This is a genomic window from Vibrio sp. 2134-1, assembly GCF_033339495.1.
Window position 1 is genome coordinate 57,672 of record NZ_JAWOUS010000013.1, and the last position, 57,671, is coordinate 115,342.

Genomic DNA, 57,671 nt, shown 5'->3' on the forward strand with positions numbered 1-57,671 from the left:
AAGAGCGTGTTGCTGAAGCATTCAAGATCATCCTATCTGATGACAATGTGAAAGCGGTACTTGTTAACATCTTCGGTGGTATTGTACGTTGTGACATGATCGCAGAAGGTATTATCGGTGCGGTTAAAGAGGTAGGCGTAAGCGTACCTGTTGTTGTTCGTCTTGAAGGTACTAACGCTGACCTAGGTCGCGAAGTTCTTGCTAATTCTGATGTTGATATCATTGCTGCTGAGTCGCTAACTGATGCTGCTCAGAAAGTTGTTGTTGCTGCGGAGGCTAAATAATGTCTGTATTAATTAACAAAGACACTAAAGTAATCTGTCAGGGGTTCACTGGTGGTCAAGGTACTTTCCACTCAGAGCAAGCTATCGCATACGGTACGCAAATGGTTGGTGGTGTGTCTCCAGGTAAAGGCGGCCAAACTCACCTAGGTCTTCCTGTATTCAACACAGTTCGTGAAGCAGTAGAAGCGACTGGTGCAACAGCGACAGTCATCTACGTACCAGCACCTTTCTGTAAAGATGCAATCCTAGAAGCGATTGACGCGGGTATCGAGCTAATCGTAACGATTACTGAAGGTATCCCTACTACAGATATGATCGACGTAAAAGTGAAGCTAGAAGAAACTGGCGTTCGCATGATTGGTCCTAACTGTCCGGGCGTTATCACTCCTGATGAGTGTAAGATCGGTATCATGCCTGGTCACATTCACAAGAAAGGCAAAGTAGGTATCGTATCTCGTAGCGGTACTCTAACTTACGAAGCAGTTAAACAAACCACTGACGAAGGTTTCGGCCAGTCTACTTGTGTTGGTATCGGTGGTGACCCAATCCCGGGTTCAAACTTCATTGATATCCTAAAACTGTTCCAAGAAGACCCTGAGACAGAAGCGATCGTTATGATCGGTGAGATCGGTGGTACTGCAGAAGAAGAAGCAGCAGCATACATTAAAGAAAATGTAACGAAGCCAGTGGTTTCTTACATTGCTGGTGTAACTGCACCTCCTGGTAAGCGTATGGGCCATGCTGGTGCGATTATCTCTGGTGGTAAAGGTACTGCTGAAGACAAATTTGCTGCACTAGAAGCGGCTGGCGTTAAAACTGTGAAATCTCTAGCAGAGATCGGCCAAGGTCTACGTGAAGTGACGGGTTGGTAATCGACCACACTACTTAATAAGTATTAAAAAGCCTGCGACTTCGCAGGCTTTTCTTTTTCCGTTCCCGTGGGTTTATGTTTGTTGTTAGCAAGGTCTTTCGCGTTTAATACTCAATGCGATTATGCTTTGCTTTTAATCAGCTGGCTCAGCATAAATAAGGATGTTGCGCTGATCACTACGGAAGGGCCGGCCGGTGTATCGAAGTGCCATGATAGGCTAAGCCCCATCAGTACTGCCACAGAGCCAATAATGGATGCGAACAATGCCATTTGCTCTGGTGATGAAGAGACTTTACGTGCTGTTGCGGCTGGGATAATTAGGAGCGAAGTCATGATCAACGCGCCAACGAACTTCATACCTACTGCGATTACTACACCCACCATTAGCATTAACACCAATCGAACTAAGTCTGTATTCACGCCCTCAACAGCGGCAAGTTCTTCACTAACAGTGCTAGAAAGCAGTGGGCGCCAGAAGACGTACAAACACGCACTCACCGCAACAACACCTGCGTAAATAAACATCAGATCTTGTGGAGAGACGGCAAGTAAGTCCCCAAATAGGTAGCTCATTAAATCGACGCGCACGTTTTCCAAAAAGCTAACCGATACTAAACCGATAGAGAGTGCACTGTGTGCCAAGATACCTAACAACGTGTCTGTAGCCACAAGTTGTTGCTTTTGCAGAGTGACAAGCAAAACGGCCAGAGCTAAACAGCAGACGAGTAGCGCAAGGTAGAGATTTACGTTGAGCAAGAAGCCCAGCGCTAGGCCCATTAACGATGCATGAGCTAGGGTATCTCCGAAGTAAGCCATTTTACGCCAAACGACAAATGACCCAAGTGGACCGGCAATGATCGCAATACCAATACCAGCAAGAATAGAAGGTAGGAGAAACTCAATCATGATGGTGATGTCCGTGTTTATGGTGGGAGCATGATGTCGCATCACCGCTTACTGGCGTTCCGGATAAATCGTGATGATGGTGCTCATGGTCGTGATGATAAAACGCGAGAGACTCTCTCGCAGCATTGCCAAATAGTGCGATGTAAGAAGGGTGCTGAGTAATAGTGGCAGGTGAACCTGAGCAGCAAACATGGTGATGCAGACAAATAACATCGTCCGTTTTCGCCATCACTAAATGTAAGTCATGCGACACCATAAATACGCCACAATCAAAGCGGTGACGAATGCTCTCAATTAAGTCATAGAGATCGATTTGACCTTGGATATCCACACCCTGAGCTGGTTCGTCTAATACCAACAGCTGAGGACGCTGAAGCAGAGCGCGCGCCAGTAACACTCGTTGGTTTTCACCACCGGATAAGCGATGCATATTACTATTAAGTAAATGTTCAGCGCCAACAAGCCTTAATGCATCAATGCACTCCTGCTTACTGTATTTTCCTGCTAAATTTAGGAAGCGGTTTACATTCAATGGAAGGGAGTCATTGAGCTTCAACTTTTGAGGAACGTAACCAATTTTCAGTTTTCTTTGTCGGTTCAACTTGCCGCTAGTCGGCTTTTGAAGACCTAAGATAACTTTGACTAACGTTGATTTTCCCGCTCCATTGGGACCAATTAGGGTAGTTATTTTGCCCTTTTCTAATTCCATACTAATGTTATCGAGAACTCTGCGGCCATCGAACTCGACGCATAACTGCTCAAGATGGACTAAGGAAGACATGAATGAAACTCATTTGCAAATCAATAATGTTATAATGTAACATTATCTCACTTTCCACGCCATATCCCAAGTAAAACTATGAAAAGAGCATTAATTCTTGCTGCCTCAGCAATGTTAACACTGCCAGCACAGGCGGTAACGGTACTGACGAGTATCAAACCTATTCAGTTGTTAGTAACAGAGCTTACTCAAGGAGTAACTTCACCAGACGTGCTATTGCAGTCTAACACATCACCCCATGACTATGCTTTGCGTCCATCGGATGTTAAAAAGGTCGCTTCGGCTGATTTGGTTATCTGGTACGGACATGATCTTGAACCGTTTCTAGAGAAAGTTGTTTCGGATAGATCGAATACTTTGACTATTAGTCAAATTCCAAATCTAGAATTGCGTGAATTTGATAGTGAGCACAACCATGACCATGATGGGCACGATCATGGCTCACATGATCCGCACTTTTGGCTAGGTGTAAGCCAAGCACAACAAGTGGCCAAGGCTGTTGTGAATCAACTTGTATCACTTGATCCGGAAAATGCAGCTCAATATCAAGCGAACCTCAAAAAGTTTGAACTCGAGCTAAAAGACACTGACCAACAGATAAAGCAGAAGCTGGCACCAGTAAAAAACAAAGGTTACTTTGTATTCCATGATGCTTACGGTTATTTCGAAGATCGTTATGAACTAAATCAAATGGGGCATTTTACTGTGAGCCCAGAACGCAAGCCAGGAGCGAAGACCTTAATTCAAATTCGTCAAAAGCTAAGTGGTGGAGATGTGGCTTGTGTATTTTCTGAACCTCAGTTTACCCCGGCTGTCGTTCAGAGCGTAATGAGAGGCAGTGATGTCGCTAAAGGCGAGCTTGACCCGTTAGGGAGTACAATTGAAGCAAAACCTGGCAGTTACTTTACTTTTCTCAACAATATGGCGAATAGTTTTGAGCAATGCTTGAACAAAAAGTCAGATTAAGTGCTGTCGTAATGTAGGAGTAGTCTTTTTAACGTGATCCAGTAGTAAGAATTACAACCTTTGGTAAGTCGAGCCTTTTCTCAGAAAGTAATTGAGATATCATTACCAATAATTATCAGCTCAAAATAACCGTATCAATCCATGTTTTACAAACGATGAACGGTCACTTTCAGAGCACAAATTGATACAAAAGGTTTTCGTCTTGCTACGCCAATTAGCCCTTGCTCTGTTGGGCTTCGTCTTATCCTACCAAGCATTTGCGCTTCATAATGCAAATGCAATCTTTTACCCTTTGCCAACTCAGGCAAAGGGTACTTTTATCGCGGCTAAAAAGTTGTTCTTGGGTGAAAAGGGCGGTTTGTGGATTCATGACGTACACGGGAGAGTCCTGTTTTACGATGGTCAAACTATATTGCCTAAATCAGGTAGCTTCCTACAAACGTCGGCCAAGCAGTTGGCCTATCATAAAGGTGCTTTTTGGACCTTTATTGAAAATGAGGTCTATCGAACTTATCCAAATCAGGAGCGACGTTTAGTCTTTAGTTTAAATCCAGGCTCACAAATAAGAAAAATAGGGTCTTCAAAGAACTATATTTGGGTGAGTGATGGCGCGCATTTCTATACCTACAATATCGACACTAGCGAGTTAAACTCTTTCTCTCTATTGCAGCTCTATCAACATAGTAATAATAGCTACGTTTACATTAATGATGCGGTGCTAGTTGAAACGAAGTGGGCACTAGCAACGACTTCCGGCTTCTATCTTTCTGAAGGTGATAAGTTTGACCATGTCGCTGCCTCAGGTCAAAACTACATTGAGAAAGTCTATTATTCACACACGCGAAGAGAAATTTTGATAGGTACATTGCGTGGCGCTTTAATTTTCAACATTTACCAGCCTGATAAAGAAGTGATTAGAATTGGCGGCTCACATGTTTTGACATTCGCAGAGACAAATCAAGAGTATTGGGTGGGGACAGAGCATGGCCTTTATTTGTACTCATTTTTTTCAGGTGAGGTCACCGAAGTCGCGCCTGCAAGTTTTCTTGAGTTAGAGTTAGATAACACGAAGATTTATTCGTTGTTGAGTGACAATATGGGAGGGATGTGGATTGCGACTAACCAAGGTATTCGTTATTACTCGCTATTTAGTAAAAAATTTGAACGAGTGACCTTTAGTAGTTATGACTCACACACCCTATCAGGACGAATTCGGCAAACTATTGAAGGTCCTGATGGTGCGCTTTGGTTTGCTGATGACCGAAAGATTTATCGTTCAGGAAAGAGTGGGATTAACCAAGTCTTAGAGTTGGAGTCGCAGATCAATGAATTTGCGTTTCAAAACGGCATGCTTTGGCTTGCAACCTTAAAAGGGCTGGAAATATTTGAGCTAAATGGTCTCAACAAGATTACATTTCCTTATTTACAGGTTATGGCCGGACATGCCGTAGAGCATGTGACCGTTGATGGTGATGACCGTCTTTGGGTATCAAGCGGATACCATCTTTACAATGTTGATACTGCTGCACAAAGCGTACGAAACTTTGGAAGTGAGTGGCTGGTAAGTCAGTATTTGCCTGCTAAGGTTACGCGCCTATATGATACTGAAGACGCCCTATTAATAGGCACCGATCATGGCGTATACCAATACAGTAATGACAACATCCAGTTTATCCGTTTTTCAGAAAAGTTTGGTGAATCATTAGACATGACCACGGCGGTTGATGGCAGCCAGTGGTTTGCTTCATCTTATGGTGTGTTTAAAACTGATACACGAAGCGATGAAAAACGTGTTGTTGAAATGAGTGAGCCCAACGCCAGACCTGCTTGCTTGATCAGAGACAGGCAAGGTGTATGGTTAGCTTCCTCTGTCGGTTTAGGCTATTACCACCTTTCGGGTGAGTTAGTGAAACATTACTCATCGTCATCAGGCTTAATGAACAATGAGTTCCTCCCTGGTATTTGTAGCGTTATACAGCAGACAGAAATTGGTGAGCGAGAGCTTGTTCTGGGGTCGAAGTACGGACTCGTAAAAGCAGAAGCATCCAAGCTGCTTGTATCTAATCCCCCAGAGTCTAAGTTTATTGTTAGCCAAGTTGTGCTTGAAAATGAAGTTCTGCAAGTTGGTAGTGCCGATCTGAATGGGCTCACACTGCCATATGGATCTTCGCTGAGTTTTTTATTCGGTGTGATGCCAAAACCAGACAGTCAAAACTTGTACTATCGATTGAACAACGATGACCCATGGCAAACGTTAGAGGGGGGCCAACTGACACTCGAGCACCTTAGTTCCGGTGAATATCACTTGCAGGTCAGTAATGAGTCTCAAGTTGCCGCTGGAGTCGTTGGTTTAGAATCTCACTTTATCGTCCTTCATCCTTGGTATCTATCGCGATTTGCTATTTTAGGCTTTGTCGTAGCTAGTATTGCGGTCGTTGCAGTACTCGTATTCTGGCGCTCGCGCTACGTTGTACAGGCTAACCGTGATCTAGCAGCTCAAGTGACCCTCAAAACGAATCAGTTAAGACATCAAAGTAGAGTGTTGCTTACGAGCAACCAGCAATTACGTAAACAGATTCAAGTTAGAAACCTACTCGTAGACCATGTAGCTCTATCCATAAAATCAAGCGTCGACTTTATTGTGGCGAAACTACCTATGCCTCTGGATACTGCGACAGAGGATCATTTGGCTAAAACGAATTGGCAGTTAAATGAACTCAAAAGTGTTCCAAGTGATGTAAGTGGTGGGAGCCAGAACTACAACTTGAGTCAGATAACTCAGTCAGTGGTTGATGTATGGCAAGATGACTTTGCAAAAGCGGGTATTTTGGTAGAGCTAGAAGATGAGAGCAAGCAGAGCCGGGTTGCTCTGGAAAGTTTTAATCTTGATGTTATTTTCAATAGCATTTTTGCCAATATCATCAAGCGCTCTTTCCGGGGTCAAACGGTTAGAATTATGCTAGAAAAGGGGCATGATATTGTGTCATTGAGCTTTCTTGATTACGGGACGCAATTACCTAATAAAGTCGCGACTGGGCTTCCATCTAACTTAAATCACTCTGAGTTGAGTATTGACCACCTTGCCCAACTAGTGACAACGAGTGGTGGTTATTTGGCTGTCTTCTCTTCTGATGCTCAGAACAAAGTCGAGATCACATGGCCATCTGCGAAGGAAAGGAGTTATTTGGATGAACCGCAGCAAGAATTCAATCCTGTAACTATTGCAGAAGATCAAGTCACACCAGAGAAAGAGTGGTTGCAAAAAGTCTATCAATTAGTGGCAGAGCATTACCATGATCCTGAATTTGGCACTGCGTCAGCCGCTAAAATGCTGTATATGTCTGAACGTTCTTTGCAGAGACGTTTTAAATCTGCCTCGTCAAGAACGTTAAAAGACTATGTCACAGAGGTGCGTTTGGAAACGGCGTGTGAACAGTTATTAGCGGGTGAGAAAATCAGTGAAGTCGCCTTTAACTGTGGCTTTAATGATCCATCTTACTTTAGCCAAAAGTTTAAGCTACATTTTGGTTTGCCCCCGTCCAAGTTTGCTTTGACTCAAGAAAGCCAAGAAATTAACTAGAAAACCTTCATTATACGCTCCCTAGTTAATAGTTAAGATGCTGGGGAGCTGCATGCAGTGCTCTATTATTGCTGCAGTTGCTAACGCAGTGAGTTTCATTGTTTCTTCATCACATCTAGCCTACAAATCCATTCTCAACACGTAAGCACGATCACGTTCTATCTGTTAGTCGCGATGTTCATAGCAATAAGCATAAATGGCTTCAAGAGAATGATTTATTGATAGTTGCAACAAATAAATGACAGTTGTATTGCTGTATCAAAAGAGCGTTGTTCATTTGGGTGAATGATGGTGTGCGACATTCGTGAAAACGAAAACTGTGTTGAAAAGATGAATAAGGTAAAGAAGTTTTGAAAGAGGTGAAAAAAAATATCGTGGTATAGCCGGGGGGACTATACCACGGGTGTCAAGGACACCTTCGCTTGCTGCCGGAGTGACATGTTGCCATGCCACCTCTGGAATTTATTAGAGAGGTTGCCCTCTCGGTGGAGTAACTATACGAGAGGTTACTTATTTTTCTTATAAAAATAACGCCATGTTTATATGAGAAAAGCGACAACGTTTGGTTTTTTACTTAACCAATTGTTTTAATTTGCATTTTTTGTTTTCTATCTTGGTTTGTGACATTTTTGTTTCGTTAGGTGTCATTTTTAAATGTTAATTTTGACGTAAATAACGAGAGGAAATTTACGAAGTTAACGTTTGAAAGCGTGAAAACATTTACGGAATCTTTGATTTCACACAAGGATTGAAGGGGTATAGGGGAGTAATATTGGCAACCTAAACTTATTAAATAATAATATTTCTCATTAGCAATACTCTTAAGGGCCACTATGAAGTTATCAGAGATTAATCCTGGCGATACGGTGACGATTCGGTTGTTAGATGGTCTTTCATCAGATATCAGAAAGAAACTCATGGTAATGGGGCTGCTTCCCAATACAGAAGTCAAAGTGATTCGACGTGCGCCAATGGGCGATCCTTTACAAGTCGAAGTCCGTGGTGTGTCTGTCGCATTGCGAGAAACAATTGCTCAGAAAATTGAAGTGGAGCGAGTGTAATGCAATATCAAGTGCTAACTGTAGGTAACCCTAATAGTGGTAAAACGACGCTATTTAATGGTTTAACTGGCGCAAAACAGCAAGTTGGTAACTGGGCAGGCGTCACGGTTGAAAAGAAAACGGGACAATTCAAGCATGCTGGGGATGAGTTTTTGCTCACTGACCTTCCGGGTATTTACTCATTAGACAGTGGTAATGATAGTAATAGTATTGATGAATCCATCGCATCGCGTGCGGTTCTAACTCATCCTGCTGATCTCATTATTAACGTGGTGGATGCTACAAGTTTAGAGCGCAGCTTATATATGACGCTGCAACTTCGCGAACTTGGTCGCCCTATGATTGTTGTCCTCAACAAGATGGATGCGCTAAAGCGTGAACGTCAGATGATTAACGTTGCAGAGCTTGAGAAAACGTTAGGTTGTCCGGTTGTCAGTTTATCTGCAACCAATAAAACTCAAGTGGCAGAGTTTAAAGAAAAGCTCCATAAATCCATCGTTCAAGGAGTGCCACTTAAAGAATTGTCTTTGCATTATGGTGAGAAGATGGAGTCGGCAATTCAAACGGTTTCCGCACTTTTTAACGACCAAACCGTCGCTCATCGTGCACTAGCGATTCGTGCGCTTGAAAAAGACACAATGGTGCTCAATAGTCTTTCTGATATTGATCGAAGCAAAGTCTTGGAAGTCATTACGACGTTAGATTTGGATATCGATTTGCATGTCGCGGATACTAAGTACACGCATCTGCATGAACAGTGTAAAAAAGTTCGCCGAAGCGAAGGCAAGTTAAGTCGTAGTTTGACTGAAAGACTCGACCAGTTTATTTTGAACAAGTGGATTGGAATTCCTTTCTTCTTTGTTGTTATGTACCTGATGTTTATGTTCTCGATTAACATCGGTAGTGCATTTATCGACTTTTTTGACATTGGTGTGGGCGCATTGTTGGTTGATGGTGGTCACCACTTGTTAGACGGTCATTTGCCTGTGTGGTTAGTGACGGTTCTTGCTGATGGTATCGGTGGTGGTATCCAGACGGTTGCAACCTTCATTCCGGTTATCGCGTGTTTGTACCTGTTCCTAGCGGTACTTGAGAGCTCAGGTTACATGGCTCGCGCAGCATTCGTACTAGATAAAGTGATGCAGAAGATCGGTCTACCGGGCAAAGCATTTGTACCGTTGGTTCTTGGTTTTGGCTGTAACGTACCATCAATCATGGCGACTCGTACTCTAGACCAAGAACGTGAGCGTAAACTGGCTGCATCTATGGCGCCATTTATGTCATGCGGTGCTCGTCTGCCTGTATACGCACTATTCGCTGCAGCATTCTTCCCTGGTTCTGGTCAGAACATTGTATTCGCACTTTACCTACTTGGTATTGTAGCAGCGATCTTCACAGGTCTTTTCCTTAAGCACACGCTTTACCCAGGTAGCAGTGACAGCCTAGTAATGGAAATGCCTGATTACGAACTTCCGACGCTACAAAACGTGGTGATCAAAACTTGGCAAAAGCTAAAGCGCTTTGTACTTGGTGCAGGTAAAACCATCGTTATCGTTGTTGCTATTCTGAGTTTCTTCAACTCATTGGGTACTGATGGCAGTTTTGGTAACGAAGACAGCGAAAACTCTGTGCTTTCTAAAGCAGCGCAAGTAGTGACTCCAGTATTCTCACCAATCGGTGTTCAAGAAGACAACTGGCCAGCGACGGTAGGTATCATTACTGGTATCTTCGCAAAAGAGGCGGTAGTTGGTACGCTGAACAGTCTATACACTACGCCAAGCGACGGTGAAGACGCAGAATTTGATCTAATGGGCAGCCTAGAAGAGGCAGTAATGAGTATCCCTGAAAACCTAGCCGGTTTGAGCTACTCAGATCCACTAGGCATTGAAGTGGGTGACTTAACTGACTCAAATGCCGTTGCCGAAGAACAAGAAGTCGATGCTTCTATCTTCGGTAACATTAAATCTCAGTTTGCTTCTGGCAATGCCGCATTTGCTTACCTAATCTTTATCCTACTGTACACACCTTGTGTGGCGGCGATGGGGGCTTACGTACGTGAGTTTGGTCATAAGTTCGCACGCTTTATTGCGGTTTGGACAATGGGCTTGGCTTACCTATGTGCGACGTTCTACAACCAATTGACGCATTTCGCAGATAGCCCAGTGACAAGTGGCATTTGGATGGCTGTGATCGTTGCTATCTTCTTTGGTACCTACCGTGTGTTCAAACAAGTTGGTAAGAAACAAAACGGTGCATTAGAGGCGCAAGTAGCATGATTTTAAAAGAGCTTTATCAATACATTGCAGACAAAGGAACCGTCTCCCAGTCAGATCTGGCTAAACAGTTTGGGATGAGTGAAGATGGCGCCGACGCGATGTTAAACGTGTGGATTAAGAAGGGCAAAATTAGCCGCCTAGTCGACACTAATAAAGCTCATGACGTGACTCGTGTTCGCTACTCAGTGACTAAACAAGATGGTTTGTCTCTGACAGTCACCATGTAGCGACTATCAAAATTAGTCACCTAAAAATTATCACGTAAAAACGACAAAGCCGCATCAGCAATGATGCGGCTTTTATTTTGCTGGTTATTGTTTGTGAATACAGCGAAATTAATGTTCTTCAGAGTGTTTAGTCGCGCCTAACCCTAGGAACTTCAAACCAAGACTTAAAACTAAAATCGAAATAGGTAATGTTAAGATCGTCCAATCTAAGCTGTCGAAGTTAATCAGCACGAGCTCTAAGAACTTCACAAACAAGATCACGATGATGACTTCAGCCAAAATGTTTTTTAGATGGCCGATGTTCGGGGTTCTGATCCAATGCAAAACCGACTGCTCTTGTGTTTTCGCTTTAGCTTTGTTGGAAATAAATAGTGTGTAGATGCCGTGAGCAAAGATGAACAAAACTAGTGCGACAAGAAACGTATCCAGTGACTTGATCAAATAAGCGATCGCGATGTCTGCTTTATCTAAATGTGCGAGTGCTTCTGGAGGTGTTTGATTGAGAATGAAGACCGCAAATGCCGAATAGGTTTTTGCTGCACCCATAAGAAAAAGCAAGAATGAAGCAGCCATGGAACAGATGATGGCGATCCAGCTGACGTATCGGAATGTGTTGAAGACTTGTTTCATGATGACCCTCTCTAACTGAGCTGGTAGTCTAAACAAGTTTTATTTTAGTGATAATCCCAGAAAAATGAGAAAGATTGTTACAAATACGTATTAATCTTTCTCTGTCTATTTCAGCCGTATTCAAAGGCGAATTATTTTCGCTTGCAGTTCTTATGCTTTTTGGAAAATAGAGCTCAGTGACAACACGTTTTTAATGCGACCAAGTAATTCGTTTTGCTCTTCTTCTGTACGGAATTCACCTTTGGTGTTACCCCAAACCGGTCCCGGCCATGCGACGTCATCTTTGAAGCGAGCAATATGGTGAATGTGCAGCTGTGGCACCATGTTACCTAGTGCGCCAAGGTTTAACTTGTCTGGACGGAATGTTGCTTCCAGTGCTTGGCTTACTGCCTGAGATTCTAGCAAAAACTGTTGCTGTTCTTTCATTGGCAAGTGGTGAAGCTCTTTTAGGTTTGCACGTTTAGGTACCAAAATAACCCATGGCACGGCATTGTCTTTATGCAGAAGTGCCACACACAGTGGGAAGTGACCGATAACGGTAGTGTCTTTTGCCAATTGAGGGTGCAGTTCAAAACTCATTATATTATCCGATTTGAATTGAATGACATCAGTATACGCCAGATAAAACAAAAGGTTGACGCTTTCACGCCAACCTTTTGAAATCATATCGATTCTCGATTCTCGATTCTCGATTCTCGATTCTCGATTCTCGATTCTCGATTCTCGATTCTCGATTCTCGAATCGCTTACATGCGCTCTAGAGTATCAATACCTAGTAGAGACAGACCTTGCTTGATGGTCTTCGCTGTTAGCGCTGCTAGTTTCAGACGGCTTTGTTTCACTGCTTCGTCTTCAGCAACTAGGATAGGGCACGCTTCGTAGAAGCTAGAGAACTGACCTGCTAGTTCGAATAGGTAGCTACACATGATGTGTGGTTGACCTTCGCGAGCGACAGATTGAACCGCTTCTTCGAACTGCATAAGCTTAGCAATAAGTGCTTTCTCTTTCTCATCAGTGATTTTGATGTCACCTTGGAGAGCGTCCATAGCAACACCAGCTTTAGCGAAAATAGAAGCTACGCGAGTGTATGCATATTGCATGTATGGTGCTGTGTTACCTTCAAACGCTAACATGTTGTCCCAATCGAACACGTAGTCAGTCGTACGGTGTTTAGATAAGTCAGAGTATTTAACCGCTGCCATTGCAACTGTTTTAGAGATCTTCTCTTTTTCTTCCGCATCTAGCTCAGGGTTTTTAGATTCGATCAGTTGTGCTGCACGAACTTCTGCTTCATCTAGAAGGTCGGCAAGGCGAACGGTACCACCCGCACGAGTCTTGAATGGCTTACCATCTTTACCAAGCATCATGCCGAACGCGTGGTGCTCAAGAGATACTGACTCAGGTACGTAGCCTGCTTTACGAACAATTGTCCAAGCTTGCATTAGGTGCTGGTGTTGACGTGAGTCGATGAAGTAAAGCACACGGTCTGCGCTTAGCTCTTCATAACGATATTTTGCACATGCGATGTCTGTTGTTGTGTATAGGAAACCGCCATCGCGTTTTTGAACGATAACGCCCATTGGTTCGCCATCTTTGTTCTTGTATTCATCTAGGAATACAACTTGCGCGCCATCATCTTCAACGGCAAGACCTTGTTCTTTTAGGTCTGCAACGATCTTAGGAAGCATGTCGTTGTACATGCTCTCGCCCATTACGTCGTCACGAGTCAGTGACACGTTTAGACGGTCGTAGTTGCGCTGGTTTTGGATCATGGTTACATCAACGAGTTTTTTCCACATTTCTGCACAGTACTCGTCACCGCTTTGCAGTTTCACAACGTAGTTTCGCGCCTTTACTGCGAAGTCTTCATCTTCATCGTACAGCTTTTTCGATTCGCGGTAGAAGCCTTCAAGGTCCGCAAGTTCCATAGAAACTTCGCCAGACTCTTGTTGTACACGTTCAAGGTTTGCGATAAGCATACCGAACTGAGTACCCCAGTCGCCGATGTGGTTCGCACGGATCACTTTGTGACCTAGGAACTCAAGAGTACGTACTACCGCATCACCGATGATGGTTGAACGTAGGTGACCAACGTGCATTTCTTTAGCAACGTTTGGTGCAGAGTAGTCAGCAACGATAGTTTGAGCTTCGTCTGCCGCAACGCCAAGACGTGAATCAGCCAGTGCTGCTTCCGCTTGTTTTGCTAGGAACTCTTCGCTTAGGAAAATGTTGATGAAACCAGGACCAGCGATTTCTGTCTTGCTCGCAATACCATCTAGGTCTAGAACATCCAGTACTTTCTGTGCAAATTCTCGTGGGTTAGTACCCAGTTTTTTAGCAACGCCCATTACGCCGTTTGCTTGGTAGTCACCAAATTGTGGCTTTGCTGATTGGCGTACTGCCGCAGGACTGCCTGCAGGTGCGCCAGCGGCTTCTAGAGCCTGAGATACTTTGTCATTAATAAGTGCTTGGATATTCACACGCGTTTCCTTCAATTCAAGGACGAAGAACTCGGCGAAATAAGTGCCGAGTTCTGTTGGAGTTCACAAAAATGGGGCTAATGATAACAACTTTATTGCTTTTCATACAGAGAGGAATTGGGGAAATTTATACTTTTTCGATTGAATGGAAATGTGGCTTAGTTTGCGTTTACTATTGCGCTCAGAGTAATGAGATAAATCGCCCCATAAGAGAGCCACAATGACGACTCAACTAGTTGAAAAACGCCTAGCGCCTAAATTGATGATCCAAGATCTGGATGAATTTATGGCGAAGATTGAAGAGCTTGCATCCCTGTTAAAACTGGATCTGAGCTTTGCTCAAGCTGACCATATTGCGCTGCGAATTAATGATACTGAAACAGCAAAAGCCGCGCATGAAGCATGGAATCAATACGGTAAGGTGATTTCACAAGCGAAAATCAACGGTCGTCCAATCATCGTTATCGAATTCGACAAAGCGTTGGAAAGCCGTGGTTGGAAGATTGAGTGTCTGGAACTGCCATACCCTGCGGAAGGCAAAATCTACCCAAATGAAAGCTGGGAACATGTGGAGTTTGTGATTCCGTCTCATGCCGAAACTGCAGACGAGTTTCTTGCTGATTTGAAACACACTTACCCAGCGTTTGGCGCGCGTTTTAATGAGTTGGAAGAGCTAGGTGTGAAGATCAAACTGTCGAGCCCGAAAGGGGATGGCGAACGCTTGAACAACCCAACCGTGGCGTTTAAGTACCAAGACATTTGTATCAAACTGCACCCGCATTCACTTAAGCGTATTGTGGAGTCTGAGCAGGCTGAATAAGCAAGTTTTGAACGACTAGAAAGAAGAAAGGTTTGCAAATGAGCAACCCTTTCTTTCATTCAAAAGCGATGAACTTAAAGGATCACTGTCTTATTCCCATAAACAAAGACGTGGTCATTGATCACTTTATTCAAAGCCTTACTCAATACGTTCTTCTCTACATCGCGTCCCGCTTGCGCCATATCTTGGGCATTGAATGTATGGTCGACAGGAATTACGTCTTGCTTGATGATCGGCCCTTCATCTAAATCATTAGTCACGAAGTGTGCTGTTGCACCGATGATTTTCACACCGCGATCGTAAGCTTGTTGATATGGCTTCGCGCCAATAAAAGCAGGTAAGAAGCTGTGATGAATATTAATGATTTTGTGGTGATATTTCTCAACAAACGTCGGCGTTAATACGCGCATGTATTTAGCTAGCACCAAAAAGTCAGCATCGTATTGATCGATCACTTCTAGCATCTTCTGCTCGTGTTCTTCACGGCTAAGGTTTTCATGGGTCACATGGTGGTAAGGAATGTCGAAGCGTTCAGTGAGAGTTTGCAGTTTGTCGTAATTCCCCACCACAGCGGCGATCTCAACATCTAGGCTTCCATCGTAGGTTTTCATCAGAATATCGCCTAAACAATGCGCTTCTTTTGTGACGAGAATGACGATGCGCTTACGGCGAGAGCCAACCAATTTACGCTTAGCACCTTGCGGGAGAGCTTGGTCCAAGTCGGCAAGAAACGTTTGATCGTTGAAGTACCCCTCCAACTCCGTTCTCATGAAAAAGTGGCCACTGGTATTATCAACAAATTCGTTATTGTGAACGATGTTGAGTTGGTGCTTGTAACAGATATTAGTAATTTTCGAGATGAGACCCGGGGCGTCAGAACAGTGGGTCAACAGTGTTTTCTTTTCCATAAATCAGGTACTTCCATGCATTAATATTTTAGCGTACGAATTTGTTATTATTCCCTGGCGGGTGTAACTGTACTGCCATGTTTCACCATAAATAATCTATTCTTACGTTGGTTTCAACAAAATATCCGCGTGTCGCCGCAAGCTGGTCAGATTGTGGGCTGATGTCACTCCTATTCCTCTGATATACTCTCGATAATTTTTCAAACTCAATACCAAGCATGATCGCAAAAACTTTTTCCTCTGATGGCGCGTTAGGTAAGGCCATTCCTGGCTTTCAAGCTCGTCAGCCACAAATCGATATGGCGGAAGCCGTCAGCAGTGCGATCAAAGATCAAACCCAGTTGGTGGTGGAGGCAGGAACCGGAACCGGTAAGACCTTCGCCTACTTAGTCCCTGCGCTGTTAAGCGGTAAAAAAGTGATCATCAGTACAGGCTCGAAAAACTTGCAAGAGCAGTTGTACCATCGTGACTTACCGCTCATGGTCAATGCGCTTGGTTTTTATGGCCAAGTGGCGTTATTAAAAGGGCGTTCTAATTATCTGTGTTTGGATCGTTTGAGCCGCCAAATGGTCGAAAGCCACACTAATGAATCTGACCCGACGTTATTAACTCAACTGGTTAAAGTGCGTGCTTGGTCATCAGAAACCAAAACAGGTGACCTTGGTGATTGTGATGATCTGCCAGAAGACAGCATGATCATTCCGACTATCACCTCAACCAATGATAACTGTTTAGGTAAAGAATGTCCGAGCTACACTGATTGCTTTGTATTGAAAGCGCGTAAGCGAGCCATGGATTCCGACATTGTTGTAGTGAACCATCACTTGTTTCTTGCTGATTTAGCGATCAAAGAAACAGGATTCGGTGAACTGATTCCAGAAGCCGATGTGTTTATTTTTGATGAAGCTCATCAGTTGCCAGATATTGCGAGCGAATATTTCGGCCAGTCAGTTTCAAGCCGCCAAATTCACGATCTTGCCAAAGACATTGAAATAGCCTATCGCACCGAAGCCAAAGATATGCGTCAATTGCAAAAAGTGGGCGACAAACTCATGCAAAGCGCAATGGACATGCGGATTGTATTGGGTGAGCCAGGCTTTCGTGGCAACTGGCGTGAGGCGTTGCAATCAGGTTCTATTAAGCGAGAATTATTGCGCTTAACTGACAGCCTCGAATTGGCGATTGATGTACTCAAAATAGCCTTAGGGCGCAGTCAATTACTGGATACCGCCTTTGAACGAGCCAATTTGATCAAAGGCCGTATCGACCGGGTATGTGATGTCGATATTACCGGTTACTCATACTGGTACGATACCTCGCCTCGTCATTTCGCTCTGCACATTACGCCTCTTTCTGTCGCGGACAAGTTCCATGAGCAAATAGAGATTAAACAAGGCGCTTGGATTTTCACGTCAGCAACCCTAGCCGTATCGGGCGATTTCAAGCACTTTACTGAGCGCCTTGGCCTCAAGCCTACAAAGCAATTTTCTCTGCCGTCCCCCTTTGATTATCAAAAGCAAGCGCGCCTTTGTGTGCCAAGGTATTTGCCAGAGCCAAACAGTAACGGCTTAGCGGATAAGTTAGTCCGAATGCTTGCTCCGGTGATTGAAGAAAATGATGGTCGCTGCTTCTTTTTATGTACCTCGCACAGCATGATGCGTGAACTAGGTGAGAAGTTCCGAGAAGTACTTGAGCTGCCTGTGTTAATGCAAGGGGAGATGAGTAAGCAGAAAACCTTGGCGGAGTTTATGGAACTGGGTAACGCTTTACTCGTGGCGACGGGCGCTTTCTGGGAAGGGATTGATGTTAGAGGTGATGCGCTGAGCTGTGTTATTATCGACAAATTACCGTTTACCGCCCCTGACGATCCGTTACTCAAAGCCCGTATCGAGGATTGTCGATTACGTGGCGGTGAACCATTTGCTGAAGTACAAATCCCGGATGCAGTGATTACGTTAAAGCAGGGAGTCGGGCGATTAATTCGAGATCAGAAGGATCACGGTGCGTTGATCATTTGTGATAATCGCCTCGTCACGCGAGACTATGGTGGTATTTTCCTCGGAAGTCTACCACCTATCCCAAGGACGCGAGACTTAGATGGAATCAAAGCATTCCTGAAAGCAGAACAATCTGTCACAGACGCAAGTGCTGAGGCATAACCCAATAAATGAGAGTTGTAGAGAGTTAAATGAGCGCAAAAATTCTTGCTATCGATACAGCGACTGAAAACTGTTCAGTTGCGTTGTTGGCTAATGATCAAGTGATTTCACGTAGCGCGGTTGCACCACGCGATCACACCAAAAAAGTACTGCCAATGGTTGATGAAGTACTCAAAGAAGCTGGCCTGACTCTACAAGAGCTGGATGCGTTAGCGTTTGGACGTGGTCCAGGTAGCTTTACTGGCGTTCGTATCGGTATTGGTATCGCACAAGGTTTGGCGTTCGGTGCTGACTTACCTATGATCGGCGTTTCAACGCTGGCTGCAATGGCTCAAGGTAGCTATCGCTTACATGGTGTGACCGATGTCGCTGTGGCTATTGACGCACGTATGGGTGAAGTTTACTGGGCACGTTACACTCGCCAAGCAAACGGTGAGTGGGCAGAGATGGATGCAGAGTGCGTAATTCCACCAGCACGTCTCGTTGAAGAAGCACAAGCAGACGACAAAACGTGGACGACAGCAGGTACTGGTTGGGATGCTTACCAAGAAGTATTAGCAGACCTACCGTTTAATTTGACGCATAGTGACGTTCTGTACCCTGATTCACAAGACATCGTGATTCTTGCTGAACAAGAATTTAAAAAGGGTAATACCGTGCCGGTCGAAGATTCGAGCCCTGTTTATTTACGTGATAATGTGACATGGAAAAAACTTCCTGGTCGCGAATAGTCCGTTTTTCATTAACCTGACAAAAAGCAGGGCGTTTGCCCTGTATTTTTATGGAGTGCTATGGCGTCGATTAATGGCTTGCCTCCTTCTTTGATTCCCGGTGCAAATCGCACTCATAAAGCCAGTCAAAAGAAGCAGGTAAATAAATCACAAACAAAGCAGCCTGTAGGTCAGCCTTCAAAGGTTGCTAACGCCGTGGCGCACTCCATAAAACACGTGGATGAGTCCCAAATTCACCGAGCTCAAGTGCAATATGACCTTCCTGAAGGGGGCGCACGTAAAGCAATGGAGCAGTACATGGATGTCATGAATCGAGCTAAAAAAGAGGAACTGGCTCAATTACTTGGTGTCGATATTTACGTGTGAGATCTCCCCAGCTTGGGGTTACTAATATTGAAAGGTGGTTTATGAAGGTTTTTGGACGGTTTTTTCTCGCATTATTTGCTACGGTTGGTTTGTCTGCGTGTAGCTCTTTGCCAGAGGAGCTAAATGCAAGCACAGAATTGGTCGTTACAGACTATAAAGCGTTTGCTGAGTCTCAGGGGCAAGTGAGTGAAGATGTTCGCCTTGGTGGAATCATCGCTAAAGTGGATAACTTTAAAGATAAAACGCGTCTAGAGATTGTAAACCTTCCTATCAGTAAGTCTGGTAAACCTGATATTGATGAAGAGCCTACGGGGCGTTTTGTCGCCTATTTTGATGGCTATTTAGAGCCTGTCGCCTTTAGTGAAGGCCGTTTGGTGACGGTTGTAGGCAAAGGAGCAGGGGAAGAAGAAGGAAAGATCGGTGAGCACGGTTACATCTTCCCAGTAATTAAGGGGGAAGGGTACCGTTTATGGAAAATTGAAGAACGTGTACGCATGTATGACTCGCCAACCTACTTTTACCCATGTTACTCGATTAACTGCCGCATGTGGCGTAATGATTTCCCGCAAGACGGTAAAGTGATAAAACAGGTCAAATAATCTGCGATGCATGAGCGTCAATTCGAGCTTCCTGCCGGCAAAATGGCAGCCCTTGAGATAGGGAACGAGAAAACGGCTGACTTGTCAGTCGTTTTTCTTCATGGGTGGTTAGATAATGCGGGCAGCTTTAAAGCGCTCATGGAGCAGTTGAATCAACTTAATCCTCACTTACACCTCCTCGCCATCGATCATTTTGGTCACGGTTTATCGAGTCATAAATCTCACGATAATTATTACCCCTTTCACGACTATATTGCCGATTTGTATCAGTTTTTGGACGAATTATCACCAAACAGACTGATATTAGTAGGGCATTCACTTGGTGCTTTAATCGCAAGTTGCTATAGTGCAGCGTTTCCAGAGCAGGTCGAAGCTCTTGTGCAAATTGAGGGAGCAGGACCTCTTCATGAGGATCCTACTAACAGTTTGCCTCGTCTTCGCGATGGCGTTTTAAGTCGAATAAGACAGCAAAACAAGCCAGAGCGAGCCATTGCCTCCTTCGATCTGGCGTTAAAATTACGCATGCAAGCCAACCAATTAACCGCTGAGCAACTTCTACCGATAGTCGAGCGTGGAACAGAGCAGCGAGGAGATAAATGGTATTGGCGGCATGACGCCAAGTTAAAATGTGCGTCGCTTTACCGAATGGCGCAAGCGCATGCTAACTCGATTACCAGCCAAATACGTTGTCCTCATTTGATTGTATTAGGCGATCAAGGATTTCAGAATTTACCATCTAACCAAGCTGATTGGGGAGAGAACCCACCGCAAGTGGTTTCTGTCAAGGGTGGTCATCACTGTCATTTAGAGCAAATACTCGAGGTCGCAACGCGAATTCTTGGTGTAGTTAACAAAATTTAAACAAGTGTTTGAGAGTTGCGTGCTCAAGCACGTTCGCTGTGCTGTAATAGCTTTCAAAATAAAAAGGACGCTATTTTTTAGCCAGTTATAAACGAGGAGTAACATCGTGGATAAACCATGGCTTTCACGTTATCCAAGTGACGTACCTGAAACCATTAATCCAGAGCAATATGAGTCTTTGGTAGAAATGTTTGAACAGTCTGTACAAAAATATGCAGACCAACCAGCATTCATGAACATGGGCTCGGTTATGACCTTCCGTAAATTGGAAGAGCGTAGTCGCGCATTCGCAGCGTATCTGCAAAACGAGTTAAAACTGCAAAAGGGTGACCGCGTCGCTCTGATGATGCCAAACTTACTGCAATACCCAGTAGCATTATTTGGTATTTTGCGTGCAGGTTGTATCGCCGTAAACGTTAACCCACTTTACACTCCTCGTGAACTTGAACACCAATTGAATGACTCAGGTGCGACGACGATTGTGATTGTGTCTAACTTTGCGAACACGCTAGAACAAATCGTAGATAAAACACCAGTCAAACACGTAGTGTTAACCAGTCTTGGTCAAATGCTGCCACGAGCGAAAGGTACGATTGTCGATTTTGTCGTGAAGTACGTTAAGGGCATGGTGCCTAAGTACGATTTACCTGGTGCAATCTCAATGCGTCAGGCTCTACGTAAAGGTCGTCGTCTACAATACGTTAAACCGTTTATGTCTGGGGATGACATTGCATTCCTGCAATATACGGGGGGGACGACAGGTGTCGCGAAAGGTGCGATTCTGACTCACCGCAACATGATTGCGAACGTTTTACAGGCAAAAGGCGCGTACGGACCGGTCTTGTCTCCGGGGCGTGAATTAGTCGTGACAGCGTTACCGCTGTATCACGTATTTGCTCTTACCGTAAACTGTCTGCTGTTTGTCGAAATGGGTGGTCGTAACTTACTTATTACCAACCCTAGAGATATTCCAGGGTTCGTGAAAGAGCTACAAAAGCATCCGTTTACCGCGATTACGGGCGTGAATACCTTATTTAATGCATTGGTCAATAATGAAGATTTCCACGAGTTGGATTTCAGTAATCTACGTTTAGCCGTTGGCGGCGGCATGGCAGTGCAGCGCTCAGTGGCAGAAAGATGGCAAAAGACCACGGGTTGCTATTTGCTCGAAGGTTACGGTCTAACAGAGTGTTCTCCGTTGGTGGCGGCATATCCGCATGATCTTGTTGAATACAATGGCTCTATTGGTCTGCCGGTACCATCAACAGAAGTTCGTATCGTGGACGAAGAAGGTAACGCTCTTGCGAATACTGAAACTGGCGAACTTCAAGTTCGTGGTCCTCAGGTTATGCAAGGTTACTGGCAACGACCTGAAGCAACGAAAGATACGATTAACGAAGACGGCTGGCTATCAACCGGCGACATCGTTAAGTTCGATGACGAAGGCTTCCTGCATATCGTTGACCGTAAGAAAGACATGATCTTAGTATCAGGCTTTAATGTTTACCCGAACGAAATCGAAGACGTTGTAGCACTTCACGGCAAAGTACTTGAAGTTGCTGCTATTGGTCAGCCGCATGAAGTGTCTGGTGAATTAGTGAAGATTTATGTCGTGAAACGCGATCCGAGCTTGACCAAAGACGAAGTGATCGCGCATTGTCGAGGACACTTAACTGGCTACAAAGTTCCGAAGTTGGTTGAGTTCCGCGAAGACTTACCTAAAACCAATGTCGGTAAGATCTTGCGTCGTGTTTTACGCGAAGAGAATGACGCTGAACTTGCGAAGAAAAGCGCATAAGCCGATTTCGTCGAGTCGAGAGATTTAAAAAATGATAGAATGCCAGCGTTTTGCTGGCATTTTTATAGCGAGAAGTATGTGAACTATCAAATTATTACTAAAAACAAAGACCTAGAAGAGGTTTGCACTCATGCCCGAGAGGCAGACGTAGTGATGCTGGATACCGAATTCGTTCGTATTCGCACTTTCTACCCGCAGTTAGGTCTGATTCAGCTTTTCGATGGTAATCGCCTCTCGCTGATTGATCCGACTGAATTAACGGATATGACGCCGTTTGTAGCGCTATTAAAAGATACTTCTGTGCTAAAAGTGCTGCACGCATGTGGTGAAGATTTAGAAGTTTTCCAAAACGCTTTTGGTTGTACACCATTCCCTATGGTGGATACGCAGCTGATGGCCGCTTTTCTCGGTCACGGCCTATCGACAGGCTTCGCATCGCTGGTGGAAGAATATTTAAGCGTAGAGCTCGACAAAAGTGAATCACGTACCGACTGGATGGCTCGTCCACTGACACAAAAGCAATTAGATTATGCTGCCGCAGATGTTCATTACTTGTTACCGTTATACGAAAAGCTGTTCGATAAGGTGACGCAAGCAGGTTGGTGGGAAGCTGTACAGCAAGAAAGTGATTTACTCGTTTCGAAACGTATTCGCGTAACCAATGAAGAGAATGCCTACCTTGATATTAAGGGCGCTTGGCAATTAAAACCTTCTGAGCTGGCGATTTTAAAGCCATTGGCGACGTGGCGTTATCGTGAAGCAATCAAACGAGATTTAGCGCTGAACTTTATCTTCAAAGAAGGTGATCTATTAACGGTCGCTCGTCTTGGTTTAACGAACTTTAAGAAGATGGAAGCAGAAGATATTGATATCCGAGCGATTAACCGCCATGGCGCGAAGATTGCCGCGATTGTTAAACAAGCGAAGCAAACACCTTCTGAAGAGTATCCTGCGAAAATTGAGCGTTTAATGGACTATCCGGGTTACAAGCAGGTCTTCAAAAATATGAAAGACTTGGTGAAATCGGCTTCGCAGAAGTCAGGTTTAGCCACGGAGTTCCTTGCCTCTAAAAAGCAGATCAATCAGTTGATCAGTTGGGTTTGGAAAAAAGATCGTGACCCAGAAGTATTGCCTGATTTGATGCAAGGGTGGCGTTTGGATTTACTCGGCGACAAGATGAACAAAGCATTAAAGTAATGAAAGATGAAAAAGGTTGGCCTCGATGCCAACCTTTTTCGTTCTAATTAGAGCATTCGTCTTGCGAGAGAAACTGATTACTTTTCTTCGTCTGGTAGCTTCACATTCAGCTCAAGAACTGAGATATCGTCGTCTTTGTGCTCAAATGTTAAGTCAACCATATTTGGATCAATTGCCACGTACTTGCTGATCACCTTCAAGATGTCTTCTTTTAATTGAGGCAAGTAAGACGGCGCAGGATCATTTTGGCTGCGGCGCTCTGCGACAATGATTTGCAAACGCTCTTTAGCTAGATTCGCAGAAGTTTTCTTCTGTGGACGGAAAAATTCTAATAATGACATGTCTAGCCTCCAAAGAGTCGTTTAAAGAGTCCTTTCTTCTCCTCAGTAAGGAAACGAAATTCAACCTGATTGCCTAATAAGCGATCAACGGTGTCAGAATAAGCCATACCCGCATCGGTGTTATCGTCAAAAGTGACTGGCACACCTTTGTTTGACGCGTTAAGCACGGCTTGGCTTTCTGGAATCACGCCCAGTAGTGGAATATGTAAGATCTCCTCTACGTCTTCAACGCTTAGCATTTCGCCTTGAGTGACGCGAGATGGGTTGTAGCGAGTCAGTAGAAGGTGCTGTTTTACTGGCTCTAGCCCTTGTTCTGCACGCAGTGACTTGGAATCTAAAATACCGAGAATGCGGTCAGAGTCACGCACAGAAGAGACTTCTGGGTTCGTTGTGACAATGGCTTCATCGGCATAGTACAAGGCCATTAACGCGCCTTGCTCGATACCTGCTGGTGAATCACAAATAATGAAATCAAAGCCCATTTCATCAAGTTCGCCGAATACGCGCTGAACACCATCTTTTGTCAGTGCGTCTTTATCACGAGTTTGAGAAGCAGGAAGAATAAATAGGTTGTCCGTGCGCTTATCTTTGATCAGCGCTTGGTTTAATGTCGCTTCGCCGTTAATGACGTTCACAAAGTCATACACGACGCGGCGCTCACAGCCCATGATTAGATCGAGGTTACGCAAACCGATGTCAAAATCGATCACCGCGGTCTTTTTTCCCTTAAGAGCTAGACCAGAGGCGATGGCTGCGCTTGAAGTGGTTTTACCAACGCCACCTTTACCAGACGTTACTACAATAATGCGTGCCATTTTTTTTCCTTTTTAGATTAAATCGCGAGAACTTCTAAATGTAATGATTCATCGGCTTTACTGATCATTACTTTCTTTTGCCAGTACTCGCTTTCAATTTGATCGCTTAACCAGTAGTCACCCGCAATGGATACCAGTTCTGCTTGTAAATCGTGGCAAATAATACGCGCTTCCTGCTGACCACTTGCTCCTGCAATCGCACGACCTCGAAGTGTGCCATGGATATGAATAGAGCCGTCAGCAATGACTTCAGCACCTGCACTTACGTGCGCTAGCACCACCAAATCACCATCTTTTGCGTAGATCTGTTGTCCTGAGCGGACAGGCGTACGAACTACTTTCGTTGGTGCCATTTTGGCAGGTGCTTGGCTTGGCGATTTGCTCGCCGACATAATGGCGAAGCCAGCTTCGGAAGCAAGGTTTTGTACACGCTTGTCTTTACAGCCCGTTACACCGACCGGAATAAAACCGGCATCTGAGATGCCTTGTTTAAGCTTAGGGAAATCAATGTCGCCTTGTACTTTTGCTATATTGATTACCAAAGGCGCGGATGCAAAAAAAGAAGGTGCTTGAGAAACTTTTTCTTGCAAAAATTCGACAGTCTTTGCGATCTCATTGTCAGAAAGGTGTAAAACTGACAATGTAAAACTGCTACCTTTAAGGTCTGGTGAATGGGTCATCGTGGACTTCTTGCCTTTATTGAAAGAGCGTTGCCTTAAACTAGGTATGTCATGTTATATTTCATCCTTTGACGCAGCAAGTTCTCTCGTGGGCAAATAGGTGAATTAATCTCAAATTTGCTATTAAGTTTGCGAGAATTTGACGTTTACAACCTAATCCGCACTCAACGCGGCTAAATCAGCATAAAAGGCGTGTCATGCTTTGTTCTATTTATAAAAGCTCGAAAAAAGAAGGTACTTATCTCTATATTCCGAAAAAGGATGATTTTTCACAGGTTCCTGACACCTTAATGCAGATGTTCGGTAAGCCTATCGCTGTCATGACGATTAAACTTGATGGCCGTAAATTGGCACAAGTTGATATCGAAAAAGTGAAGGCTTCATTACAAAATGATGGCTTCTTTCTTCAGGTTCCACCGCCACCGGAGAACCTATTAGAAAAGTACAAAGAACAAAAAGCCCAGCAGAAAGGCGAATAACGTCATCGTTTTTCATCTGGGATTTCTGCCTTGCTCAAGGAGGGCAATATGAAAAAGATACTGGCTACCATGCTTAGCGTTGGTATGTGTACCTCGGCTTTTGCAAGTAGCGAGGGTTTTGATGAATACTTGAATAAGCTGCGTGCTGAAGCTCGTGATAAAGGTATCTCAGAGCAGGTCATTAGTGCTGCTTTTGCTAATGTTGAGTACAAGCCCCGAGCAGTAAAAGCGGACCGAAACCAACCAGAAAAGAAACTGACATTGGATGAGTACATTCCTCGCGCGGTGCCTGAATGGAAGGTGAAGCAAGCCAGACAACTCTACAAAGAGCATTACACCGAGCTAAAGCGTATAGGCGATGAGTACGGTGTCCACCCGCGCTTTATTGTGGCACTTTGGGGAGTTGAAAGTAACTTTGGTAAGTTTACCGGCAACTTTAAAGTGATTGATGCACTATCCACAATGGCATTTGAAGGCCGTCGTGAAGAGTTTTTCCGTAAAGAGACCATGTCGGCACTGCAGATCCTCGATCAAGGCCATATTGAGCTAGAGAACTTTAAAGGCTCATGGGCTGGTGCGATGGGTCAATGCCAGTTTATGCCAAGCTCTTTCCTTCGTTTTGCTGCTGACGGCAACGGGGACGGTAAAAAAGACATATGGCAATCTGAAGCGGACGTGTTTGCATCAACCGCTAACTATTTGAGCAAGTCTGGTTGGGATGATAAATATACTTGGGGTCGCCAAGTTAAGGTTCCTAAAAATATTGATCGCAGCCTAGAAGGGCGCACGGCTGAAAAAGGCAAATACCTTCAAGAGTGGAGCCAATTAGGTATCACAAAATATGACGGTAGCCCGTTGCCAAAACTGGATGAAGACATCAAAGCATGGTTGATCATGCCGGACGACGAGAATGGTCGTACGTATCTGGTTTACAATAACTACAACGTATTGATGAAGTGGAACCGCTCTTACTACTTCGCACTTGCTGTGAGTCACTTGGCTGACCGCATTAAATACTGATCTGCCATCAAACAATTTGGCATTCAGTCTTCAATACAAGGGCTCTTCGGAGCCCTTTGTTTTTTCTATAACCAAATCGAGGTAAAGCGTGTTATCTGAACGTGCCGCACAAATGGTGATTTTCTCCGCTCTTCTTAAACACAAAAGCTTCACAGCTGCTGCAAAGAGCTTAGGCGTGTCGGTGTCTCATGTGAGTAAACAGTTGAGTCAGTTAGAAGCGTCTCTTGGTATCAAGCTTGTTCAACGCACTACGCGAAGCTTTACGCCGACTGAGGCAGGGAAAACCTTTTTTCATCACTGTGAGCAAGTGGTACAAGCGGTGAGCAGCGCCACATTAGAGATGGAAACCCAGCGGGATGAAGTGGCAGGTTTGGTACGTCTTGGGTTGTCGCAATCATTTGGTACCTTACATATCATCCCAGCGATTCAAGAGTTACGCGAACTGTATCCTCAACTTCAAGTGGAAGTACATCTGTTTGACTATAAGGTCGATATGTTAGCCGAAGGGCTCGATTTATGGGTAACCAACAATGAGCATTTGCCTGAAGGTTACATTGCGCAGCGTTTGACGGATTGCCAGTTTGTTGTTGCGGCATCGCCAGATTACTTATTGAAACATGACACGCCAACAGAACCTGATGACCTATCTGCTCACAACTGCCTCATATACAGAAGCTGGGAGCGTGACTATACGGGGTGGGCGTTTACCAAAGATCAGCAAGAATTGAATGTAAAAGTTTCGGGTAACTATTCAGTGGATCTGGCAGAAGCCGTCCGGGATGCTGCTATTGCAGGTTGGGGTATTGCCTACCTTGCCACTTACTTGCTGGGTGATGAGTTCAGAACGGGTAAGTTAATACAGCTGTTACCTGACTGGAAAGCCAGCCAGTCGATGCCGTTTTATGCGGTATACCCAAGCCGCCAACATATGCCAAAAAAAATATCCGCAGTGATTAACTTTATCAAACAGAAGATCGGCAACCCTTGTCATTGGGACCAACGTTTGGCGCCTTACATCTCTATTCCTAAATAACAGGATCAATGACGTTGTAGAACGACATATAAGGTGATTCACTTCACAAAAATTTTTCCTGAACCAGAAACATATTTTCCATATGGAAATGATTAAAATAAGCAAACGTTTATCTTTAATAAATTCAATTAGTTATTGGGTTGATTGATTATTGGTCGCTTAAACTTTTCACATTGTTAACATCCTCAACTTGCAGCATTTTGAGTCCACTATACAATCCGGTGCCTTCCATATCCCCCTTCTGTCGGATTCATTTTATGAACTCAATTATTGGTATCGTAGCCATACTATTCCTAGCATGGCTACTTTCTACAAATAGAAAAAATATAAAGCTGAGAACGGTGTCGTTTGCGTTTGCTTTGCAGGTACTGTTTGCGTTGTTGGTTTTATATGTGCCAGCAGGACGAGATGCGCTGAATTCAGTGAGCAGCGTTGTGTCGAATTTGATCAACTATGGTCAAGAGGGCATTGCGTTTTTATTCGGTAATTTGGCGACAGGGGGCTTCACCTTTGCGATCAATGTTCTGGGTATCATCGTTTTCTTTTCCTCTCTTATCTCAGGTCTTTATCACATTGGTGTGATGCCAAAAATCATTAACTTTATCGGTGGTGGTATTCAAAAGCTGCTGGGTATCGGTCGTGCTGAGTCTTTGTCTGCTACGGCGAATATCTTTGTTGGCACTATTGAAGCTCCATTGATGGTAAAGCCTTACCTAAAACACATGACTGACTCGCAGTTCTTTGCAGTTATGACAGGCGGTTTAGCGTCAGTTGCTGGCGGAACGTTGGTTGGTTACGCATCACTGGGTGTCGACCTCAACTATCTTATTGCTGCTGCATTTATGTCGGCACCTGCCGGCTTGTTGATGGCAAAAATTTTAATGCCAGAAGATACGGATAAAGCAGCAGATATCGACATTAGCCAAGTTGAAATTCCACGTGCAACCAACGTAGTAGAAGCATTAGCCGATGGTGCCATGGCGGGTGTACGCATTGCTGTATCGGTCGGTGGTACGTTACTGGCGTTTATTAGTGTCATTGCAATGCTAAACGGCATGTTAGGCTGGATAGGTGATCTTATTGGGACACCATTAAGTTTTGAGCTCATCCTAGGTTTTGTGTTTGCGCCAGTCGCTTGGTTGTTGGGTATCCCATGGCAAGAAGCAACCACAGCAGGCTCGCTGATTGGTAACAAGATTGTGGTGAATGAGTTCGTCGCTTTCATCCAGCTTGCAGAAGTGAAGTCTCAACTTAGTGAACACTCACAAGCAATCGTGACGTTTGCTTTGTGTGGCTTTGCAAACATCTCAAGCATGGCGATGCTGATTGGTGGGTTGGGCTCATTGGTACCAGAAAAGCGTGCATTTGTTTCTAAGCATGGTTTCCGTGCGATTATCGCTGGTGTCATGGCGAACTTAATGAGCGCTTCGATTGCGGGCGTGATTTTAAGTCTGTAATTGAAATAGATATCAACAATTAGCAAAAAGGCTCCTTGCGGAGCCTTTTTCGTATCTTAAGTTTTACGTTATTTGTCTGTGTGGAACTGTTCGCAAGCGAGCATCGTGTTCTCAATTAAACTTGCGACGGTCATTGGGCCAACGCCACCAGGAACAGGAGTAATAAAGCTCGCACTTTCACGTGCTTTGTCGTATTCCACGTCGCCAACTAGTTTGCCTGAATCAAGACGGTTAATACCGACATCGACCACCACTGCGCCTTTTTTAATCCACTCACCAGGGATGAAGTTAGGCTTACCAACCGCCACCACGACAACGTCAGCTTGACGCACATGACTCTCTAGGTCTTTGGTAAAACGGTGACATGTTGTTGTTGTGCAGCCCGCAAGCAGCAGCTCAAGTGTCATTGGACGACCAACAATGTTTGATGCACCAACCACAACCGCATGTTTACCACGTAGCTCAATGTTGTAACGGTCGAGTAGGGTAATTATGCCCTTTGGCGTGCAAGAGCGAAGCTTTGGAATACGCTGCGCAAGACGACCAACGTTGTAAGGATGGAAGCCATCCACGTCCTTCTCTGGGTGAATGCGCTCTAAAACATGTGTTGTGTCTATGCCCGCAGGAAGGGGTAATTGCACTAGAATGCCGTCAATTTCATCATCGTTGTTTAATTCATCAATCAGAGCTAGTAACTCTTCTTCTGAGCTAGACGCAGGAAGGTCAAAAGACTTAGAAACAAACCCAACTTCTTCACATGCGCGGCGTTTGCTACCGACATAAACCTGAGAAGCAGGATCTTCACCAACTAGAACCACTGCTAAACCAGGAGCACGTAGCCCAGCTTCAACACGTGCTTTAACACGTGCAGCCACTTCAGATCGAACAGTTTGGGAAATGAGAGTTCCGTCTATATTTTGAGCAGTCATGACTTTCCTTATAAATTAAGAAGGCAGATTATCTGCGGCGCATTGTCGCAGAATTTCTTATCAACATCCATAAGCAAACGTTTGCTTTGTGGTGTTTTTGAACATTAAGCGTTTTAATGGACTTTTTTTAGGCATTCAGATCAGAATGTTATGAAAACCCGTTGATTTACCCGTTTGAACTCGTATAATCCTGTCCCTGTAGCGCGCCCTTAGCTCAGCTGGATAGAGCACGTCCCTTCTAAGGATGTGGTCATTGGTTCGAATCCAATAGGGCGTGCCATTTATTCAAAAGCCCCGATAACTCTTTGAGTTGTCGGGGCTTTGTCGTTTTTAGGTTTTTGGCTGTAATTGCCACTCTATCTACAACTTTTGAATGGCATTCTAGCCATTGCAATTTCTAGCAATCTGGATAGCCACCAACAAAAAAGCGCTGGTTAACCAGCGCTTTTGCATTTATTAAGGGAATTACATCTTTTTAAAGATGATGGAGGTGTTGATGCCGCCAAAGGCGAAGTTGTTACTCATCAAATATTTCACGTCCAGCTCTCGACCTTGTCCAGCGATGTAGTCTAAATCGCCACATTGCTCGTCGAGGTTTTCTAGGTTGAGCGTTGGGTTAAACCAACCTGTGTGCATCATTTCTAAACCTAGCCACGCTTCAATCGCGCCACAGGCGCCTAGTGTGTGGCCAAAGTAGCTCTTGAGTGAACTGATTGGCACTTTGCCCAGAGCATTCGCTGTTGCGTTGCTTTCCGCAATATCGCCGCGGTCGGTGGCAGTGCCGTGAGCAGATACATAGTCGATCTTCTCAGAAGGAATGCCCGCGTTTTGCAAAGCCATTTCCATACAGATTTGCATGGTTTCCATCTGTGGTTGAGTGACGTGTGCGGCATCGCAGTTGCTGGCAAAACCGATGATTTCTGCATAGATTTTCGCGCCACGAGCGACGGCGTGTTCGTACTCTTCCAGAACCAGTGTTCCCGCACCTTCACCAATCACCAAACCATCGCGATCGGAGTCATAAGGTCTTGGTGTGCTTTTCGGGTCTTCATTCTTTAGACTGGTGGCAAAAAGGGTATCGAAGACAGCAGATTCCGTTGGGCACAATTCTTCAGCGCCACCAGCAACCATCACCGTTTGGTAGCCGTGTTTGATCGCTTCGTAGGCATAGCCGATTGCTTGGCTGCCAGAAGTACATGCACTGCTGGTTGGGATCACTCGGCCTTTCAAACCGAAAAATAGACCAACGTTCACTGCCGTAGTATGCGGCATCATCTGCACGTAAGTCGTTGCGGTGATCGCTTTAGTGGTTTTCTCATTTAGCATGACACCAAATGCACCGATTGCGTCGGTACTGCCTGTTGATGAGCCGTATGCGATACCCGTTTGACCGTTGGTTAGCACGTCGTTACCAATCAAACCTGCTTGGCTTAGTGCGTTTTCTGTTGCGACGGTCGCCAATTTGGAAACACGCCCCATGCCGCGTACTTGCTTGCGCTTGTAGTGCTTTGGCAGTTCAAAATCTAAAATTGGTGCCGCGAGCTTGGTGTTCAAACCATCATACTGTTCGTAAGAAGGCATGTATTGCGTCGCGTTCTGGCAGTCACGCAGTTTTGGTTCGACAGACTGCCAATCGTTACCAAACGCAGTCACGCCTGACATTCCGGTTACAACAACTCGACGGCTCATACTAGGCCTCCGTTTACCGAAATGACTTGGCGAGTTACATAGCCTGCGATGTCAGACATAAGGTAACTGACTAAACCAGCAACTTCTTCTGGCTCTCCCATGCGGCGCAAAGGAATTTGCGGCATCGCGTGTTCTTTCACGTGTTCGTCTACCATGCCTGTGTCGATAAGCCCTGGAGCAACGCAGTTTACGGTAATTTTGCGTTTTGCCAGTTCAAGAGCGAGTGATTTTGTTGCACCAATTACGCCCGCTTTCGCTGCGCTGTAGTTAGTTTGACCACGATTCCCCATTAGGCCAGAGACTGATGCAAGGGTAACAATTCGGCCTCCTTTGCGCTTTTGCACCATTGGCATAACACAAGGGTGAAGAACGTTGTAGAAGCTATCTAAGTTGGTATGAATCACACCATCCCATTCTTCTTCGGTCATCGCAGGGAAAGCGGTATCTTTTGTGATGCCAGCGTTGTTTACGACGCCATAGTAAGCGCCGTGTTCGGCGATATCGGCTTCTAGCTTCTCACGACAATCTGCACGGTCACTGATGTCGAATTGGATAAGACGACCGCTACCACCATGCTGTTCGATGGTGTTTAGGGTGTCTTGCGCGCCTTGTTGATCGCCCATGTAATGGACAATGACTTGGAAACCATCTTTGGCTAATTGAACGGCAATGGCTTTACCGATGCCTTTGCTGGCACCTGTAACGAGGACTTGTCGGGTCATTGTTGACTCCTGATTTTCATTTCTTGTAATTTTTCTTCTGATGGAACGTAAACGTTCAATTGGCAAGTCGCTACAACAGTTCCTTGTAGCTCAATACGGGCTGAAAAAACCGCCATACCGTTATCTTCCATAACTTTTTCAGCATACACATCGAGCACCTGTCCGCGAGAAAACGCATCGCATTCAGACGTGTATCGACGGCTACCAAGCAAAAAGCCAATCGGTGGCGCTTGTTCTTTCATTAATGCGTGGTAACCAGACCACGCCGCGACAGATTGCGCCATAAACTCAATGCCAACGTAAGCTGGCACGGTTTGAGAGGTCGAGTCGAAGAACGGGTTGTGTTCTGCGATATCAACCTGGCAGTGAATCGTATCTTGTTGAACATCCAAAGCACGATCAACCAAGATCATTGGTTTGTCGTGTGGCAAAAGTTGTTCGATGGGAGGAAGTTTAGTCATGAGCGTAACCAAAAATAAGACTAATATTATTGCCACCAAAAGCAAAAGAGTTGCTGAGAATCGCTTTGTTACCCAGTTTGGTTGGCGTCTCAACTAACGATATATGGATATCGTCTGCTTTGGTTTCGCAGTGTTGTATTGGCAAATCAAGGTTATACTTGAGAATATGCCAAGCGATCGCGGCTTCCGTTGCACTTGCTGCACCTAATGTGTGTCCGGTAAGTGGCTTTGTCGAGCTTACGGGAACGGAGTCTCCAAAGCAGCGATGAATGGCTTTGCTTTCCATCGCATCGTTTAACGGCGTTGCTGTGCCATGCGCGTTGATGTAACCAATGTCTTGCGCTGTAAGTCCTGCATTGGCCAACGCTTTGTTCATCGCTTCTTCTGCGCCTAACCCTTCTGGATGTGGTGCGGAAATATGGTGTGCGTCTGAGCTGTCGCCAGCTCCGAGAAGAGCAACGGGCGCAGGTGTTTTGCTTAGCAACATTAATGCTGCGGCTTCGCCGATATTGATGCCGTTGCGATGTTGATCAAACGGCTTACAAAGGCTATCGGATAGAGCTTCTAAACCGTTAAAGCCGTTTAGTGTGAGGCGACAAATGGTATCCACACCACCCACAATGACCGCATCAACAATGCCAGAGCGAATCAGGCGTTGCGCGGTTAAAAAGACACGACCACTAGAAGAACAGGCGGTTGAAACTGAGTAATGTGGGCCGCTCAAATCAAAGTAGGCGGCAATAAAATCGCTGCAGTTGCCAAGCTCTTGTTTGGTGTAATGGTAGTCGGCAGGAAAATTACCCTTTGCCAGCTTTTCACCAAATGCGATTTCGCCATCTGAAATGCCAGATGTGCTGGTGCCGATCACGACTGCGATACGGTCACGACCATATTTAGCAATGGCGTCACGCACGTCGCCTTCGATTTGCTGCAAAGCCGAAAGTGCGAGGCGGTTGTTTCTCGTATCAAACCGGCTGAAAGCTGGTGGTAATTTCGGTAACGGCTGTGCAATTCGACCGATTACTGTTTGTCGGCCTGAATTCAAAATGTCTTGGTCAACCACCATGTTGGATGGTTTCGCTCCCGATAAACATTGGTGGATGAGCGTGTCATCTGGCCCCATGGCAGAGTGAAAGCCACAGGCCTGAATATACAAAGGTTGAGAAGAGCGAATAGGCATATTGTTATTCTAAATTGTTCTTAGTTAATCTGATGTTGCAGTGTTTGAATAGAAATTGAAAACTGATGTTTGAGGTGATGAAAATCAATCTTACCCTCTAACTTGTTAGAAGAGCTGTATTGAATCTCAATGATCTTTTCACCGCCGCTATCAAAGATGGCGCGAGAATTATTTTTATCAATAATTCGCCACCTTACCTCATTTAACGATCCTTCCCAAGCGGAACTCGGCCAGAGCGTGATCATCAAGTTAAATAATACCTGTTCTGGCTGCGGTAGCGAACCTTGTAAACCGTTGAGCACTTCGGTTTGAATTTGTTCTCCATCGTAAGACAGTGAGAGTACTCTCGTCCCCCAGGATGAGAAGCCTGCCAGCACCACTTCGTTGTTGATCACTTGCAGTTGTACCGGAAGTTGCTCAGATTTGGTTTTACCATCTATTGCCCAAGAAGCCGTAATTAACTGACTGGCAGACAACTGATAGCCCAAGCTTGCGGGAGTGGGCAAGCTAACTTGGGTGTGCTCGGCAATGTCGACCTGAGGCGTCGATTGGTGAGGGACCAAGCTGCATGCACTTAAAAACAGGCTCAGTGCGAATAACGTCGCGCAGCGAAAGGCGTGATTGAAAATCATGACGTCGTTTCCTCTGTTTTAATTGCAATCGGAGAGAGCAGCCAAGCGACAAAAATACCACTTAACACCGTAATGCCAAAACTGTGAATCGCGTGAGTTTGGCTGAGTGACAGCAATCCAAATGACAACACAGTGGTCATTGCCGAAAGGGTGATCGCCAATAGTGTGCTCACACTGCGGGCTTTCTCGGCAAAGAACAGAGTGTAATCGATCCCTATACCAAGAATGAGCACCAAGCCAAGCAAGTTGAACAGGTTTAATGTTGTTCCCATCGCGACAGCAGTTGCCAGACCGCAGGCGCAAGCAATCAATGATGGCAGTAAAACTCGGCAACTGTGTTGCAGACCGTACCGCTTGATTAATACCAGAAAGATCACAGCACTGGCGGCTGCCAATAGCTCTATGATTTTGATTCGGTATTCACCAAATAGGGTGGATATTTCTTCAGCTTTGTTTAGGTAGACAACATCAGACTGTGATTTGGCAAATGCCTTAACAACAGCGGAGTCTTGCAATTGGTTTAACACCACTACCGTTGCCGATTTTCCTTTGATCTTACCCAAATGAAGAAAACGTACAGGCGCTGATACCGGGTTTTGCAAGTACTGTTCAACCGTAACAGGGATAAAGTCGGCGTCCATTTTGGGCTTTTTACTTAAGCCCAGCCCGGAAGTAAGTGGGCTGGATTGTGTCGCGTAAAGATCGCGAATCAATTGATAGTCTTGTTGCTGACGCTCCACTGAGCTCAAGTAGCGGCTCAGGCTCTGGTAGCTTTCGATGGTGCTGTCCGCTTTCCACGCTTCTAAAGTTGGTGTCAAAGACTCCAGCTTTTTCATTAGGCTTTCGTCATCGTCGGCGGTAACGACCAACATTTGCTGCGAAGATTGCATGCCACTGAGCGTCGTAATCAAGGTTTCTTGCTGCTTGAGATCTTTCGGCATCGTTTGCAGCAGACGAATGTCGTCATCGTAGTTCAATTGCAGCAAGAAAAAGCCACTCGCAACCACACATAACATCGGTAATCCGACTTTAATTCGAGGGTGATTCCAAAGCGTTAACCATTTCGCCAACAATGATTGTCTTGGTAAATTCGAAATGGTGCGCGATGGGTTACGAACCAGTATCGGATACCAAGCCACCACGGTGATGTAAGCGCCAATCAGACCAATGGATGAAAACAGCGCAAGCTGCTGCAAACCAGGAAACGGTGCCACCAACATGCCCAAATATCCGATCAAACTGGTGATTAAGCCCAGTGTGATCGCTATAAAAATATGCTTTAACCCTTGCTCGCTATCCCATTCATTTCCCGCCGCAAGACGTTCCGTTAGGTAGTGGAATGCGTAGTCGATAGACACGCCGATTAAACTTGCGCCAAACACTAAGCTGAACAGATGGACTTTTCCAAAAATCCACGTTGTCACTGACAACGCAACGAGCAAACCAATGGTGATGGAAAGCAGTGCGAGAGACAGTGGCACCACACTACGAAAGACCAATACGAACAATGCAATGATACCGAGCAGAGAGAACACACCGATGGTACTGATCTCCGATTTTGCACTTTGCGTACCAAAGTCGGCGTAAAATAGAACGCCAGTATGTGCGACTTCAGCGCCATATTTCTGCGCGACGCCGTGTTCTAACGCTTGAATATCAGGGACTGCAAGCTGCCCAGTTAGGCTATAAGGTGAGTCTTTTAGCTCGGCAGTAATAAGCAAGTATTGAGCACCGTCTTTTTCGACGGATAGATAGCCGTTATCCAATCGGAAAGAGGACGATTGCTGGGTAACTTGACTTAAATAATCACGAAATAGCAAGAAAGGGTCATTTTGTAACTCTTGCCCGGTCACTCCAGAAAACGGGTTGTACAGCGACTGAATCACATGCTGCACTTGCTGTTCTGGATTTTGGCTTAAACGCTCTCGTTGTTCAGGCGTCAGCAATTGGAAGCGGTGCTTAAAGTAGTAACTCGCCCAAGCTTGCTGTTCTTGAGGTGAGATTTTCCCCACCACATCGCGAAAATGATTACTTTGGCGTAACCCCTTATCAAATTCAGCGGCCGCTGCAAAAAGGGCATTTTTGTCCGGCGCTGTGATCACGAAAATGACTTTGTCGCTCATACTTGCCGAGACCGACTCAAAGGCTTGCTCAGCCACCGGGTTTTGTTGGTTCTTCGGCAGTAGTTTTAAAATGTTGGTCTCAATCGGAGATTCTGCACTCCAAACCCATTGTTTGAGTAGCAACGCGCCCGCTAAAACAACGAGATTGAGCCAAACCAGAGCAAAGGTGTGAGTGCCAAGACTGAGTTTAGAAACGGAATTGAGCGTCTTCGGCATCCGTGAGTTCCTGAGGTAGAGAGGTCTGGTTCGTAAACGTGATTTCGGTCTTATCGCCGCGCAGCTCTTGCAGGGTTAGGCGATCAATGTGCGTTTTACCGGAAAGGGTGATGGCTTTAAACACCGCATTTAATGGCGACTGTTTGGGCACTAAAACGAGCTTCCACTGAGTGTTCTCAACTGAAAAATCGAGTGTGAATTGTTCTTGCAGTGCAGAAGTATCCCCGTGGAACACGGATAAAAACACATGACTAAAGTAGAACGCCATTGGGTTTTCTTCAGCAGAGATCGTTTTCGGTGCTTGGTCGGCAAAAGTCTGACGAAGTTTGTTTTCCGTCAATACCAAATTGACTGCAAAAGGTTCTGTTTGTTGCCACAACAAGCCATGTGTTTTGCTTAGTGTGAACTGACCTTTAGAGGTTAGAGGTTGACTGAACATTTCCAGATGACGCTGCTGCGTAAAATCTCCGCGCACGATTTCATGCTGAGACAACTGCTGTTGAAGCGATGCCAAATCCGTTACGTTTGCTGTCGGTGTGGCTAGTGCTGAAACAGAAAATATCAGCAAAAAAGAGAGTAACCACTTTTGCATTAGTTCAGGCTCCCATGGTTGTGCCATCGCTCTACTTTATCTAAAAAGACTGCTGGAGAAACAAAGCACATCTCTTGCTTTTCAATGGATACGGCGACTTGCGTTGTATGCGCTTTGCACATACGTTGATTCGTTTCGGCGTCGTAAATCACGTAATCCACACGTAAGCGGTTTTCCCACTCCGTGAGTTGCGAGGTAATGCGAATGGTGTGATTAAACGGAATCGCCTTCACGTATTTTACGCGCGTGTCGATGATCGGCCACATGTACCCAGAGTCTTGCATATCGCTATAGCTGTATTGGATCTTCTCCATCAGCACACGACGCGCTTCTTCAAAATACCGAAAGAAGTTGCCGTGATAAATCACGCCCATCGGGTCAGCATCTTGGAATGAGGTGACCATAGTCACCTCCGCTTCTAATGGGTAGAGAACCTGCTCTTGCATTATACCTCCGCGTAGAGTGGCCAATGACGTTGCTGAATGCGTTCAATGAAATGACGCAAATCTTGTTCTAACGGGCGATCTTCAATCACAAATTCAAACTCGCTCAGTACGGCGTCACGAGTTACTCGCAAACTCTGACTCATGTGGTGTTCGTCCAATTCGTTATGACGGCGACGAATCTCAACCGCTTGAACGCTTGCTAGGAGTGAAGCCGCAGCAACTTGCTCTGTTAACTCAAGTACGCGTAAGCAATCACGAGCTGCAATGGTGCCCATGCTCACTTTGTCTTGGTTGTGGCACTCGGTTGAGCGAGAAAAAACGCTCGCTGGCATGGTGTTTTTCAACGCTTCTGCCGTCCAAGCTGAGATACCAATCTGAACCGCTTTAAAGCCATGGTTGATAGGTTTACGCTCGCCTTCTGCACCGGTTAAGTTAAACGGCAGGCCGTTATTGAACTTGTAATCCATCAGTTGCGCCATCTGACGATCCAGCAAATCAGCTAAGTTGGCAATGTTCACTTTCAACGTATCCATCGCCATTGCGATATGACCACCGTAGAAGTGACCGCCGTGCAGAACGCGCTCGTTGTCGCCATCGATGATTGGATTGTCGTTGGCACTATTTAGTTCATTCTCAATCAATTGACGTAGCCAAGGCAGTGAGTCTTGCACCATGCCAATCACGTGTGGCGCACAACGCAGCGAGTAACGATCTTGCAGTCGGTCGCTATTGCGTGGCGGACGTTCAGCATTGAGATCATCACGCAGCCAAGCCGCAACTTGCTGTTGACCAGGGTGAGGTTTTACCGCAAACAACGCTTCATCAAAGTGGAAGTCATTACCTTGCATACCCACAGAGACCATCGCGGTAATCTTGGTGCTCAGCTGCGCTAGATATTCTGCGCGTTTGTAGGCAAGACAGGCGAGGGCAGTCATCACGGATGTACCGTTCATTAACGCCAAACCTTCTTTTGGTTTTAGGCGAATTGGCTCAATGCCCAGCTCTGCAAACACTTCTTGTGTTGGTCGCACATCACCTTTGTAAAGCACTTCACGCTCGCCAATTAAGGTCGCCGCTAGGTAAGACAAAGGAGTTAAATCGCCACTTGCGCCCACCGAGCCCTCTTGTGGAATACGCGGCGCAATATCGTGATTGATAAGCGTAACGATTTGGTTCAACAGACCGTGAGACACGCCAGATACGCCTTGCGACAATGAACATAAACGTGTCGCCAACACCGCACGAGCTTGCTCATGAGAAAGGATTTGACCTAAGCCACAGCCATGGAAGCGCGTAAGGTGCAACGGAAGTTCATCCACAAGAGCAGGTGGAATCGCCACAGTGCATGAATCGCCGTAACCCGTGGTCACGCCGTAAATAACGCCTTCTTCTTTCAGTAATCGTTCCAGAAACGCCACGCCACGATCAATTTTCGCGGTAAATTCTGGCGAGGTGTTCATGTTTGCCTTTGCACCTTGAGCAATGGCAACGACATCTTCGATGGTTAAAGATTGGGCACCAAAAGTGATGTTGTGATTATTGTTGTTTGTCATGTGGCTGATTACTTAAAGTCCAGAAGTTAAAAAAGTTGTACCACTGTAACGGCGCTTGCAGTGTGTGGTGTTCTAATCTGTGTGCGTACTGTTGAACAACGTGTTCTAGTGCCTGCTGACGTTCCTTGCGTGGTAGCGTGATTTGGTCACTAAAGTGTTCAAAGTACACATTAAAATGCGGAGTGTTCGCTTCATCGTCGCGTAGGCCGAAGAGTAGATAAACCGGCGCTTTTAATACCGAGGCCAGCATGAATGGGCCTTGCGGAAATGGCGCTGGTTTACCAAGAAAATCTGCCCAAACGACCCGATTTTCTTTGCTGGTAGAAGTGCGATCGCCAACGATCACCACCCATTCACCTTGCTCGATTTTTTGTTGAAGCAGAATCGCGGTGTCTGGTCCCATTGAGCTGACTTGAATCAAATTCAGTTCCGAGTTTGGGTTTACCGCCTTCATTACCGCATTAAATTGTTCAGCGTGTTGGGTAAATACCAAGGCGTTGATTTTGACATGAGAGTGTCGACGACCAAGCGCGCGGCAGAGTTCGATATTGCCAAGGTGCGAGCCTAAAATGAGCACGCCTTGTTTTTTCTGCGCCATCTCTTCGAAATGATGCTGGCCGTGAATGGTTAGGTTATCGACGTTAAAGTCACCTTGCCAGGCAGCCAGTTTGTCGAGCATGGTTCGCCCAAAAGAAAGCAGATGATGATAGCTGTCCAACTGTTTTGGTAGTGCGATGCTCTGCTGCGTTGCGTAGTACTGCAAGTTTTGCAGGTAAATCTCAGACGCTTCACGGGCAGATTTACCCGTGAAGTGGTAGTAGCGCATGACTAATTTTAAAATCAGGTCAAACGCTTTTCTGCCGAACAAGCGGTAAACCGCGAGTAAGGTTTTGATGCCTAAAATCGTGCCTTGTTCTTTTCGTTTCGACCAGTGGGCATTACTGTCATCTGTGTTTTGGCGCTTTCTGGCGAGTAGCGAAGGAATGCGCGGCAACATGCCAAAAAATAGGCGAGTGTGCATCCAGCTTATCTTGACGTTGTCCCACAATGCGTCGAAGTGGGAAATGCCACCTTCAGGGTAGATCACGCGCGTTGGAACAAAATCAATGTCGACGCCTTCCCAATACATTCGCACTAGAATTTCGATATCAAAATCCATGCGTTTGCCGATGCTGTACTTGTTCAACACGGCGACCGTTTTCGCCACTGGGTAGGCGCGAAAACCGCACATGCTGTCTTTGATAGATAGTGACAAGGTTTCTATCCACACCCACACGTGCGTAGCGTAGCGACCATACAAACGGGATTTAGGTACGCTCTCGTCGTATATCGGTTGGCCCGAAATCAGGTTATCTGGTTTTGTTTCGCTGGCGCTGAGCAATTTCGGCAATGCTTCTAGGTCGTGTTGACCGTCTGCGTCGATTTGAATGGCGTGCGTAAAACCAAGTTGGTGAGCTTGATGTAGGCCTGCCATCACAGCGCCACCTTTGCCTTGGTTTTCACTCAAACTAATCAGTTTTATCAGCCCTTGCTCACTCAATGCTGAAAGCGCTTGTTTGGTGTCTTCATTGCTGTCGTCGTCCACGACCAGCACTGGCAAATCGAAAGAGGATAACGACGCAACCACGTCTGCAATTGTGCTGCCGTGGTTGTAGCAAGGAATTAAAAAGCAGGGACGGTAATCACTCACGTGACTCACCCAGTTTCATTTTGCCTGAAGAGTGAGTCACCAAGGTTTCACCGTTTTTCGATGTGTACTTAAAGGTCAATTTCTCGCGCTCATTGTCCCAAGAGAGTGAGAGGCAAACGTCGGCGTTTGGCAGAATCGGCTCTTGAAATTTGATGACTTCCATTCCTTTAAATACCTTGGGAGTATTCAAATGTTGAACGGCGTAGAACAGCGCCCAATCAATTTGAGTGACGCCGGGTAAAAGAGGGAAGTGATTGAAATGACCTTGGAAATCTAAGATGTCAGCATCCACTCGCAGCGACAGCTCCGCGGTATGGTCACTCACTTCAATATTCTGAATGGTTGGTTTTCTTTTATCCATGTTACTAGCTTTATTGGAATAGTTTTTCAATTTCAGCAACTTGGCGTTTGCCTTGGCTGTTCAATGGAATTTCGTCGACCACTCGGAATTTTCTCGGGATAGCGATCGGTTCTAGCCAATTGCGCAGTGCCTTGCGAAGCTCAAGCCAAAATTTGCCTTTACCAAGTTCATTAAGCACATCGCTGCCTTGATCGTTAAGTACGATGATCGAGACTAACGTGAGGCGACCAGATTCTTCCATTGGGATCACCACGCTTTCTTGAACCCACGGCAGTTGCTCTAAACGTTTTTCCACTTCGACAAGGGAAATACGCTTTTCTTCGACTTTGACGATTCGGTCAGTGCGTCCACGCAATTCAAAAGAAATACTATCATGGAAATAGCATTCATCCGTAGTTTGGTACCAAGTGTTTTCATCAATGTGTGGCGAGCGGAGCTTTAAACAATTTTCATGGTTAAGCTCGGCTTCAACACCAGGGAATAACGTCCAGGGAGTGCTAGCTACGTGCTGCTGACGGTAAGCGATGCCGCCGGTTTCTGTGCTGCCAAACACTTCAATAGGAAGTGACCCAAACAACAACTGGCTGTGCTGCGCGGCTTGGTTTGGCAAGGGACCACCAGAAGAAAATACGCACCGAATCGCAACCGGATTGTGCTCTTCACTGAGTCGTTTTAGTAACGCAGGGCTGCTTACTAGCGTGGTGTCAGCATCAGCGTGATGGACAATTTGCTCTGGGAACTCAAGGTTGTGTGCTGAAAATGGACGTGCAGAGCACAAAGGCCACAATACGCGGAACAGCAAGCCGTAAATGTGTTGATGAGAAACGGTGCTTTCAACGCGTGTGCTGGCAACCGTGTCGCCCCATAGGTTATCTAGAATAGAAACTTCGATGTCGAGCTGTTTCAGCGTTTTTGCAATGGCTTTTGGTGTGCCGCTTGAACCCGAAGTGAATAGCGTTACCGGTATTTCCGCCAGATTTAATTCACGCCAAAAATAAGGTTGTTTGGCCTCTGGCTCGTTAATCACGGTGGTTTCTAGCAATGATTGACATTCGATCAAAAGCGAGCTCACCAGTTCTGGAACCGAGACATCGGCATCATGCAGCAACAAATCGTAGTGCCCACTGAGCTCTTTGAGTGCTTCTGGTTGGTAATTACCAGGTAATACAATGGATTTTCCTGCATAACAACAAGCAAAAAAGCCAACGGCAAACGGGTAGCTGTTGCCAAAACACAACGCAATGTTTTGCGTTGGTTGGGTTTCTAACTGCTGAGCAAGTGTTGCGACGTGCTGCTGGAAATCACCCCACGTGATAACCGTGTCGCGATCGTAAGAGACAGGGGATTGCTCAGACCTCTCTGCGATGAACAAGGTCGCTAGGGAGGTAAAGCTCGAATACGTTGTATTCATACGATTAGTGTTCCTTTCGAACAAATTGACGCACGATCCATTCTCCAGCGAACAAGCCACCAGCAAGTAAGTAGCTGATGAGGCCGTTATAAAGCGTCCATATTTTTACTGGTAGGAAACAGGTATAGAGTGCAACGGCAGCGTTGAGCGTAAAAAAGGCGCACCAAAACATCGTCACTTTGCGAGTGTAAGCCACGCCACTAGCCGGAAGGTCGGGTTCTTGCAAGCGAGCAAGCCTCTCTATGATCGATTGCGGCTGTTTTAAGCTCAGTCCAAATACACACAGCATACATACATTGACAACGACAGGGTAAAACTGAAGCCACCCATGTTGTTTAAACACCATGCCAAGCGTAATTAGGACAATGCCAACAGCGCCCGTAACGAGCGCCAAGAACTTAAACTCTTTTAGTGGGGTCTTATTTGCGACGAAAACACGCAAAAGTAACGCAGCAATTAACAAGCCCCCAACTAAGTTCAAGCCAAATTTATCTATACCGAAATAGACGGCGAAGGGGTAGGCAAACAGTACAATTGCAGACAGACCAGTCAGCAATTGGCGCATTAACTTTCCTTCAATAACTCAGTGACAGCGTTAACCACATCGTCAACGGTTCTTACTGCACTAAACTCTGCTGGCTTGATTTTTTTGCCAGTGACATTCTGTAGGTGTACGACCAAATCAACGGCGTCAATGCTATCAAGATCGAGATCTTGGTATAAGTGCGCATCTGATTGAATTTCGGCTGCGTCAATTTCGAACAGCTCAACAAGCGCATCTTTAACTTGTTCAAATACTTGATCTTTATTTACATCAGTCATGAATATACCTACAACTTATTCATTAGTTTGAGAAGAAACGTATTTCGCTAGATTTGCTACAGAAGCAAAGTGTTCGCGCGTATTTGAGTCGTCGGCATCAATAACGATGTTGTATTGTTTTTTTATTGCGAGTCCAAGCTCAAGCGCGTCGATAGAATCTAAGCCAAGTCCATCACCAAAAAGTGGTGCATCCGTTTCAATATCATCTACGGTTAAATCTTCAAGGTTTAAAGCATCAATAATAAGTTGCTTAATGTCGTTGTGTAACTGTTCCACTGGGACCTGCTTATTAATAAAAGTTTTCTGGAAAAATGTTTTCAGCTAGGTGCTGTTGTAAGCGTCGCGCCGCTATTGTCGGCGACGTAGTTTGCTTTATAAAGGGGGTAATCTCAACTTTATCCTTAACTTCAACCCTGAAAAAGGGCTTTGTTGCCGGTACTTGATACCATTTTTTCTCTTTTGTGAGGAAACTTGGCGTTACCGTAATATGGACAACTCTTAAATCTCGTTCTGTTCTTACCGCAATTTGTGCTGCACCACGTTGTAATTTCGGTTCTACACCTGGCGTTGTTCTTGTTCCTTCAGGAAATATAAGCAACACGTTGCCTTTGTTAAATCGTTCATCACAAAGTGCTAATAAATCATCCGGTGCTTCATTGGGAATATATCCGGCTGCTTTTACGATGTGCTTCATAAAAGGATTCGACCATATTGCCGATTTTACTAAACAGTCGCAGCGATTTAATTGTGAAGCAATGAGAACGTAATCGATTAAACTAGGGTGGTTGGCAACAATTAAACAATTACGATCTTGTTGAAGAATATCGGCACCAATAATTTGATAATCGATTGCGCCACTCAACTTCATCAATTTACAAAATGTGTTGAATGAATATCGAATCGCACCTTGAACTTTATATTCGCGTTCCGTTTGGTCTGAAACAAAAATACGAATGGTCGGAATAACAATGAAGCTCAGTACTAAACCACCTAACCCAAATACTGAAAAACAAAAGCCTGTTGCTAGCACACGCCAATACTGATTTAAGCGAATCATTTTTTGTGCCATTCCCAAGCTTGATGCGGAGCGAAAATAGTCCACTGGCTTTTATCTAACAAGTATTGTTGCAAAAATACTAAACCTTGAGGAAGAGGATGACCGGAACGTTCTGCGTTTATGGAGCTTTGTATCGCGAAATTGTCTCCATGAGAAAGTATTAAGCCAAGTCCAAACCCTTGGTATTGTTGGTTTTCATATTCTAAATAAGAGTCAGGCATAGGCTCATCAAAATCAACAAGCAGTACTTTTTTGTCAGGATTGTCGGACAAAAACAGCCATGCTTCTAATATTGCGCTTTGGAATGTGTTTTCTGCCGCAGCGATAGAAGTTAGGGGAATGGGTTGTTTAGTTGCGATAGTGGCAAGCCCTGCGGCGGTATTGTGCACCGATTGAGAAAAAGCCATCGGAGACGCCTCTTCTCCATTAATTATATCTTCAACTAGTGCGACGCTGCGATGCAGTTCACCATGACGGCTTGAAAATACAAGGTAATCAACTTGATGTTGATTAAGCATTTCGATTGCAGTTTGTACCGCCAGTTTACTGAGTGGGCTCATTCTTCTGCGCATCATCGCAGGAATATTTGCAACATTGATTTTGCCATCTTCTGGCCATTTTATCTCTGTTGCCCATTGTTTCCATTCATTGGATTCGGATAAACCGAATGAATTCGCTGTCCACGCATCAATATTGAACGAAATGTTGATCTTCGAGTTTGGCATATTGGGTTAAATTGTTTATTTTACAGCTCGATACAAATTGGGGTTGACCCAAATTCACAATAAAAAGGAAATTATCATGTCGCGTTTTAAGCTGTATGTCTCGTTATTATTAACTTTGCTTCTTGTTGGTTGTGGACGAGTACAACCTGTAATGAATGTGGAGGATACTCCAGTTGCTTATGATCTTCAAAATAAACAAGTAAAAATGGCCATAGTGCAATCAGCAACTAACCGAGGCTGGACGATCGAAGAAGTAAGCCCTGGTGTTCTTATTGCAAAAATCCACGTTCGTAAACACTCTGCAGAAGTAAAAATCCCATACAATAATAAATATTACTCAATTATTTATCTCAACTCAGTAAATCTCAAAGCAAGTGATGGCAAAATCCACCGCAATTACAATCGTTGGGTAAACAACTTGAATGTTGATATTCAGCGAGCTATTGCATTGTTGGGCAATCAATCTCAACAATAAAACTATTAATTGCAGTTAGGTTTTTCCGTGTTAAATCAAAATAATGACCCTTTTAATGCTTTTGAAGCGAAGACAGAAGCTCAGAAGTTATCTTTTGCACCAATCGTGTTCCAGACCGCCAAAACGCTTCGAGATTTAGGTATTTTAGCCGCTTTAGACAGCGCTGGCGCTCAAGGCATGAGTGCCACAGATATTGCCGAGAAAACGGGAGTATCAGAATATGGTGTTAAAGTACTGTTGGATATGGCGATTAGTGCGCATATTGTTTTATGGGAACGACCTAACTATTCGCTTGCAAACCTTGGTTTTTACCTTCTTCATGATGGTATGACGAATGCAAACATGGATTTTACGGCAGATGTTTGTTACGCCGCGATGATGCATTTGACGGAAGCAATTCAAGAAGGTAAACCGTCAGGTTTGAAAGAGTTGGGCAATTGGGAGACCATTTATCAAGGTCTATCGACGTTACCAGAACAAGCCAAACAGAGCTGGTTTAAGTTCGATCATTTCTATTCGGATCGCTCGTTCCCACTTCTGCTTAAAGAGGTATTTGCAAGCAAGCCAAAGCATCTTGTGGATATTGGCGGAAATACGGGAAAATGGGCGATTCAGTGTTGTAAACATGACCCTGACGTTCAAGTGACGATTGTTGATTTACCGCAGCAATTAGAAGTAGCGATGAAGAATGTTTCAAAAAATCAGTTCGTCGAGCGTGTACGTCCATACCCTGCAAACATGCTTGATAAAGCACAAACATTGCCGGAGCATGCTGACGTTTGGTGGATGAGCCAGTTCTTGGATTGCTTTTCCCCAATTGAGATCCTCAATATCCTTAAAAAAGTTAAAGCCCAGTTAACGAAGGGAGATACTATTTACGTATTGGAGCTGTTTTGGGATGCTCAAAAATACGCGGGAGCTTCCTATAGCCTTAATGCCACTTCTCTTTATTTTACCTGTTTAGCTAACGGTAATAGTCGCTTTTATCGCAGTGATGATTTCTTAGAAATTGTCGAAGCGGCAGGTTTATCTGTCGTTGAAAGAACCGACAATATTGGCCTTGGTCATACCTTATTAAAACTACAAGCAAACTAAATTCAGAATGAAAACAGAGCTCAAGCAAGTTGTTGTCGTAGGAGCGGGGCCATCAGGTTCAACCGTTTCTGCGTTATTAAAATCGCGTGGCATAGATGTTGTTGTCTTAGAAAAAGCGACTTTTCCACGTTTTTCCATAGGAGAAAGCCTACTCCCTGCATGTATGGAAGTTGTTGAACAAGCAGGAATGACTCATGCAGTAAAGCAGTTTGGTTTCCAGTATAAAGATGGTGCTGCATTTCGTCGTAATGGCGTATACACCCAGTTCGACTTTACAAACAAATACACACCAGGACCGGGCACGACGTTTCAGGTTCAACGTGCCAACTTTGATAAAGTATTGGCAGATAGCGCTGAAGAGCAAGGCGTAGAGATTCGTTATCAGCATGAGCTGCTCAACCTAGTGTTTGAAGGGAAAAAGTCTCGATTAGAAGTGCTCGACTCAAATAAGAAGGCTTATCAAATCGAAGCAGATTTTGTGCTGGATGCAAGTGGCTTTGGGCGTGTTTTGCCACGCTTGTTGGAGCTAGAAGAACCTTCTTGTCTTCCGCCTAGAAAAGCGATCTTTACCCATATCGAAGATCATATCTCTCCCCAAGAGCCGGAATACGATCGCAACAAAATTTTAATTTCAGTTCATCCTGAAAATCACGACGTATGGTACTGGCTAATCCCATTCTCTAATGGTACTTGTTCGTTTGGTGTGGTGGGTGAGCCAGAATTTTTCGAACAATACCCAGAAGATAAGATTGCAGCGTTGCAGCAGTTAGCCAATGAAGAGCCGGGTTTGGCTTCTTTGTTGCGAAATGCGAATTACCCGAATCCAGCAGGCGAGTTGGGTGGCTATTCTGCTAACGTCAAACGTTTAGCGACAGAGCACTACGCGTTGCTTGGTAATGCAGGTGAGTTTCTTGATCCTGTATTTTCATCGGGTGTCACTATCGCCATGAAATCGGCAGAGTTTGCAGCGGACTGCGTGGTTCGTCAGCTGAATGGTGAAAAGGTTGATTGGCAAGAAGAGTACTCGCAACGCTTAATGGTGGGAGTGAACACATTCCGCACTTATGTGGAAGGCTGGTACAACGGCACGTTGCAAGATGTGATTTTCTATCAAAACCCGAACCCACGTATTAAACAGATGATTAGTGCGATTTTGGCTGGATATGCTTGGGATACGAATAATCCTTACGTAAAACAAAGTGAGCAGCGTTTGTCGACGCTTGCAGAACTGGTTCGGGAAGCTGAACTGTAAGAATATACATTCGCTTATCCGAGAATCAGTAAGCCTAGGTCTTACCAAAAAATTGGTAAGACCTTTTTAATGCCTCTTTACTTGTACTTCTAGCGTGTTGGAGACACATTGACCACTTACATCGGTGTGTATCGAATTTGAGAATTTTTATGGTGACATTGATCACATCTAGAATTCCTGTTGCTGATATTTATATTAAATTTGTAGGAAATGGATTACATTCTGGGAGTGTTCCCTACATCCGGCTTCGTTGTGAAAACGGTTTATAAGCAACTGTATAAGTTAGTAAAGTTCCAAAAACTACATCAAAAAAAAGACAAGTTTCTTACCAAATCAATTCGCTTGGTGAGTTCGAGCCATCGACTACGCCAAACGCTTCCTCTACTTTCTAAAATTGTCGAAGAACATGACGCATCAACGGTCTCTTCGATTGCAGCTCCCGAGAACGCGGTAGCGTGGGGAGGTAAAGTTTCTCCAGAGTTCAAATCTAAAGTCATCCGTATTAGTAAAGAGCTAAAGATCAATCCTAATCATCTTATGGCGTGCATGGCATTTGAAACTGCTGAAACTTTCAGTCCAAGCATCAAAAATGGTTCCGGAAGCGGGGCTACAGGGTTAATTCAATTTATGCCCTCTACCGCAGAGTCATTAGGAGTGAACACAAAGACTCTTGCGAGAATGAGCGCGCTTGAACAACTTGACTATGTGAAAGCGTACTATTGGCCCTATCGAAATAAAATTAATAGCTTAGAAGATGCTTACATGGCCATTCTCTACCCTGCTGCGATTGGTAAACCGCCGTCTTTCGTTTTGTTCAGACAAGGCTCAATTGCCTATCGACAGAATGCAGGTATCGACCGCCACAAAACGGGGAAAATCACACTTAATGATGTTTCCTACAAAGTGAGGAAAAAATTAGAAAAAGGTTTGCAGCCCAATTTCATGGGCTAAGATTGTGTCATGTTCCTAGTTTTTCGCGCATGAATCCTTCTGTTACTTCACGGGGATTCTGATACACTACGCGCCCATTTCCTCTGTTGAGACCTTTCTATGCCATTTTCTAAGCTTGGTTTAAGCGCATCGATTGCTGATGCAGTAAAAGCGCTAGGTTATGAAAAACCCACTTCTATCCAACAAAAAGCCATTCCAATCGTATTGCGTGGCCGCAATTTAATTGCAGCAGCGCAAACGGGCACAGGTAAAACGGCCAGTTTTGTTCTGCCAATCTTAGAAAAGCTTAGTCGAGGCGAAACGCAACGTAAAAAACGCGCTCGTGCGATTATCCTAACGCCAACACGCGAACTTGCGCTTCAGGTTCATCAAAGTATTGAAGCTTATGGTAAAAACTTACCATTACGCTCAATGGCGATGTTTGGTGGTGTGGATTATGCACCACAAAAACAAGCCTTGATCGAGGGTGTCGATATTGTGGTAAGCACGCCTGGGCGTTTGATTGATCTGTACGGTCAACGCGCGATTCACTTTGATGAAGTGGAAATGCTAGTGCTTGATGAAGCCGACAAAATGTTGGATATGGGATTCATCGATGCGATCGACAAAATCGTCGACTGTATGCCAGAACATGTGCAAAGTTTGCTGTTCTCAGCGACGTTATCTAACCCTGTTCGTGACTTGGCGAAAAATGCGATTATTGATCCTGAAGAGATCACGATTGCAAAGCACAGTGCCTCAAAATCAAATATTAAACAGTGGATCACGACCGTCGATAAAGACATGAAGTCGTCGCTGTTAAGTCACTTGCTTAAAGAAAATGACTGGTCGCAAGTACTGGTATTTATTGAAACTAAACACGGCGCAGCCAAACTGGTAAGCCAACTTGAGAAACGTGGCATTGTGGCAGAAGCATTCCACAGTGGCCGTAATCAGCGTGTTCGCCAGGAATTAATAGAAAAGTTTAAAGCGGGTGAAATCCAGTACTTAGTCGCAACCGGCGTTGCTGCGCGCGGTATTGATATTGATAATCTGCCAGTTGTCATCAACTACGATTTACCTTACCCAGCGGATGAGTATGTACATCGTATTGGTCGTACAGGTCGTGCTGGCGCGAAAGGTGAGGCGATATCACTGGTTTCAAAAGACGACTTTAAGAACCTCTGCATGATTGAAAGTCGTTTAGGGCACTTGCTAGAGCGAGTGGAAATTGAAGGTTTTGCGCCAAGAAAGCCAGTACCAATTTCAATTTTAAATTACGTGCCTAAGAATAAACGTAAACCGCACGATAAGCGCGAATCAAAATAGCCAGTTTATCCCATGATCTAAAAGCCGCATTCTTGCGGCTTTTTGCGTTTTAAGGCATCCAATTATGTAGCCATCGCGACGGTTTCTATTCGGTAATGAGGAAAAAAGTTAATCAGTGTCATACGCTTAACACGTAAAGTGAATCAAGGTGCGTTAAGCTTTTGTCAATTATCTGTCCGCAGGTTTGCACAAGGTAAGGAATGGGCGCAAACTTTTTTGCTTGCTAATGAATGCATAAGATGGGGCACAAATGAAAACAGGTGATAAGCAATTCGCCGTTATTGGTCTTGGCCGATTTGGTTTGGCAGTGTGTAAAGAGTTACAAGATTCAGGCGCTCAAGTTTTAGCCGTTGACATCAACGAAGACAGAGTTAAAGAAGCCGCCAGTTTTGTTAGTCAGGCGGTTGTGGCTAACTGTACTCACGAAGAGACGGTTGCTGAGCTCAAACTTGATGATTACGACATGGTGATGATTGCCATCGGAGCGGATGTCAATGCCAGTATTCTTGCGACATTGATTGCTAAAGAGGCGGGAGTAAAGTCAGTATGGGTTAAAGCCAACGACCGCTTCCAAGCTCGTGTTCTGCAAAAAATTGGCGCAGACCACATTATCATGCCTGAGCGTGACATGGGGATACGTGTCGCGCGTAAAATGCTCGATAAACGGGTTCTTGAGTTCCACCCATTAGGCAGTGGCTTAGCTATGACGGAGTTTGTGATTGGCTCTCGTTGGATGGGTAAGACACTAAGTGATTTGGCTCTGTGCAAAGTCGATGGCGTGCAAGTGCTAGGGTTTAAACGGGGCCCAGAAATTACCAAGGCACCTGACCTTAATACCACGCTGGAAATTGGTGACCTAATTATTGTGGTCGGCCCTCAAGATGCGCTCGCAAATAAATTAAAATCGCTATGACGTATTTTCATCAGAAAGGTGTTTTTTACGCACCAGATGGTAAACAAGAGAAAGCGAAGGGCAACGAACCGCGTATTATATTGCTCAGTTTTCTCGGTGTTTTACTGCCTTCTGCGGTATTGCTAACCTTGCCAGTTTTTTCTGTTACGGGCCTGTCGATAACGGATGCTTTGTTTACTGCAACGTCCGCTATTAGTGTGACAGGGCTTGGTGTTGTCGATACTGGGCAACACTTTACGCTTGCGGGTAAAATCTTGCTGATGTTTTTAATGCAAATCGGTGGGTTGGGGCAGATGACGTTGTCGGCAGTCTTACTCTATATGTTCGGCGTGCGTTTGAGTTTGCGTCAACAAGCGCTGGCGAAAGAAGCATTAGGGCAAGATCGGCAAGTCAATCTAAACCGACTAGTAAAGCGGATTGTTGTTTTCGCGCTTGTTGCAGAAACGGTCGGGTTTATTTTTCTCTCTATCCGCTGGGTCCCTGAAATGGGCTGGCAGACTGGTATGTTTTACGCCTTGTTTCATGCAATTTCTGCATTTAACAACGCTGGGTTCGCGCTGTTTTCTGACAGTATGATGAGCTTTGTGAATGATCCGTTGGTTATCTTTACACTGGCGGGGCTATTCATTTTTGGCGGGCTTGGCTTTACTGTTGTGGGTGACATCTGGATAAACTGGCGCAAAGGTTTCCACTTTTTGCATCTTCACACCAAAATCATGCTGATTGCGACACCGATATTGCTCTTAGTCGGAACGATGATGTTTTGGTTACTTGAGCGAAGCAACCCAAACACAATGGCGTCTTTACCTGCAACAGGGCAATGGTTGGCGGCATTCTTTCAATCTGCGAGTGCTCGAACGGCAGGGTTTAATAGTGTTGACTTGGCGTTGTTTACCCAGCCAGCCTTACTGGTCATGATTGTTCTAATGTTAATTGGAGCGGGTTCCACCTCAACGGGGGGCGGTATTAAAGTTTCCACATTTGCTGTTGCGTTTATGGCTACGTGGACCTTTTTACGCCAAAAGAAACATGTGGTTATGTTTAAGCGAACCATAAATTGGCAAACTGTGACTAAGTCATTGGCAATTATCGTTGTGAGCGGAGCCATCCTGACAAGCGCAATGTTTTTATTGATGCTTACCGAGAAGGCCAGCTTTGATAAAGTTATGTTTGAAACCATTTCCGCATTTGCCACAGTGGGGCTCACCGCCGGTTTGACTGCGGAACTTTCTGAACCTGGTAAATACATTATGATCGTGGTGATGATCATTGGTCGTATTGGGCCGCTCACGCTTGCCTACATGTTGGCACGTCCTGAACCTACCTTGGTCAAATACCCAGAAGACGCCGTTCTTACAGGTTAATATAGCGTTAAACAATGGCCGCGCGACCATTACGAGCATTGATTAATAGCAGTGCTCGTACATTTATAGAATATGTGGAATGTTGCCCAGTTTTACCTACAAATTCGTAGAAGTTCATTTCATCTTCCTTTCGTTTCGATACTATTCATTCACTCAATTTATATTCTCAGAAGCTACGCTCATAACAGCGTTTTGGAATCCGACGCTTTTGTAGTGTGACACCAAACTACGTCGTGTTATCTGAGCGAATTGATACCAGCCTTCGTCAATAGTCACTCAGTCTTACTCTATGCCCATAGGGTTACTTTGTGCTTGTTGTGCTTGGTATTAATTAACGAATCGAAAAGATGGAGTCGTACTTTGAAATTCAACACACTCGCCATGGCTATGCTAACTGCGCTTCTTGCAGGGAAGAGCATGGCAACTACTCCGCCATCGCCGGTTTGGCATACTATTGCGTTGAGCGATGGTAGCTCCAGTGAGGCAATTCTACGTGGAACGGCAGATTTCCACTGGTTTGAAGATAAGCAGGGCAATGCCTTACTTCAGGAAGACGGCGTTTGGTTTTTCGCGCAGATTCAGCGCGAGTCAGACACGCCAATATTGATCTCGACAGGTGTGGTGAAAACGCAGTCGAGTGAGCCACCTGAGTCGGCGAGGTTTCGCCCGGATTTACAAGTTAAACCGCAATTATCTTCTCTAAAAACCATTGAACCGATGGCACGAAAAAACCTACTGCGTCCGGCGCAAGGTTACCAGGCGATGAGCAGTTCAACGGTGAAGCAGCAGCCCCTATTGGTTGTGCAAGTTTCGTTTGATGACCAAGCAATGGTGCACGATTTTGAGCAACGCGTATTTAATACCAATGGTCAAAGCGTTGTGGATTACTTTGATAAAAACTCTCAAGGTAAATTCAAAGTTGTTCCTGCACTTGAGAGTTACGGCACCGCCAATGACGGTGTGATAGATGTGACTGTGGCACAAAGCCACCCTAACTGTCACTCTAGTTCTACTGATAAGACATGCACCGCCAAGTTGAATGCGGTTTTCACCGAGGCTTATCAAAAACTGGATCCATACTTTAATCTTTCGGCCTACGACAGCAATCAAAATGGTACCGTAGAACCGTCAGAACTCTCTGTCATGTTTATTTTTGCGGGGGGCGATCGTTCAACAGGGGTTCTCAACCGTCCTGCTATTTGGCCGCACAAATTCTCTCACGATGATGTCACACTAGATGGTAAAAAGATCACAGACTATTGTGTGTTCGCTGACTATCAAGTTGATCATCAAGCGACCTTGGGCGTGATCGTACACGAGCTTGGCCACTTAATGCTTGGCTTACCGGATTTGTACGCAAGGAACAGTGATGCCTCGATCGGCTCTTGGGGCGTGATGGGTGGCGGTTCATGGGCGCAGAAACCGGGAGATTCATACGCTGGTGACACTCCGGTGAACATGAGTGCATGGAGCAAACACGCTGCTGGTTTTGTTGTACCAACGGTAACTCATGAAAGTCCAGCGCCTATTTCTGTGAACAACGACGATGTCAAGCTGGTGTATCTCGACCCGTACTTGAAAGAGTTTGGCCCACGTGTTTACTTGGAAAATCGCACCTTTAGCGGTTACGACCGAGCATTGGCGGCTGAAGGTATCCTGGCGACGTCGGTCAATGTCCAGAACCGCTTTAATGATGTTGGCGCGATGCAGGTTCAAATCATGCAGGCTGATGGTCTGAATGAGTTAGAAAATGGTGGTAGGAGTGACGCTGACGATTTGTACCCTAATGGTGGCAATGTCATTTCAGATACATCGACCCCGGGTCTGAGAACGATCACAGGGTTTGATACTGGGGTTCGTATTTCCAACATTGCCAGCAACACCAACGGTGGTAGTTTTTCTCTTGAACATACAAACGAACCAAATAAGTCAGCATGGCTGAACTCTCTTCACCAAGGTTATGTGTACGCGAGTGGGAGTAACACTCTGGCGGTGTCACTGGACTTGAATCGTGATACAGAGCTTGATGGCCTTCAACTTTACGCGCAAAGAGATAGCGCTCAAAGTGACATGACTTATCGAGTTTGGCGATTCCCATTTTCTGGAAACATTGGCTATCGATTAATATTGAATCAAAACAACGCTGAGCTTTTACAGCAAGGTAACTTCCAAAAGTCATCTCGAATTTTATTCCCTCAATCAAGCCAATTGAGTGCGGGTCAGCATTTATTGGTCGTTGAATTGGAAGGCGGTCAATTTGATGCAAACTTTGATTTCGGTCGCTTGCTAAAAACTGAAAAAGCCTCTCTACCTGTAATGTGGAATGGTGATTACAGTGAGATTGGCACGTTTGGTCTAGAAAAAGCCGGGTTCTCTTATATTCCGTTTGCAGCATTATTAAATGTGGATGCGAGCAACTTGGTTGAAGCGAAATCTGATTCGTTACAAACCAATAAAAATACGCCAATCAAACTGAACCTGATGGACAATGATTTCATGGCGGTAGGGTATCAGTTCAATGTGGACATTGTGCAGAAGCCTGAGCACGGCACCATCTCTGGCAACCAGTACCAACCTGAATCTAACTTCGTTGGTCTGGACACTTTCCAATATCGTTTGTTGTCGGTTGATGGTGCGTACTCATCTTCAATCGTGAATGTGCAGGTGGAAGTGCTTGGCAGCAACGAAGCGCCAGTGGCCGTGATTGATGTTGATAATAAAGACATGACGGTTGGGCAGCGAGTCACGTTGTCTGCGTTAAATAGTACGGATGCTGATGGTGATGTGTTGAGTTATAAATGGGAGCAGTTGGCTGGCACTTCAGTTTCTCTTGGCAATGCAACCAGTGTTAGCACAAGCTTTACGGTGCCTCAAGGTGCAAAAGCGGGTGAGGTTCTGACATTCCGTTTAACCGTGACTGATCCTAGTAATGAAACGTCCAGTGCTACCGTCGATTTAACCATGAAAAACGCAGCGCCACTTACGCTTGCAGATACGGCGACCGTTGCCGTTGGTGAAAGTATTCTGATTGATGCAGCGAGCAATGATTCGGATGTGAACGGCGATAAACTGGTTGTAGAAAGCGTACAGAACGTAACGGGTGTGGGAAGTGCGAGTGTAGAGAATGGCAAAATCCGTTTTCAAGCACCGGATAGCCCTACTGACGGCATCAAGCTGCAATATACGGTTTCAGACGGTCATGGTGCCACTGCTACGGGGGAAGTTATCGTGACGGTTGTTGCTTCTTTGAAGACAACGACATTCAAGAACTCTGAAGGTAGCGGCAGTGTTTCTTATTGGGCTTTGATGTTACTTGCAACATTAGGCTGGCGACGTCGCGTCTAAAACGGTATTGAATTGCGGTATAAGCCACTCACATTGAGTGGCTTATTTTTTATCTGATCTATTTTGGTTTCGTTCTCATTGTCTTATGAGATGTGTTTCTCATTATTTTTAAAGCGATTTTTCTACTCTGCGGTTACCCTAGGGGCCGATTTTTATGAACTAAGGATGTTATATGTCTACCGAGGGCTTTTCTGTTTCGGAAATATGCCGAGAAGCGGCAGTGATGGTCAGAAGGAATCTACTCGCAATTGTTATTGCTTGTATTCCGTTGATTATCGTGCACTCAATTTTTGCTTTTATGTATCCTGAAATGACGGGGCAAGATCAAGCGAACGTTCAAGAAGGCAATGTCGCAGGATTTTATTTCGTCACAATTATTTTGTACCCACTTGTTGCCGCTATGGCGGCTGTGCGTGTGCATCGAATTTATTTAGCCGGCGATTACATGCACTCTGCGTTGGATGTATTTCGTTTGTCAGCTCGAGAATTCCGTTTCATAGGCTGGTGGATACTGTTTGGACTGATGATGATGCTCGTTATTGGTATCCCGATCTTTGTGTTGTCGTTTATCTACATTGCAGAAAGTGGTGAAGCCGACTTTGTTGCTATGGCTATTATCACAACGATTGCAAGCATTCCTGGCTATTGGGTAATGGCGCGATGGTCATTTGTGTTGCCAGCGACTGCAATGGATCATCAGCCGCGCAGTTTGCGTCGTTCGTGGAACCAGAGCAGAGCATACAACAAACAAGTATTCATTTTGATGGGACTAATTCCATTGGGTGCGGGCTTGCTCAGTCAGCTGATCTTTAGCCACTTTACGAATCTCTTTATGTTGAGCCTCGTCGGTGTGGCCTATGGTATTTTTGGCGCGTACCAGCTGGCATTGTTATCGTTGAGCTATAAAACGGTAGTGGATATCGAACGCGCTCGTTTTGATACGACATCACAGCCACCAAAAACGGGTGAAGAATTTTCCGCTTAACCCTTTGATCGTTTTTACATGCTACCTCCGTTTAGGAGACGGTCTGCG

Annotated in this window: 55 protein-coding genes and 1 tRNA gene (1 of these 56 only partly in view); 29 read left to right on the forward strand and 27 right to left on the reverse strand. The window is 45.1% G+C overall.

The window, feature by feature from the left end:
* Both sucC and sucD read left to right on the forward strand, forming a co-directional pair.
* Positions 1-284, forward strand: partial view of an ADP-forming succinate--CoA ligase subunit beta gene (gene sucC, locus R7R78_RS15170; RefSeq protein WP_225473936.1) — the end only. The gene continues 883 nt to the left of window position 1, outside the view; only the last 284 of its 1,167 coding nucleotides appear in the window; its start codon lies off the left edge, out of view; the stop codon is at positions 282-284.
* Positions 284-1,156 (forward strand): succinate--CoA ligase subunit alpha, encoded by an 873-nt coding sequence (gene sucD / locus R7R78_RS15175; protein ID WP_005382181.1) that lies wholly within the window; start codon positions 284-286, stop codon positions 1,154-1,156. Before sucC ends, sucD begins: the two co-directional genes overlap by 1 nt.
* A gap of 119 nt (positions 1,157-1,275) precedes the next feature.
* On the opposite strand, the gene znuB is transcribed toward sucD, so the two are convergent.
* Together znuB and znuC are read right to left on the reverse strand one after the other, a co-directional pair.
* Positions 1,276-2,061, reverse strand: coding sequence for a zinc ABC transporter permease subunit ZnuB (gene znuB / locus R7R78_RS15180; protein WP_005382183.1), 786 nt, complete (start codon positions 2,059-2,061; stop codon positions 1,276-1,278).
* A complete protein-coding gene (gene znuC, locus R7R78_RS15185) occupies positions 2,054-2,842 on the reverse strand; it encodes a zinc ABC transporter ATP-binding protein ZnuC (protein ID WP_225473938.1) in 789 nt (262 codons plus the stop codon). Before znuC ends, znuB begins: the two co-directional genes overlap by 8 nt.
* Before the next feature lie 78 nt (positions 2,843-2,920).
* Here znuC and znuA point away from each other — a divergent pair, with 78 nt between their 5' ends.
* The 5 genes from znuA (at position 2,921) to R7R78_RS15210 (ending at position 10,952) form a co-directional block, all read left to right on the forward strand.
* Positions 2,921-3,808 carry a zinc ABC transporter substrate-binding protein ZnuA gene (gene znuA / locus R7R78_RS15190; RefSeq protein WP_033906913.1) on the forward strand — a complete coding sequence of 296 codons (888 nt, stop codon included), beginning with the start codon at positions 2,921-2,923 and terminating at the stop codon, positions 3,806-3,808.
* 202 nt (positions 3,809-4,010) lie between these two features.
* A complete protein-coding gene (locus R7R78_RS15195; RefSeq protein WP_225473940.1) occupies positions 4,011-7,388 on the forward strand; it encodes an AraC family transcriptional regulator in 3,378 nt (1,125 codons plus the stop codon).
* Between the two features lie 833 nt (positions 7,389-8,221).
* A complete protein-coding gene (locus R7R78_RS15200; RefSeq protein WP_005382190.1) occupies positions 8,222-8,449 on the forward strand; it encodes a FeoA family protein in 228 nt (75 codons plus the stop codon).
* Positions 8,449-10,725 carry a Fe(2+) transporter permease subunit FeoB gene (feoB, locus tag R7R78_RS15205; RefSeq protein ID WP_225473942.1) on the forward strand — a complete coding sequence of 759 codons (2,277 nt, stop codon included), beginning with the start codon at positions 8,449-8,451 and terminating at the stop codon, positions 10,723-10,725. Before R7R78_RS15200 ends, feoB begins: the two co-directional genes overlap by 1 nt.
* Positions 10,722-10,952, forward strand: coding sequence for a FeoC-like transcriptional regulator (locus R7R78_RS15210; RefSeq protein ID WP_005382192.1), 231 nt, complete (start codon positions 10,722-10,724; stop codon positions 10,950-10,952). Before feoB ends, R7R78_RS15210 begins: the two co-directional genes overlap by 4 nt.
* Positions 10,953-11,060: 108 nt before the next feature.
* Here R7R78_RS15210 and R7R78_RS15215 read toward each other — a convergent pair whose 3' ends face one another.
* From R7R78_RS15215 to argS, 3 genes are all read right to left on the reverse strand, one after another.
* Entirely contained in the window at positions 11,061-11,582 is a 522-nt protein-coding gene (locus R7R78_RS15215; RefSeq protein ID WP_042523163.1) for a YqhA family protein, read from the reverse strand.
* 150 nt (positions 11,583-11,732) lie between these two features.
* Complete coding sequence (locus tag R7R78_RS15220; RefSeq protein WP_005446436.1) at positions 11,733-12,161, reverse strand: HIT family protein; 429 nt, start codon at positions 12,159-12,161, stop codon at positions 11,733-11,735.
* A 167-nt stretch (positions 12,162-12,328) separates the two neighbouring features.
* Positions 12,329-14,062, reverse strand: coding sequence for an arginine--tRNA ligase (gene argS / locus R7R78_RS15225; RefSeq protein ID WP_005388349.1), 1,734 nt, complete (start codon positions 14,060-14,062; stop codon positions 12,329-12,331).
* Positions 14,063-14,282: 220 nt separating this feature from the next.
* Here argS and R7R78_RS15230 point away from each other — a divergent pair, with 220 nt between their 5' ends.
* Positions 14,283-14,882, forward strand: a complete 600-nt coding sequence (locus R7R78_RS15230) for a VOC family protein (RefSeq protein ID WP_225473944.1) — start codon at positions 14,283-14,285, stop codon at positions 14,880-14,882.
* 74 nt (positions 14,883-14,956) lie between these two features.
* On the opposite strand, the gene purU is transcribed toward R7R78_RS15230, so the two are convergent.
* The gene (purU, locus tag R7R78_RS15235; protein WP_005382206.1) at positions 14,957-15,790 is read right to left on the reverse strand and encodes a formyltetrahydrofolate deformylase; all 834 of its coding nucleotides are present in this window, start codon (positions 15,788-15,790) and stop codon (positions 14,957-14,959) included.
* Between the two features lie 218 nt (positions 15,791-16,008).
* Between purU and R7R78_RS15240 the strand changes: the two genes are divergently transcribed.
* From R7R78_RS15240 to rnd, 7 genes are all read left to right on the forward strand, one after another.
* On the forward strand, positions 16,009-17,949 hold the full coding sequence (locus R7R78_RS15240) for an ATP-dependent DNA helicase (protein WP_005382210.1): 1,941 nt from the start codon (positions 16,009-16,011) through the stop codon (positions 17,947-17,949).
* Between the two features lie 29 nt (positions 17,950-17,978).
* Positions 17,979-18,680, forward strand: a complete 702-nt coding sequence (gene tsaB / locus R7R78_RS15245; RefSeq protein WP_017819943.1) for a tRNA (adenosine(37)-N6)-threonylcarbamoyltransferase complex dimerization subunit type 1 TsaB — start codon at positions 17,979-17,981, stop codon at positions 18,678-18,680.
* Positions 18,681-18,740: 60 nt separating this feature from the next.
* Positions 18,741-19,046 carry a hypothetical protein gene (locus R7R78_RS15250; protein WP_017819942.1) on the forward strand — a complete coding sequence of 102 codons (306 nt, stop codon included), beginning with the start codon at positions 18,741-18,743 and terminating at the stop codon, positions 19,044-19,046.
* Between the two features lie 41 nt (positions 19,047-19,087).
* Positions 19,088-19,645, forward strand: a complete 558-nt coding sequence (locus tag R7R78_RS15255; protein ID WP_005382214.1) for a Slp family lipoprotein — start codon at positions 19,088-19,090, stop codon at positions 19,643-19,645.
* Between the two features lie 6 nt (positions 19,646-19,651).
* Positions 19,652-20,506: an alpha/beta fold hydrolase gene (locus R7R78_RS15260; protein ID WP_005382215.1), complete on the forward strand. Its 855-nt coding sequence runs from the start codon at positions 19,652-19,654 to the stop codon at positions 20,504-20,506.
* 106 nt (positions 20,507-20,612) lie between these two features.
* Positions 20,613-22,304, forward strand: coding sequence for a long-chain-fatty-acid--CoA ligase FadD (gene fadD, locus R7R78_RS15265; RefSeq protein WP_085569960.1), 1,692 nt, complete (start codon positions 20,613-20,615; stop codon positions 22,302-22,304).
* Between the two features lie 78 nt (positions 22,305-22,382).
* The gene (rnd, locus tag R7R78_RS15270) at positions 22,383-23,501 is read left to right on the forward strand and encodes a ribonuclease D (protein ID WP_085569974.1); all 1,119 of its coding nucleotides are present in this window, start codon (positions 22,383-22,385) and stop codon (positions 23,499-23,501) included.
* A 77-nt stretch (positions 23,502-23,578) separates the two neighbouring features.
* On the opposite strand, the gene minE is transcribed toward rnd, so the two are convergent.
* The 3 genes from minE to minC are packed head-to-tail and all read right to left on the reverse strand — an operon-like array spanning position 23,579 to position 25,337.
* Positions 23,579-23,842 (reverse strand): cell division topological specificity factor MinE, encoded by a 264-nt coding sequence (gene minE / locus R7R78_RS15275; RefSeq protein ID WP_005388332.1) that lies wholly within the window; start codon positions 23,840-23,842, stop codon positions 23,579-23,581.
* 2 nt (positions 23,843-23,844) lie between these two features.
* Positions 23,845-24,657 carry a septum site-determining protein MinD gene (gene minD / locus R7R78_RS15280; RefSeq protein ID WP_005388331.1) on the reverse strand — a complete coding sequence of 271 codons (813 nt, stop codon included), beginning with the start codon at positions 24,655-24,657 and terminating at the stop codon, positions 23,845-23,847.
* A gap of 17 nt (positions 24,658-24,674) precedes the next feature.
* Complete coding sequence (gene minC, locus R7R78_RS15285) at positions 24,675-25,337, reverse strand: septum site-determining protein MinC (protein WP_005382304.1); 663 nt, start codon at positions 25,335-25,337, stop codon at positions 24,675-24,677.
* 197 nt (positions 25,338-25,534) lie between these two features.
* On the opposite strand from minC, the gene R7R78_RS15290 reads away from it, so the two are divergent.
* The 4 genes from R7R78_RS15290 to R7R78_RS15305 all read left to right on the forward strand — a co-directional run bounded on the left by R7R78_RS15290 (position 25,535) and on the right by R7R78_RS15305 (position 29,326).
* Entirely contained in the window at positions 25,535-25,816 is a 282-nt protein-coding gene (locus R7R78_RS15290) for a YcgL domain-containing protein (RefSeq protein WP_005382303.1), read from the forward strand.
* Between the two features lie 48 nt (positions 25,817-25,864).
* Positions 25,865-26,836: a lytic transglycosylase domain-containing protein gene (locus R7R78_RS15295; protein ID WP_005388330.1), complete on the forward strand. Its 972-nt coding sequence runs from the start codon at positions 25,865-25,867 to the stop codon at positions 26,834-26,836.
* A gap of 88 nt (positions 26,837-26,924) precedes the next feature.
* Positions 26,925-27,869: a LysR family transcriptional regulator gene (locus R7R78_RS15300; protein WP_017634801.1), complete on the forward strand. Its 945-nt coding sequence runs from the start codon at positions 26,925-26,927 to the stop codon at positions 27,867-27,869.
* Positions 27,870-28,126: 257 nt separating this feature from the next.
* On the forward strand, positions 28,127-29,326 hold the full coding sequence (locus R7R78_RS15305; protein ID WP_005382298.1) for a NupC/NupG family nucleoside CNT transporter: 1,200 nt from the start codon (positions 28,127-28,129) through the stop codon (positions 29,324-29,326).
* Between the two features lie 68 nt (positions 29,327-29,394).
* Here R7R78_RS15305 and folD read toward each other — a convergent pair whose 3' ends face one another.
* A complete protein-coding gene (gene folD / locus R7R78_RS15310; RefSeq protein WP_005382297.1) occupies positions 29,395-30,255 on the reverse strand; it encodes a bifunctional methylenetetrahydrofolate dehydrogenase/methenyltetrahydrofolate cyclohydrolase FolD in 861 nt (286 codons plus the stop codon).
* Between the two features lie 203 nt (positions 30,256-30,458).
* On the opposite strand from folD, the gene R7R78_RS15315 reads away from it, so the two are divergent.
* A tRNA-Arg gene (locus R7R78_RS15315) sits at positions 30,459-30,535 on the forward strand.
* A 185-nt stretch (positions 30,536-30,720) separates the two neighbouring features.
* Here R7R78_RS15315 and R7R78_RS15320 read toward each other — a convergent pair.
* The 17 genes from R7R78_RS15320 to R7R78_RS15400 are packed head-to-tail and all read right to left on the reverse strand — an operon-like array spanning position 30,721 to position 45,935.
* Entirely contained in the window at positions 30,721-31,944 is a 1,224-nt protein-coding gene (locus tag R7R78_RS15320; RefSeq protein ID WP_053307508.1) for a beta-ketoacyl-ACP synthase, read from the reverse strand.
* Positions 31,941-32,666 (reverse strand): 3-oxoacyl-ACP reductase FabG, encoded by a 726-nt coding sequence (fabG, locus tag R7R78_RS15325; protein ID WP_005388326.1) that lies wholly within the window; start codon positions 32,664-32,666, stop codon positions 31,941-31,943. Before fabG ends, R7R78_RS15320 begins: the two co-directional genes overlap by 4 nt.
* Complete coding sequence (locus R7R78_RS15330; protein WP_074191022.1) at positions 32,663-33,127, reverse strand: hotdog family protein; 465 nt, start codon at positions 33,125-33,127, stop codon at positions 32,663-32,665. Before R7R78_RS15330 ends, fabG begins: the two co-directional genes overlap by 4 nt.
* Positions 33,120-34,307, reverse strand: a complete 1,188-nt coding sequence (locus R7R78_RS15335) for a beta-ketoacyl-[acyl-carrier-protein] synthase family protein (protein ID WP_225473946.1) — start codon at positions 34,305-34,307, stop codon at positions 33,120-33,122. Before R7R78_RS15335 ends, R7R78_RS15330 begins: the two co-directional genes overlap by 8 nt.
* Positions 34,308-34,327: 20 nt before the next feature.
* Positions 34,328-34,939: a DUF3261 domain-containing protein gene (locus R7R78_RS15340; protein WP_225473948.1), complete on the reverse strand. Its 612-nt coding sequence runs from the start codon at positions 34,937-34,939 to the stop codon at positions 34,328-34,330.
* Positions 34,936-37,278, reverse strand: a complete 2,343-nt coding sequence (locus tag R7R78_RS15345; RefSeq protein ID WP_225473950.1) for an MMPL family transporter — start codon at positions 37,276-37,278, stop codon at positions 34,936-34,938. The genes R7R78_RS15340 and R7R78_RS15345 overlap by 4 nt, the downstream gene beginning before the upstream one ends.
* Positions 37,250-37,870: a LolA family protein gene (locus R7R78_RS15350; RefSeq protein ID WP_064353716.1), complete on the reverse strand. Its 621-nt coding sequence runs from the start codon at positions 37,868-37,870 to the stop codon at positions 37,250-37,252. The genes R7R78_RS15345 and R7R78_RS15350 overlap by 29 nt, the downstream gene beginning before the upstream one ends.
* On the reverse strand, positions 37,870-38,316 hold the full coding sequence (locus tag R7R78_RS15355) for an acyl-CoA thioesterase (RefSeq protein ID WP_115385818.1): 447 nt from the start codon (positions 38,314-38,316) through the stop codon (positions 37,870-37,872). Before R7R78_RS15355 ends, R7R78_RS15350 begins: the two co-directional genes overlap by 1 nt.
* A complete protein-coding gene (gene hutH, locus R7R78_RS15360) occupies positions 38,316-39,869 on the reverse strand; it encodes a histidine ammonia-lyase (RefSeq protein ID WP_225473952.1) in 1,554 nt (517 codons plus the stop codon). The genes R7R78_RS15355 and hutH overlap by 1 nt, the downstream gene beginning before the upstream one ends.
* Positions 39,853-41,559 carry a glycosyltransferase family 2 protein gene (locus tag R7R78_RS15365; protein ID WP_225473954.1) on the reverse strand — a complete coding sequence of 569 codons (1,707 nt, stop codon included), beginning with the start codon at positions 41,557-41,559 and terminating at the stop codon, positions 39,853-39,855. Before R7R78_RS15365 ends, hutH begins: the two co-directional genes overlap by 17 nt.
* Positions 41,552-41,920, reverse strand: coding sequence for a 3-hydroxyacyl-ACP dehydratase (locus R7R78_RS15370; protein ID WP_151514612.1), 369 nt, complete (start codon positions 41,918-41,920; stop codon positions 41,552-41,554). The genes R7R78_RS15365 and R7R78_RS15370 overlap by 8 nt, the downstream gene beginning before the upstream one ends.
* A 10-nt stretch (positions 41,921-41,930) precedes the next feature.
* On the reverse strand, positions 41,931-43,331 hold the full coding sequence (locus tag R7R78_RS15375) for an AMP-binding protein (protein ID WP_225473956.1): 1,401 nt from the start codon (positions 43,329-43,331) through the stop codon (positions 41,931-41,933).
* A gap of 4 nt (positions 43,332-43,335) precedes the next feature.
* Positions 43,336-43,896 (reverse strand): hypothetical protein, encoded by a 561-nt coding sequence (locus R7R78_RS15380; protein ID WP_225473959.1) that lies wholly within the window; start codon positions 43,894-43,896, stop codon positions 43,336-43,338.
* Positions 43,896-44,153, reverse strand: a complete 258-nt coding sequence (locus R7R78_RS15385; protein WP_086046591.1) for an acyl carrier protein — start codon at positions 44,151-44,153, stop codon at positions 43,896-43,898. Before R7R78_RS15385 ends, R7R78_RS15380 begins: the two co-directional genes overlap by 1 nt.
* A gap of 15 nt (positions 44,154-44,168) precedes the next feature.
* Positions 44,169-44,429: a phosphopantetheine-binding protein gene (locus R7R78_RS15390; RefSeq protein ID WP_005382278.1), complete on the reverse strand. Its 261-nt coding sequence runs from the start codon at positions 44,427-44,429 to the stop codon at positions 44,169-44,171.
* Positions 44,430-44,442: 13 nt separating this feature from the next.
* Positions 44,443-45,210: a lysophospholipid acyltransferase family protein gene (locus tag R7R78_RS15395; protein WP_053307503.1), complete on the reverse strand. Its 768-nt coding sequence runs from the start codon at positions 45,208-45,210 to the stop codon at positions 44,443-44,445.
* Positions 45,207-45,935 (reverse strand): beta-ketoacyl synthase chain length factor, encoded by a 729-nt coding sequence (locus R7R78_RS15400; protein ID WP_054865733.1) that lies wholly within the window; start codon positions 45,933-45,935, stop codon positions 45,207-45,209. Before R7R78_RS15400 ends, R7R78_RS15395 begins: the two co-directional genes overlap by 4 nt.
* 76 nt (positions 45,936-46,011) lie before the next feature.
* Between R7R78_RS15400 and R7R78_RS15405 the strand changes: the two genes are divergently transcribed.
* The 9 genes from R7R78_RS15405 to R7R78_RS15445 all read left to right on the forward strand — a co-directional run bounded on the left by R7R78_RS15405 (position 46,012) and on the right by R7R78_RS15445 (position 57,623).
* A complete protein-coding gene (locus tag R7R78_RS15405) occupies positions 46,012-46,410 on the forward strand; it encodes a hypothetical protein (RefSeq protein WP_005382272.1) in 399 nt (132 codons plus the stop codon).
* Positions 46,411-46,437: 27 nt separating this feature from the next.
* Positions 46,438-47,505, forward strand: a complete 1,068-nt coding sequence (locus tag R7R78_RS15410) for a class I SAM-dependent methyltransferase (protein WP_033906896.1) — start codon at positions 46,438-46,440, stop codon at positions 47,503-47,505.
* 7 nt (positions 47,506-47,512) lie between these two features.
* Positions 47,513-48,757 carry an NAD(P)/FAD-dependent oxidoreductase gene (locus R7R78_RS15415; RefSeq protein WP_005388294.1) on the forward strand — a complete coding sequence of 415 codons (1,245 nt, stop codon included), beginning with the start codon at positions 47,513-47,515 and terminating at the stop codon, positions 48,755-48,757.
* 210 nt (positions 48,758-48,967) lie between these two features.
* Positions 48,968-49,708 (forward strand): transglycosylase SLT domain-containing protein, encoded by a 741-nt coding sequence (locus R7R78_RS15420; protein WP_225473962.1) that lies wholly within the window; start codon positions 48,968-48,970, stop codon positions 49,706-49,708.
* Between the two features lie 99 nt (positions 49,709-49,807).
* Positions 49,808-51,016: a DEAD/DEAH box helicase gene (locus R7R78_RS15425; protein ID WP_005382264.1), complete on the forward strand. Its 1,209-nt coding sequence runs from the start codon at positions 49,808-49,810 to the stop codon at positions 51,014-51,016.
* Between the two features lie 250 nt (positions 51,017-51,266).
* On the forward strand, positions 51,267-51,929 hold the full coding sequence (locus tag R7R78_RS15430) for a potassium channel family protein (protein WP_005388291.1): 663 nt from the start codon (positions 51,267-51,269) through the stop codon (positions 51,927-51,929).
* Positions 51,926-53,293, forward strand: a complete 1,368-nt coding sequence (locus tag R7R78_RS15435; protein ID WP_225473965.1) for a TrkH family potassium uptake protein — start codon at positions 51,926-51,928, stop codon at positions 53,291-53,293. Before R7R78_RS15430 ends, R7R78_RS15435 begins: the two co-directional genes overlap by 4 nt.
* Positions 53,294-53,653: 360 nt before the next feature.
* Positions 53,654-56,638 carry a M6 family metalloprotease domain-containing protein gene (locus R7R78_RS15440; RefSeq protein WP_225473967.1) on the forward strand — a complete coding sequence of 995 codons (2,985 nt, stop codon included), beginning with the start codon at positions 53,654-53,656 and terminating at the stop codon, positions 56,636-56,638.
* 172 nt (positions 56,639-56,810) lie between these two features.
* Complete coding sequence (locus R7R78_RS15445; RefSeq protein WP_054578002.1) at positions 56,811-57,623, forward strand: hypothetical protein; 813 nt, start codon at positions 56,811-56,813, stop codon at positions 57,621-57,623.
* The last annotated feature ends 48 nt before the right edge of the window (positions 57,624-57,671 follow it).

Excerpts from the sequence above, each read along its gene's own strand:
- minD (WP_005388331.1), bottom strand. The coding sequence starts at position 24,657 with ATGGCACGCATTATTGTAGTAACGTCTGGTAAAGGTGGCGTTGGTAAA.
- R7R78_RS15240 (WP_005382210.1), top strand. The coding sequence starts at position 16,009 with ATGATCGCAAAAACTTTTTCCTCTGATGGCGCGTTAGGTAAGGCCATT.
- R7R78_RS15425 (WP_005382264.1), top strand. The coding sequence starts at position 49,808 with ATGCCATTTTCTAAGCTTGGTTTAAGCGCATCGATTGCTGATGCAGTA.
- znuA (WP_033906913.1), top strand. The coding sequence starts at position 2,921 with ATGAAAAGAGCATTAATTCTTGCTGCCTCAGCAATGTTAACACTGCCA.
- R7R78_RS15395 (WP_053307503.1), bottom strand. The coding sequence starts at position 45,210 with ATGATTCGCTTAAATCAGTATTGGCGTGTGCTAGCAACAGGCTTTTGT.
- R7R78_RS15260 (WP_005382215.1), top strand. The coding sequence starts at position 19,652 with ATGCATGAGCGTCAATTCGAGCTTCCTGCCGGCAAAATGGCAGCCCTT.
- R7R78_RS15375 (WP_225473956.1), bottom strand. The coding sequence starts at position 43,331 with ATGAATACAACGTATTCGAGCTTTACCTCCCTAGCGACCTTGTTCATC.
- R7R78_RS15435 (WP_225473965.1), top strand. The coding sequence starts at position 51,926 with ATGACGTATTTTCATCAGAAAGGTGTTTTTTACGCACCAGATGGTAAA.
- R7R78_RS15380 (WP_225473959.1), bottom strand. The coding sequence starts at position 43,896 with ATGCGCCAATTGCTGACTGGTCTGTCTGCAATTGTACTGTTTGCCTAC.
- R7R78_RS15215 (WP_042523163.1), bottom strand. The coding sequence starts at position 11,582 with ATGAAACAAGTCTTCAACACATTCCGATACGTCAGCTGGATCGCCATC.
- R7R78_RS15290 (WP_005382303.1), top strand. The coding sequence starts at position 25,535 with ATGCTTTGTTCTATTTATAAAAGCTCGAAAAAAGAAGGTACTTATCTC.
- R7R78_RS15370 (WP_151514612.1), bottom strand. The coding sequence starts at position 41,920 with ATGGATAAAAGAAAACCAACCATTCAGAATATTGAAGTGAGTGACCAT.
- R7R78_RS15250 (WP_017819942.1), top strand. The coding sequence starts at position 18,741 with ATGGCGTCGATTAATGGCTTGCCTCCTTCTTTGATTCCCGGTGCAAAT.
- R7R78_RS15210 (WP_005382192.1), top strand. The coding sequence starts at position 10,722 with ATGATTTTAAAAGAGCTTTATCAATACATTGCAGACAAAGGAACCGTC.
- hutH (WP_225473952.1), bottom strand. The coding sequence starts at position 39,869 with ATGACAAACAACAATAATCACAACATCACTTTTGGTGCCCAATCTTTA.
- R7R78_RS15355 (WP_115385818.1), bottom strand. The coding sequence starts at position 38,316 with ATGCAAGAGCAGGTTCTCTACCCATTAGAAGCGGAGGTGACTATGGTC.
- R7R78_RS15400 (WP_054865733.1), bottom strand. The coding sequence starts at position 45,935 with ATGCCAAACTCGAAGATCAACATTTCGTTCAATATTGATGCGTGGACA.
- fabG (WP_005388326.1), bottom strand. The coding sequence starts at position 32,666 with ATGACCCGACAAGTCCTCGTTACAGGTGCCAGCAAAGGCATCGGTAAA.
- minE (WP_005388332.1), bottom strand. The coding sequence starts at position 23,842 with ATGTCATTATTAGAATTTTTCCGTCCACAGAAGAAAACTTCTGCGAAT.
- R7R78_RS15200 (WP_005382190.1), top strand. The coding sequence starts at position 8,222 with ATGAAGTTATCAGAGATTAATCCTGGCGATACGGTGACGATTCGGTTG.
- tsaB (WP_017819943.1), top strand. The coding sequence starts at position 17,979 with ATGAGCGCAAAAATTCTTGCTATCGATACAGCGACTGAAAACTGTTCA.
- R7R78_RS15295 (WP_005388330.1), top strand. The coding sequence starts at position 25,865 with ATGAAAAAGATACTGGCTACCATGCTTAGCGTTGGTATGTGTACCTCG.
- R7R78_RS15405 (WP_005382272.1), top strand. The coding sequence starts at position 46,012 with ATGTCGCGTTTTAAGCTGTATGTCTCGTTATTATTAACTTTGCTTCTT.
- R7R78_RS15320 (WP_053307508.1), bottom strand. The coding sequence starts at position 31,944 with ATGAGCCGTCGAGTTGTTGTAACCGGAATGTCAGGCGTGACTGCGTTT.
- feoB (WP_225473942.1), top strand. The coding sequence starts at position 8,449 with ATGCAATATCAAGTGCTAACTGTAGGTAACCCTAATAGTGGTAAAACG.
- znuB (WP_005382183.1), bottom strand. The coding sequence starts at position 2,061 with ATGATTGAGTTTCTCCTACCTTCTATTCTTGCTGGTATTGGTATTGCG.
- R7R78_RS15345 (WP_225473950.1), bottom strand. The coding sequence starts at position 37,278 with ATGCCGAAGACGCTCAATTCCGTTTCTAAACTCAGTCTTGGCACTCAC.
- R7R78_RS15385 (WP_086046591.1), bottom strand. The coding sequence starts at position 44,153 with ATGACTGATGTAAATAAAGATCAAGTATTTGAACAAGTTAAAGATGCG.
- R7R78_RS15305 (WP_005382298.1), top strand. The coding sequence starts at position 28,127 with ATGAACTCAATTATTGGTATCGTAGCCATACTATTCCTAGCATGGCTA.
- R7R78_RS15445 (WP_054578002.1), top strand. The coding sequence starts at position 56,811 with ATGTCTACCGAGGGCTTTTCTGTTTCGGAAATATGCCGAGAAGCGGCA.
- R7R78_RS15255 (WP_005382214.1), top strand. The coding sequence starts at position 19,088 with ATGAAGGTTTTTGGACGGTTTTTTCTCGCATTATTTGCTACGGTTGGT.
- R7R78_RS15340 (WP_225473948.1), bottom strand. The coding sequence starts at position 34,939 with ATGATTTTCAATCACGCCTTTCGCTGCGCGACGTTATTCGCACTGAGC.
- R7R78_RS15430 (WP_005388291.1), top strand. The coding sequence starts at position 51,267 with ATGAAAACAGGTGATAAGCAATTCGCCGTTATTGGTCTTGGCCGATTT.
- purU (WP_005382206.1), bottom strand. The coding sequence starts at position 15,790 with ATGGAAAAGAAAACACTGTTGACCCACTGTTCTGACGCCCCGGGTCTC.
- minC (WP_005382304.1), bottom strand. The coding sequence starts at position 25,337 with ATGACCCATTCACCAGACCTTAAAGGTAGCAGTTTTACATTGTCAGTT.
- znuC (WP_225473938.1), bottom strand. The coding sequence starts at position 2,842 with ATGTCTTCCTTAGTCCATCTTGAGCAGTTATGCGTCGAGTTCGATGGC.
- R7R78_RS15230 (WP_225473944.1), top strand. The coding sequence starts at position 14,283 with ATGACGACTCAACTAGTTGAAAAACGCCTAGCGCCTAAATTGATGATC.
- R7R78_RS15330 (WP_074191022.1), bottom strand. The coding sequence starts at position 33,127 with ATGACTAAACTTCCTCCCATCGAACAACTTTTGCCACACGACAAACCA.
- R7R78_RS15350 (WP_064353716.1), bottom strand. The coding sequence starts at position 37,870 with ATGCAAAAGTGGTTACTCTCTTTTTTGCTGATATTTTCTGTTTCAGCA.
- R7R78_RS15220 (WP_005446436.1), bottom strand. The coding sequence starts at position 12,161 with ATGAGTTTTGAACTGCACCCTCAATTGGCAAAAGACACTACCGTTATC.
- R7R78_RS15420 (WP_225473962.1), top strand. The coding sequence starts at position 48,968 with ATGGATTACATTCTGGGAGTGTTCCCTACATCCGGCTTCGTTGTGAAA.
- sucD (WP_005382181.1), top strand. The coding sequence starts at position 284 with ATGTCTGTATTAATTAACAAAGACACTAAAGTAATCTGTCAGGGGTTC.
- folD (WP_005382297.1), bottom strand. The coding sequence starts at position 30,255 with ATGACTGCTCAAAATATAGACGGAACTCTCATTTCCCAAACTGTTCGA.
- R7R78_RS15335 (WP_225473946.1), bottom strand. The coding sequence starts at position 34,307 with ATGCCTATTCGCTCTTCTCAACCTTTGTATATTCAGGCCTGTGGCTTT.
- R7R78_RS15415 (WP_005388294.1), top strand. The coding sequence starts at position 47,513 with ATGAAAACAGAGCTCAAGCAAGTTGTTGTCGTAGGAGCGGGGCCATCA.